Genomic DNA, 57,077 nt, shown 5'->3' on the forward strand with positions numbered 1-57,077 from the left:
GGCGTTGGCGTCAGCGGACATATCGACCATCACCGGCGAAATTTGCAGCGTCGCGGCTTGCACAAGCGGCGCCGTCAGACACCACGCGAATGCGCCTGCTGTCAGGAGCCGTAGAGGCGCGCCCATGGCGCTTGCGACGCATGGGTTCACCAGGCACGTCCTTACCGACCGTCTCAAAAGTAGACCGTCGCGGTAATGGTGGTCTGATAGGTGTCAGGTTTCGGGGTGGTCTGCGCCGGCACCTGGCCGTACACGACAATCGATTGAGCCGAGCCGGTACCGGTGCCGCTGGCTGTGTTGGTGCCCTGCGTGTTGCCCCATAGGGTCGTGTGGCCGGCGTCCTGATACAGCTGGAAGCCGACAGTGGTGGCGGTATTGCCGGTGGCCGTGCCGGCCATTAGACGGCTCGTCACGGTGGACCCGGTGACGGTGCCGGCGTCGAGCCCGACGTTGTAAGGCGTGGTGTTGGTGCAGGTCACGGCGACCGTGGTTTGCTGGTTGATCGCGGTGCCGAGCACACCGTTGCTGCCGAAGTTCAACGGGTTGGCGCTGATCGAGCAGTTGGCGTTCAAAGTGAGCGTGACGTTGAAAGTGGTGACAGCGGTGCCGTTCGAATAGGTGGCGGCGCGCGCAAGCTGTAGAGGCAAGCCGAATATCAAGGCAACGATGAGGCTGGACGACAGCAGTTTTTGTTTCATCATGAGACCTCGCAAGCCGGCGGGACGCTGATTTTCAATTGCATGGGCAGTTTGAAAGCGCACCGGCCGGATAGTGGATCAATTCAATGGACATTGCAGAGTGCTGTATTACGTTATGCAAGGACTGTGGTATTTGATGAAATTTAGTCTACACCAGACTTTATCGATAATACAAATTATTACATTGGGTGATTAATCTGGAAGGCCGATTGCGGGCCTTGCTGGATGAGCCGGGCGGGCGAGTGAATTGGGAAAATGTTTCTGCGCATGGATGCGGGGAAATACCTAATGCAGGTAGTTTTTTCTAATAAATTTGAATATTTTTATTTTTATTGATGCATGAATTATGCTTGGTTATGCGTGGCGGGTAATTGCCAATGCAAATTGACTCGTTTGAAAATCGCGCCGATTAAATCTCCGGCCGATATGAGGTGCTGCGAATGCGCAGGATTAGTGACGCCCTTCGGGCGCGAAGTGCGCTGCGTTATTCCCCAAGCGCCAGCGCGCGTCTGCGCCGCGAAAGAGCCGAGCCGATCGACACCGTCGCGCCGATGCACCCCATCGCCAGCGAGAGCGCCACGATCAGCAGGCCGGTTTGTGCTCGTGCCGAAAATATGCCGACCAGCAAACCGGCGAGCGGTTGTGTCGTGTTGTTCAACAGGATCACCACGCCGGTTGTCTTGCCGTAGTCCTCGGGTGGAATGATTTTCTGCCGCGCACTGCGGATATAGACATTGAACATCTTGTCGAAGCCGACGATCAACAGAAAGCCGACTGCATACCCCCAGGGCGCCGCACTGGCGCCCGCGATCACGCCGCCGGCACAGATGGAAACGAAGGCGAGCAGGCCGAGTGTCCGCGCCGGCCAGGCGTTACGCGCGATCGTCAACAGAATCAGCACGGTGGCCACGGCGCCGGCCGTTTGCAGGCCTGCATAGTACCGGCTCGATTGTGCGTGGATGCCGGTCACCATCGCGGCGGAGGTTGCGAGCGTCACGCCGATCACCAGGTTTTCGGCGGCGGCGAGCAGCACGACTCTCTTCAGCCCGGGGAGCAGCAGCACATGGCGCAACGCGATGCGCAGTGGCATCGTCCAATGACCCGGTTTAGCGGGAGGCGGATCGCCGGCGCGGAAACCGCTGCTGCGCGCCCACTGCAGCAGCGCTGCGTCGGCCAGCAGAAACAGCACGCCGGTTGCGCCGACCACCCACTCCCAGCGCCACCAGCCAAGCAGCAGCGCGGCCAGCATCGGGCCGAGCACAAAACCCAACTGGTCGGCCAATTGCGAGTAGGCAAGCACGCGCTGGAATTGCTGCGTGCTGAAAATTTGCGGCAACATCACTTCGCGTGCGACCAGCCCCTGGCTCGTGAGCACGCCGCACAACGCGGACAACGCGATCAGCCAGCCGATGCCGCCAAACAGCACGTAGGCGAGCACGCCGCCAAAACACACGAAGGCCCGCACGGTCTGACTGATCCGCATCAGCCGCAGAGGCGAGATGCGGTCGCATAACGCGCCGAAGAAGGGAAAGACCAGGTAGCGTGGCAGCGTTTCAATAAAGAACGCGAGACCTGACCACGATACCTGGTGCGTCGTCTGAAACACGACGAGCGGGACGAGAAACAGCAGCACCTGATCGGCGAGACGCGCGACAAACAGCGAGCAGAAGAAAGCCTGAGGATTGACGCGCACCGTTCATGTCTCGTCGTTTAGAGGTCGAGACCGATCCTATCAAAGATTGCGTCAGCTGCCCCGACACGCCTGTGCGAGCAACGTAATGCCGCTGGGGGACGGGACCCAGCTCATTGCGGGCCGCACTCCGATCCCATCGCCTGCATATTCTTCTGAATCTCTTCCGGGCTCAGATCGCGCTTGTGCGTGGCGAGCGACCAGCTGTGACCGAACGGGTCCTTCAACTGACCGTAGCGGTCGCCCCAGAACATGTCCGCCACCGGCATCACCACGGTCGCGCCGGCGTCGACCGCCTGCTTGAAGCTGGCGTCGACATCTTCGACGTAGTGATGAATCGTGACCGGCGTGCCTTTCAGCGAGTTCGGGCCGAGCGCGTTGTGATCGGGCCATTCGTCGGTCAGCATCAGCATGGAGTCGCCGATCTTCAGGCAGGCGTGCATCACCTTGCCGCCCGGCCCGGGCAAGGAGAATTGCTCGACGGCGTTGAAAGCCTTGGCGTAGAACTTGATGGCGTCTGCGGCGTTCGCGCAAATCAGATACGGGGTCAGCGAATGCATCCCGTCCGGGATCGGTTTGACAGCGGCACTGGACATGACGGCGACTCCTTGAAGTAACAGGTTCGTGAGTTGAAAGACAGGCTGCGTGAGCGAGGCCTTCAACGTTACGACGAGTGCATGGCCTTTGAATCGACACTCCGGGAAAAATATTTTTAAGCACGCCCGTGCGGAGGCGCGCGGCGCGGCGAAGCAGGGAGCGGCCCGGCGCGTGGCGGCTATGAGCGTCGCCGTGCGGCGCCTGAGCGGCACGCGGGTTCAGTTGGCCGCACCGGCTGTTTCCGGTTATTTCAACCGGCCGGGTTGTCGTCGTCCGGACTTGCTGGTGCCGATGGCGTCGGCGTTGCACCGCCGGGCGCGCCGAGAATCGTAATCTGAAACGTCGGGGTTGCCGCGAGCGACTGTAACGTCGCGTCTTCCGGGATGTGTTCGAGCAGCGGCAGGATCACCGAGCCGCCGATCACCGCGCGCCGGCTATTGTCGGCCGGCCGCAAGCCCCAGACGTCCTGGTAGACCACGGGTACCGCGATGCCGTTGCGGGTCGTGTTGCCGATATACAGCATCACATGGCCGCCGATGTAGATCAGCGTGCGCAACGGTTCGCCGTGCCGGGCGAGGTAATCGAGCCGTTGCGCCGGCGTCGACGCGGACAGATCGATCATGCGTCCCGCGCTCATTTGCGTCGACGAATGACGCGGCAGCCACACCCCGAACGTCGCGAAGATACTTTGCAGCTCCGACGAACAGTCGTTGTAGAAGCCGCTATTGCCCCAGCCGTACGGTCGCCCGATCAGCGTTTTCATCAGCATCGCCAGATGTCGCGGAGTGGCGGCGAGCGGCATGGGGGCGATCTGCGCGTCGCGCAATCGAGCGGTGCGAATGATCGCCTGACCGTCCGCATCGCGGACCGGCACCAGGAGTTTGATGGACGCTGCTGTGACGTCGGCGGCTGCATCGGCCGTTTCGCTCGCCGGGGGCGCCGGCCGTGCGCTGTTATCCGACACGAGCGGCAGCAGCGTGCCCGCGGGTGCGTCGAAGCGGAACACACCGCGGCTATCGCGCACCGCTGCCGAGGCGACCGTGACCGCCCCCAGCGACTTCGCGGTCGCGGCGCGCCATGTGTCGACGAAGCGATCGTCGGTCAGGGCGACGCCGTCGCTGCGCACCCAGCCTTGCAGGTCGGGCGTCTGCACGTAGCGCCATGCGCCATCGGCGCTGGTGCCCAGCACATACAGCGGCGTGCCGGGGCGTACCGCCGAAATCTGCAGGTTGTCGAACGGATAGCCTTCGCCGGCCAGGTGCCGGTCGTAGAACGACGGGTCCATGGTCGGCAGTTCCCGCACCAGCAGGTTGCCGGTGGCGATCGCGCGGCGCTCGGGCGTGTAAGCGGCCTGCTGGGTGAACTGGTCGACGGCCATGTTTTGCGCGATAGCGTCGATCCACGCCTTGTCATGCGGCCGGAAATTCTCGCCGTAGCCGAGCGCCGCGCCGCTCTTGCCGGTGTTGTCGAACTTGCCGATGCGGCGCTGCTGCAGCGTGACAATGTCAGCGCCTTGCTGACGGTAGACGCGCATTGCCACATAGGCGGAATTCCACGGCGACGCTGCGCTCGTGCCGGTGCCGAAATAGCGCGCGTAGAGGGCACGGAAGTGCACCTGCTGATCCGAGGGACTTAGGAACGGCCGGTCATATCCGGGGCTGTCCGGCTCCAGCCAGTGGTCGACGTTCTGGTCGTAGTTGGCGATCGGAAACAGCGTGATCGTGTCGACGTTCGCATGGGCGTCGCGGGTCGGCGACGGATTGCTGCAGGCGGCGAAGCTGGCGGCGGCTGCAAGAGCGACGCATAACGTGGCGGCGCGGCGGGGCTGCGGCAACCGGAACCGGGCCGCGAGGCGTTCGCTAAAGCGTTGGGTAAAGCGTGCGGCAAAGCGGGACAGGGCGACGACGGGCATAGGGTTCGACGAGATGGGTCCGAGGGCACGATGATACGGTGTCGCACGCGAGGCCGGGCGATGGATGCCTGCGCCGTAAAGCGTTGCGAGTGTATTTACCCAAGCTTATGTGGTTTCATTGAGGTTCGAATCGTCAGAGTCGTCCATCACGGCTGCGTAATACCGCTTATCAAGCACAAGCCGTCATTAAGGCAGAGCGTTTCGCTACATTCGATCCATTTGCCTCGGCGCGTACTTTTCCCGAGGCACCTCAACAAGGAGAACAAGATGCAAACCAGCGCGCGCAATCAATTCGCCGGCGAAGTCGCCGAAGTCAAACACGGCGCGGTAAACGACGAGGTCACGTTGCGCACCCAAGGCGGCCTCGAGATCGTCGCGATCATCACGCACGGCAGCGCGACCTCGCTCGGCCTCGCTGCCGGCAAGAAGGCGTTCGCACTCGTCAAGGCATCGTCGGTGATCGTCATGGTCGACGTGACGAAGAGCCAGGTGTCGGCGCGCAATTGCATCGCCGGTACCGTGTCGGCAGTCACCAAGGGCGCCGTGAATTCGGAAGTGACCATCAGCGCGGGTGGCGCGCAGATCGCCGCGATCATCACCAATGAAAGCGTCGATCGTCTCGGCCTTGCAAGCGGCAAAGCGGCGACGGCGATCTTCAAGGCGTCGAGCGTAATCATCGGCGTCGAATAAGGCTTCGCGTTTGACGTTGTCTACGGCGCCAGCGTCCGGATCGCGCCATCGGCGCGTACGTACCGCGGGACGGAAAGAGGGCGGCATGCCGGGCATGGCGCGCCGTGAAGGAAACGGCGGCTTGCTTTACACTGCTCGCCTTGCCGTTTCTCCTTCCGCTCTCATCACGGACGCCGTCATGTTCGAAATCTCCCCCGCCTCGCATCTGCCAAAAGCCGCGCAATACGAAGAACTAGTTGCCCAGGCGCGTGCGCTGCTCGCCGGCGAAACCGACTGGATCGCCAACGCCGCGAATTTCTCCGCGTTCGTATTCCATTCCCTCAGCGATCTGAACTGGGCCGGCTTTTATTTCCATGACGGCCGCGAACTGGTGGTCGGGCCATTCCAGGGCAAGCCCGCTTGCGTTCGAATCGCGCTCGGCAAGGGCGTATGCGGCACGGCGGCGCAAACCCGCCAGACGCAAGTGGTGCGCGACGTGCATGAATTCCCCGGCCATATCGCCTGCGATTCGGCATCGCAATCGGAAATCGTCGTGCCGCTGGTCGCACCGGACGGCACGCTGATCGGCGTATGGGATGTCGACAGCCCGGTTGTCGCGCGCTTCGACGCTGAAGACGCGAAGGGCATGGAAGCGCTGTGCGCCGTGTTTATCGAAGCCGCATTGCCGCGCGCGTCATAAGCGTTTCAGCGGGCGCGGATCCGCCGGTGCGGCGGCACCATGTGGGCGTGACGAACCCCGCAGGTTTCGGAGACACGTAGCAGTTCCGCCACCGCTGTTGCTGCTGCTACCACTACGCCGCTGACCTTCCAACGGTCCCCTGCCTGACCCCGCAATTGCACCTTCGAAAGCCGCGGTATCGACGCTCGGCGGGACGCCAGACCGAAGGCTTGAGTACCCCGGCCATAGCGAACGCTTTATGATGTGTGCGATAACGCGCATGCTGGCGGCGGGGTTGGGGATTACACCAAGGGAAACGCTTGCCGCCGGGAATGCGTGGCCGGCGTGGCAATTCCGGCCAGGAAAGCCGCTATCATAGTGACGGTTATCCGGCGGATTGGACCGAATTCGCCGGCTTTGCCGGTTGCGCCGTAAGCATCAAGAAAAACGCTAACTCGCTTTTAATATCCAGGAAATTCAAAGGCCGGCGCGATGCAAGACCCTTACTACGCCGACGCGCGCACGCCCGATGCCGCGCTTGCAGCGGCGCCATACGGCATGTTCGTCTGCACGGCCGACGGTACGTTCGACTCGGTCAACGCCGCTTTCGAAAGGTTGACCGGTTTTACCGCCGAAGAATTGATCGGCCGGCGCACTTTTGAGTCCTTGCACGACCCGGCTGAACTTGCGAGGCGGCGCTCCGAATTGCCGCCGCTGTCGGCGGTAGGTTCGCGCTATGAAGGCGAATGGACCTATGTGCGGCGCAACGGCAACCGCATTCGCGTGGTGTTCGCGCTGTCGCCGCTTGTCGCCGGGCCGGGGCATTCCGCTGGGGTAGTGACGGCACCCGCTCGCTATGTCGGCATTGCGATCGACATGACGCGTTACGCGCAGTCCGAGGCGCGCCTGTGGTACGTCGCGCACCATGACGGTGTGACCCGGCTGCCGAATCAGACGCTTTTCACCGAACGGCTCGAGCTCACGATCGCGCGCTGTCAGCGCAGCGGCAGCGGCTTTACCGTGCTGATCGCCGAGCTCGATCATTTACGCAAGCTGCGCGACGCGCTTGGTTTGCATGCGGCCGAACTGGTGCTGCAGATCGTCGGCGAGCGGCTGCGCGGTCTCTTTCCCAACGACGGTACGATCGCCTCGATCGGCGGCACGCAATTCGCGCTGCTGATCAACGAAACCGGTGCGGCGGCCGATGCTTTCGCGGCCGAAGCATTGGGCCGCATCGCCGAATCGATCGACTACGCGGGCACCGCGCTAAATATCACGGCGAGTATCGGCATCGTCGCCTATCCCGCCGACGGTGCCGATGCGCCGACGCTGATGCGCCGCGCGGGCGTGGCGTTGTCGGCGGCTTCGGCAGTCAGCGGCAACGCGGTGCGGCGGTTTTCCACCGCGCTCGAAGGTCAGGCGGCGCGCCGTTTCGAACTTGAGGGAATGCTGCGCGAAGCGCTCGAACGTCAGCAACTGCATCTCGTGTATCAGCCGCAGGTGACGCTTGCCAACGGACGCATCGCGCAAGTGGAGACGCTGCTGCGCTGGAATCATCCGCAGCGTGGTTTGATCAGTCCGGTCGAATTCGTGCCGGTCGCGGAGGAGGCGGGACTGATCGAGCAGATCGGCGAGTGGGTGATCCGTACCGCGTGCCGCGATGCCGGCAAATTGCTGCGGCTTGCCGGCACGTTGCCACGGATCGCGGTGAACGTGTCGCCCCAGCAATTCCAGCGGCATAATCTGTTCGAGACGATTCGCGGGGCGCTCGAAGACGCCGCACTCGATCCTTCATATCTCGAAGTGGAGATCACCGAAGGCGTGCTGCTCGGCGACACAGAGCAGGCTTTGCAGACGCTACATGCGTTGCGAGAATTGGGCGTTGAAGTTGCGGTAGACGACTTCGGCACCGGCTATTCGAGTCTCGCCTACCTCACGCGTTTTCCGCTGAATCGTTTGAAAATCGATCGCTCGTTTGTGATGCGCATGAGTACCGATCCGCAATGCGCGGCGCTTGTCGGCGCGATTATTGCCATGGCGCATGCATTGAAGCTGCGGGTGACGGCCGAGGGCGTGGAAACAGCCGAGCAGGCCATGCAACTGGAAGCACTAGGCTGCGACGAAGCGCAAGGCTTCTGGTTTTCGCGGCCCATCACGATTGCGGCGTTGCGTAATTTGCTGAAGCCGTTGGGGACCATGTGACGCCGTAGTCGGAAGCGGGCGCCTAACTCTGGTTTCAGCAAGCCATGTGCCTCGCTTGCCGCGGTGAAAACCGTGGGAACGTATCCTGCTTCCTTGCGTCAAGAGAACATGTACGCAACGGAGGGCAGGCAAACGATGAACGATCTCCTTACCCGTATTTGGCATTTTCAGCCGTCGCTGCTTGTCACATTGACGCACGACGTCCTTCAGATCGTACTGGCCGCGCTGATTCTGATTGTCGGCTGGTGGTTATCGAACCGCGTAGGGACGATGTTCGCGAGAGCGCTCGCCCGCACGCGCGCGGATCCGACCCTCGCGCCGATGCTGGCCGCCATGGGTACCTGGGCCGTACGCGTGCTCGTTTTCGTCGCGGCCCTCAGTGAAGTCGGCATTGCCACGGCGAGCGTGCTTGCGGTGCTCGGCGCGGCCGGTCTGGCGATCGGCCTCGCCTTGCAAGGCACGTTGCAGAATATTGCCGCCGGCATGATGCTGCTGATGTTGCGTCCGTTTCGCGTCGGCGACGTGATCGAGGGCAGCGGGGCGGCTGCGGGCATCGTGCGCGAAGTGGGCCTTTTCACGACGCGCATTGAACGCGGTGACGGCAATGCGGTGTTCGTGCCGAATAGCCAGATCTGGAGCAATCCGGTCATCAATTACAGCAGTGGCGGCACGCAACGCATTGAGGTCGAAGTCGGGCTCGCGCAGCGTACGGATGTGGATGCAGCGATCGGCGAGTTGAAAAAAGTGGTTGCCGACGAACCGCGTGTGCTGGGCGGTACGACGCTCGCACCGGTCATCACCGTCGCGGATTACCCCGAACGTGGTGGCGCAACGCTTCGCATCGCAGCGTGGGTACGCTCGCCGGACGTGTCGCTCACCACCGACGACCTGCACGATCGCGCGCAGGCCGCGCTTGAACAGGCCGGCTGTCCGGTGGCTGCCTAGCTGCGCGAACAATAGCAAAGGGGCCGTTTGGCCTCTTTTCGCTGGATAGCGTTGCTACGGACGTACGCGCAATTCAGTGTGCAGAGTTTCATCATGAGCGTTGACGAGTCGTGAGCGACTCAGTGTGTCTCACGCACGCGGATGAGCGAGAAAGAAACGCAGCATCTCGGCTGACGCGTCGGGACCGGCCGGGTCCGTATATGAGCCGCGCTGGCTGCCGCCTGCCCACGCGTGGCCCGCGCCATGAATCGACCAGTATTCCGCTTCCATACCGTTTGCTGCGACACGTCGCTGGACCGTGCAGGTGCGCTGTCCGCCCGCTGTGCCCGCAGCGGACGAGGCAGCGTTGGCTGTCGTGACGGTGGCATCGAAGCCCGCCACGAGCGCTATGGCATTCAAGGGATGCACGGTTGAATCCGCATCGCCATGAAACACGATGAGCGGCCGCTGCGGTTCGATGCGCGGACGGTTGCGAAGCGCTTTGCCGCCTTTCATCGCGGCGAGCGCCGAGGGCAGGTCCTTCGCGCACCCGTAGGCGAGCCCGGAATGGACACAGGCCGCCGCATAAAGTTCGGGCGAGGTCTTCAGCATGACGTCCGCCATTGCGCCGCCAGCAGACAGTCCCGCCACGTATACGCGCGCCGGATCGACGCGATAACGTGCGATCACCTCGCGTGTGATGCCGGCGATCAGCGAAGGCTCGCCCTGATCGCGCTGCTGGTCGCCCGGTTTGAACCAGTTCCAGCACGACGAATGATTGGCCGCCTGCGACTGATTCGGATACACGACGATGAAGCCATGACGCTCGGCCATTTCGTTCATGCGCGTGCCGGCCGCGAAGTCGTCGGCGTTTTGCGTGCAGCCGTGCAGCATCACGATGAGCGGCAACGGTTCGTTGGCGTAGACGGCCGGTACGTGTAGCTTGTATTGACGTTGGCCCGCGCCATTGCTGAACGTGTGAGTGCTGAAGGTGCCCGGCGTGTCGGCGTCGAAAGTGCGTTCGGCGGGGGCGTGGGGCGCGGTGGGTGTTTGCGCCTGCTGCCACGCCTGCTTCCATTGGTCGACACTCTGCGGCATGTGCGGGGCTTGCGCATGACCGCCTCCGGCCGGTCCTTTCGCGAGCGCGCGCTGAACCGCGGCGGTGGCTTCCTTCGGCCCCTTCGTGCGCAGCAGGTCGAAAGCTTCTTTCATCGACTTCAGGAAATCTTCATTCATTTTCATGATCGTAGGCGACTGCGTTGACCTGCTTTGAGCGTGACCGTGTCGGGCGATGCGCTGCACGGTTTCAACAGGGTTTGACTATGAGGACTGCCGCGCGAGACGCGGCTATCTGATGCGGCCGGCGAGCACCGCCTTGACCGCCGGTGAGGCGTGAAATGCGCCGAGCACTGTCACCGATGCGATCGTGGCCGCCGCCAGTTCCGGCGACACATCGGCGGCGATGCTCGCGAGGCCGAGCACCTGAATGTCCAGTCGTTCGTTTGCGGCTTGTGCGGTTTCCAGGTCCTGCTTCGAGAAGTGTTGCAAACCGAGCACCAGCGCGCGCCGGGTCACCGTTTCGGTGACGACCTGCGCATGCACCGCGAGCTGGTTGCGGATTGCGGTGCGAATCAGGTCGGTGCGGTTCGAATAAAAACCCTCTTCGACGAGCAAGTCGATCTGGCCCAGGTCCACCGGGCCGAGGTTGATGGTGATTTTTTCGGTCTCACCGCCTTTCGGGCGGGAGGTGTCGACGAGTTTGAGGTCGGGCATTTCTCTTCCGTTTGGTAGTCGCGCAGCATCCACGCGCCATCCAAATAACATCCAATGGGATGGTTATACGCGACGCCTCCGAATGGCGTCAACGAGGAAATTGAGGGCCGGTAGAGAATGAGAAGCGCAAATCCGGACTGTTTGAGCGGCAGGCGCGATGGGCTGGACGGTATGGGCGCCTGCGCCAACACCTGACGACTAGCGCTGGCTGCCGGCTCAAATTGGCATGCGCACGATTTCGCTTACTCAGGCGAGGTCGGCGAGCGGTTGCTTCTGCGGATCGGGCGGACCTCTGAATGGCAGATCGCGTGGGAGGGGTTCTTTCGGCGGATCGAGCGGCGGCTCTGGGGGCGTACTCGACATGCGCATAACGGATGAAGTGTTCCTGACCGGCTTGAATCTGATTTGCACGGCAACCTCCACATGTGATGGAACGTTCAGGGCGCGCACAGGCGCCTATTTGCCGTGCCCCTTGCTGGTTCGGGACCCATGCGGATTTTCGGTGGGCGCAAACCAGAAGAAACATGGCGCCTGCTGGATAGAAGGCATGCTGCGTACATCGATCGGTGCAGTTATTTTTATCTGCTGGGTCTTCTCAAGATCGGCCTTGTTCATACCGCCCAGGTAGAAGACCGAGAAAGCGGCGGCGGTGAGCAGGGCTTCAACGACGATCAGGAGATTGATGTTGGAAATATTCTTTGCGCGCTTGTCGTTGATTTCGGCGTTGGTTGCCTGGCGCTCGAGGTAATTCTTTATTAACAGCTTTCTAACTTCGCTGTCCGATGTAATCCCGAGCGCGCGCGCCGCATTTGGCGATTTTGCTATCGTGGCATCCCACTCGAGCTTGTATTTTTCCAGGTCCGTCGATACAGGCAGGGTTTTGTAGGTGTTTCGATGGAAGATCGAACCCACCGAGGATCTGAAAAAGTAGAATCCCGACGCAAGCAGCGAGGCGAAGGTCAGCGCCAGAAGCGCAAAAAACAGATAGTCCGCGAAGCCGTGTCTGTGTTGGATATCGACGTTGGCGAGCAGAAAACTAAGCGCTCCAATAATCGCGGTGACTAGCGTGAGCGATGACTGCAGTCGCGAGTCGATTTTGTCGCGCAGGTCGAGTTCACGCCAGTGCTGGCTTTCGTAGAGGTCTTCCGAAGTCAACATGCTGCTCTCCTTTGACCCGGCGATTGATGACGGTCCTTGCAGACATCCAGGCGGCACAGCAGTGTTTATTGTAGTAAGGCGTCTCGCATTTTCGAGAATGAAATCTCGCTCATGTAGATTGAAGCGTCACTCTTTCCGAGCGAGCGCAATGCCGAGGCGTTTGCGCTTCTTCGGCACGCCGACGTTTCTCCCGGGGCAGACCCTGGTTGCGGCGATCTGGGTCATCGTGAACGTCGCCGGGCTGACAAAATTCGACGTCTATTCTTTCATTCTTTTGAATTTGGCCGTCAGTTCGCAGTCCGCGTACGCGGCGCCGCTGCTCCTGCTGGCGCGGACGCGCCAAAAGTCCGCGCATGCAGGAGCGCAAGGCGAGCCCTACATCAGAACGATATCGTACTGCTCCTGGCTCAAATTCGACTCCACCTGCAACGACACCGGCTTGCCGATGAAATCGATCAGCATGGCCAGATGCTGCGACTCTTCCTCGAGAAACAGATCGATTACCTGCTGCGAGGCCACCACGCGGAACTCGCGCGGATTGAACTGCCGCGACTCGCGCAGAATCTCGCGCAGCACGTCGTAGCAGACCGTACGCGAGGTCTTGACCTGTCCCTTGCCCTGGCACACCGGGCAGGGCTCACACAGCACGTGCGCCAACGATTCGCGCGTACGTTTGCGGGTCATCTCCACGAGCCCAAGCTGCGAGAAGCCATTCACGGTCACGCGTGTGCGATCGCGCGAGAGCGCCTTCTTCAACTCACCGAGCACCTGATCGCGATGCTCGACGTTCTCCATGTCGATGAAGTCGATGATGATCACGCCACCCAGATTGCGCAGCCGCAATTGCCGCGCGATCGTGTGCGCGGCCTCGAGGTTGGTCTTGAAGATCGTATCGTCGAAGTTGCGTGCGCCGACGTAGCCGCCGGTGTTCACGTCGATGGTGGTCATCGCTTCGGTCTGGTCGATCACGAGATAGCCGCCCGACTTGAGATCGACCCGGCGTGACAACGCGCGCTGGATCTCCGCCTCGATGTTGTACAGATCGAAGAGCGGCCGCTCGCCGGTGTAGTGATGCAGTTTGGAAGACACCGCCGGCGTGAACTCCGCCGCGAAGTCGGCAAGCATCTGATAGGTCTCGCGCGAGTCGACCTGAATACGCGAGGTCTCGTCATTCACGAAATCGCGCAGCACACGCTGCGAGAGATTCAGGTCCTGGTAGAGCAGGCTGGTCGGCGGCATGCGCTGACCTTGCGAGATGATCGTAGCCCACGTCTTACGCAGATAGGCAACGTCCGCGGCCAGCTCTTCGCTGGTCGCATCTTCGGCGATGGTGCGCACGATGTAGCCGCCTTTTTCATCGGCGGGCAGCACGGCGGTCAAACGCGCGCGCACGGCTTCGCGTTCGGCTTCGCTCTCGATCTTCTGCGAGATGCCGATGTGCGGCTCCTGCGGCAGATACACGAGCGTGCGCCCGGCGATGCTCACTTGCGTGGACAGCCGTGCGCCTTTGGTGCCGATCGGATCCTTCACGACCTGCACCATCAGCGTCTGACCTTCGAAAACGATCTTCTCGATCGGCTGGTGCGGCGTTTGATGTTGCGGTTCGCCCGCAATGCGCGGATGCCAGATATCCGCTACGTGCAGGAACGCGGCGCGTTCCAGACCGATGTCGATGAAGGCGGATTGCATGCCCGGCAACACGCGGACGACTTTGCCGAGATAGACATTGCCGACGCGTCCTCGCGACAGCGTTCGTTCGACGTGAAGTTCCTGGACGGCGCCTTGCTGGACGAGCGCGACGCGCGTTTCCTGCGGCGTGACATTGATCAGGATTTCTTCATTCATGGTGTTATTTTAGAAGTCGATGCGCGCTGCCCGCAGGAGGGCAGCGGTTTCAAAAAGCGGCAAACCCATGATACCTGAATAGGACCCGTCGATATGTTCGATAAACTCCGCGGCGCGTCCCTGCACACCGTACGCGCCTGCCTTGCCGAGCGGTTCGCCGCTCGCGGCATAGCGGCGCACGGCGTCCGCTTGCAGTGCAGCAAAACGTACCTTCGAGACCGATAGCGCCGCGGGCAGCAACGTGCCTTGCGCATCGACCACCGCGACGGCCGTCAACACTTCGTGATCGCGACCCGCGAGACGCGTGAGCATCGAGACGGCGTCGTCGGCATCGACGGGCTTGCCGAGGATCGCATCGTCGATTGTGACCGTTGTGTCGGCAACCAGAATCGGCCGCACGGTGTGGCCGCCCGCCAGGAGACGCGCGCGCGCGGCGTGCGCCTTGGCGATACAGACGCGTTGCACGTAGTCGCGGGCACGCTCGCCGGGCAGCTCGACTTCGAGTGCTTCGGCGTCTTCATCGGGGCGCGGCAGGAGCAATTCAAAACGCACGCCGAGCTGTTGCAACAACTCCTGACGGCGTGGACTCTGGGAAGCAAGGTAGACGAACGGATGCAGCGAAGCGGCGAGCGTGGGCATGAACAGGTCTCGATGAGGCGGGTTGCGTCAATGAGCGAAGAGCGCGCGAAGAGTGGGGCGGCGTATCAGTCAGGCGCCAATCGGCGCGCATGACGACACCTGAAACGAGACCTGAGATGGGATCCAGGCGCGCGATCTGCTCGCGGCCTCGTTCGCTCAAACGCGATGATAGGGGTGATTTTGCGTGATGGTCCACGCGCGGTAAAGCTGCTCGGCGAGCAGCACGCGGACCATGGCATGCGGCAGCGTCAGGCTGGAGACACGCAGCAGCATGTCGGCGCGCGCTTTCAGATCGGGATCGAGTCCGTCGGCGCCGCCGATCAGAAACGCCACGTCGCGAGCGTCCTGCTGCCAGCCGGGCAGGGCGGCGGCGAGCTGCATCGTGGTCCAATCCTTGCCGCGTTCATCGAGCGCGACGATACGCGCGTTCTTCGGCAACGCGGCTTCGATTTTCTGCCGCTCGGCCGCCATCACGCTTTCGGCCGGCCGCCCCGACGAACGCTGCTCGGGCTTGATCTCGCGCAGCTCGATGCGCAGCTCGGGCGGCATGCGTTTCGCGTATTCGTCGAAGCCGGTGGCGATCCAGTCCGGCATCTTGTGGCCGACGGCGAGGATGTGCAGTTTCATGACGGAAGCAATCGCTGATGACAGCCAACGCGCTTACTTGCGTGCGGTCGTCTTGCGCGCGGGCTTTTTCTTCGCAACCGGCGTTTCTTCCTCTTCGTCCTCGTCGTCGGGTTCGCTCGAACGCGCGCCGCCGAACGGGTCCGGCGTGGACAGCTTGATACGCACCGGCTTGTCACCCCAGATTTCTTCGAGGTTGTAGTACTGGCGCAGCGCCGGTTGCAGGATGTGCACGATCGCGTCGCCGCAATCGACCAGCACCCATTCGCCGATGTCCTCGCCTTCGGTGCTGATGATGTCGCCGCCGTTTTCCTTGACGCTCTCGCGCACGCTCGAAGCGAGTGCCTTGGTCTGGCGATTCGAGGTGCCGGAGGCGACGATCACGCGATCGAACAGCGCGGTCAGGTGGCTGGTGTTGAACACCTTGATGTCTTGCGCTTTGACGTCTTCGAGGGCGTCGACGATCACGCGTTGCAGTTTGCGAATATCCATGGGGTTACCGGTGGTACAGATGATGTTGAAGAATATAGTCCCACACCGCGGTGGGGACATGGCTCGCGGCGGCCTGGTCTTGCGGTTCGTCGCCCACGTGGGCGAGTCGCTGGCTCACCTGTTCGCGCAGATGCGCGCGAATGTCGGTGGCCGAGACGTTGAACGCAAGCGTCGTATCGATCAGCAAGTGGCCGCATGGCGTGGCTTGCAGAACGTCGGCGCGGGCACGGCGCGCGTCGATTTCTTTTGCGACCACGGGCGGAATCGACGCAAGGTCGAAACCGGGACGCGTGGCCGCGCAAATATGAGCGAAGTCGAACAGATGACGCCAGTCGCGCCAGGTGTCGAGATGCACCAGTTGATCCGCGCCGATCAGCAGCGCGATCGACGCATCCTGACCTTCGCGCTCACGCCACAACTGCAGCGTGTTGATCGTGTAGGTCGGGCCGTCGTGCTCGATCTCGTCGGTCGCCACCCGCACGGTGACGCCCGGCAGCACTAACGCGCCGGCCGCGGCGCGGGTCATGGCCAACCGGTGAACGGCTGCCGAGACGTCCGTTTTTTGCCACGGCTGGCCGGCGGGCAGCAGCACCAGCTCGGTCAGCTTCAGCACGTCGGCAAAACGCCGGGCGAGCGCGAGGTGGCCGTCGTGGATTGGGTCGAAAGTGCCGCCGAGCAATCCAATCCGGCGAGGCAGGGCGACAGGATGAGCGTTCGGCTTCAGGTGAAGATCCTTTGTCGTGGTCACGTGCAGTGCGGTGCGGGGCCTACCGCCTCACACCCACTCGCGCGGCACAAGAAAATCGCTGTAAAGACGCGCTTCCGGCGTGCCCGGTTCGGGCTGCCAGTTGTAGCGCCAGTTCACCACAGGCGGCATCGACATCAGAATCGATTCGGTGCGTCCGCCGCTCTGCAGCCCAAACAGTGTGCCACGGTCGAAGACCAGATTGAACTCGACGTAGCGGCCGCGCCGGTATGCCTGGAAGTCCCGCTCCGCTTCGCCGTACGGAATGTTGCGGCGCTTTTCGATGATCGGCATGTACGCTTTGAGGAATCCCTCGCCGACGCTTTTCAGCATCGCGAACGACTGATCGAAGCCCGGCGCCGAGAAATCGTCGAAGAAAATCCCGCCGATGCCGCGTGGTTCGTTGCGGTGCTTGAGGAAAAAATACTCGTCGCACCAGCGCTTGAAACTCGGGTAGAGGTCCGCGCCGTAAGGCTGCAGCGCGTCGCGGCAGACCCGATGGAAATGCTGCGCGTCTTCCTCATAGCCGTAGTACGGCGTCAGATCCATGCCGCCGCCGAACCAGAACACCGGCTCTTCGCCGGCTTTGGTCGCGATCAGCAGACGCACGTTCATATGCACAGTCGGGCAGTGCGGATTGTGCGGGTGCAGCACGAGCGAGACGCCCATGGCTTCGAAACCGCGACCGGCCAGTTGCGGGCGCGCAGCGCTCGCCGAGCCCGGCAGCGCGTCGCCCGCGACGTCCGAAAAACCGATGCCGGCCCGCTCGAAGAAGTTGCCGCCTTCCAGAATCCGCGTGCAGCCGCCGCCGCGCAGTTTCTCGCCGGGGGCGCGCTGCCATGCGTCGGTCGCGAACGGCTGGCCGTCGAACGCGCCGAGCGTGTCCGCGATATGCGTTTGCAGGCCTTGCAGCCAGCTGCGCACGGCCTGTGCGTCGTAGCTCGAATCGGTCATGAATGCAGGTGCTGAGGGCGGCACGCTGGTCGCGCCGCGGGTTCTTCGTGAAGGGCGAGGGCCGGGCCTGCGTCAGGATTTTCCTGCGAAGGCGCGGCGCTACGGTCATTCCGGTCAATCGCGCCGGGTGACACGCCGGTCAAACGGCGCGCGCCCACCGGGAACGATGGGCGCCGCAACGATCGCGAAAACCCGCAGTGTAGCGCCGTTGGCGCGGCACGCGGGCAAGTGGGGCTGTGGCTTAGTGCTTGCCGTCGGTCTTGACGTCGTGCTTGCGGTTCAACGCGCGGTAGCCGATGTCGCGGCGATACTGCATGCCGTCGAACGAGATCTGGTTGATCGTCTCGTATGCGACCGATTGCGCGCTGCGCACCGAATCCGCCAGACCGACCACGCACAACACGCGGCCGCCCGAGGTGGTCAGCTTGCCGTCCTTCAGGGTGGTGCCGGCGTGGAACGTGACCGAGTCCGCGGTTTCGGCCGGGATATCGCTGATCCGGTCACCCTTGCGCGGCGTGTCCGGATAGTTGTGCGCGGCGAGCACCACGCCCAGCGCGGTACGGCGGTCCCATTCGAGTTCGATCGTATCGAGCGTGCCGGCGATAGCCTGTTCGACCACCTTCGAGAAGTCGCCTTTCAGCCGCGCCATGATCGGCTGCGTTTCCGGGTCGCCCATCCGGCAGTTGAACTCGAGCGTTTTCGGATTGCCCTGCGCGTCGATCATCAGGCCGGCGTACAGAAAACCGGTGAAGCGGATGCCTTCTTTCTCCATGCCACGCACGGTCGGCTGGATGATTTCGCGCATCACGCGCGCATGCAGTTGCGGCGTGACGATCGGTGCGGGCGAATACGCGCCCATGCCGCCGGTGTTCGGACCCTGGTCCCCGTCGAGCAGACGCTTGTGGTCCTGGCTCGAGGCGAGTGCCAGCACATGCTTGCCGTCCACCATCACGATGAAGCTGGCTTCCTCGCCGGTGAGGAATTCCTCGATCACGACACGCGCGCCGGCATCGCCCAGCTTGTTGTCCGACAGCATCATGTCGACCGCGGCGTGCGCTTCTTCCAGCGTTTGCGCAACCACCACGCCCTTGCCGGCGGCGAGGCCGTCGGCCTTGATCACGATCGGCGCGCCCTTGGCGTCCAGATACGCGTGCGCGGCGGCCACGTCGGCGAAGGTTTCGTATTCGGCGGTCGGGATCGCATGGCGCTTCATGAACGCCTTGGCGAAATCCTTCGAGCTTTCGAGTTGCGCGGCTTCCTTGCTCGGTCCGAAAATCTTCAGGCCGCGCGAGCGGAACAGGTTGACGATTCCCGCGGCGAGCGGCCCTTCCGGCCCGACCAGCGTGAAGGCGATCTGTTCTTTCTCGACGAAATCAGCGAGTTCGGCCGGATCCGTGATGTCGATGTTGCGCAGACGCTCGTCCTGAGCGGTGCCGCCGTTGCCGGGAGCAACATAGACGAGCTGAACCCGTGGCGATTGCGCGAGCTTCCATGCGAGCGCATGTTCGCGACCGCCGGAACCGACGACGAGTAACTTCATGTGAATCCCCGAGACTTAAAAACCATAAACGGCTGAAGCATGACGCCTGGCCGTGGAATAACAGCAAGGTTTGCGATGGGCCCGCAGCCGGACAATGGCGCGGGGCACATGGCGAACCCGGGTGGAGGCGGTGCCGAAGGGTCCAAACCCAACGCCCGGCCAATACGCCCGTTCAGCAGCAACGCGAGGGCCCGCGAGGGCCAACCGGCGGCGCGGGCGTGGGCTGGCTCGATGCCGAACCACGCGCCGGGCGCCGCCCGGCACGCTCACTCGTCGGCGATCGCGGCGTTTGTATAGACTTCCTGCACGTCGTCCAGATTTTCCAGTGCGTCGAGCAGCTTCTGCATTTTCACCGCGTCTTCGCCCGTGAATTCGACTTCCGTCTGAGGTTTCATCGTGACCTCGGCCACTTCGGCCTTGAAGCCCGCCGCCTCGAGCGCGGACTTCACCTTCGGGAAATCGTTCGGCGGGCACAGCACCTCGATACTGCCGTCTTCGTTCGTGAGCACGTCGTCGGCGCCGGCTTCGAGGGCGGCTTCCATCAGCTTGTCTTCCGGCGTGTCGGGTCCGAACAGGAACTGGCCGACGTGATCGAACATGAACGACACCGAGCCGTCCGTGCCCATGTTGCCGCCGTTCTTCGAGAACGCGTGACGCACGTCCGCCACCGTACGGGTGCGGTTGTCGGTCATGGTGTCCACGATTACCGCCGCGCCGCCGATGCCGTAGCCCTCGTAGCGGATTTCTTCGTAGTTTGCGCCGTCGACACCGCCCACACCGCGCTGGATCGCACGGTTGACGTTATCTTTCGGCATGTTGGCGTCGTACGCCTTTTCGACGGCGAGCCGCAGACGCGGGTTCGAGTCGATATCGCCGCCGCCCATGCGGGCCGCCACCTGAATTTCCTTGATGAGCCGCGTCCAGACCTTACCGCGCTTGGCGTCGGCCGCTGCTTTCTTATGCTTGATGTTGGCCCATTTCGAATGACCCGCCATACCTTTCTCCGTCGCGCGCGCCACTGGGCGCACGCATAGTGCAATTGTCGTTGCGATGTCGGGCGCTTGCGCGTGTGAATGCGACCTTGCGCCTCGATGTCAAACCGCTCGGCGCCGGACCGCCCGGTGTCAGGCCTTCATCAGCTTGATCGCGCCCCGCGAGGCCCGGCAAGCGGAGCCGAAAGCCGGCAGCGCGGTTGGAGACGGGGCAGTGCGGTCAGCGGGGGCTCAGCGGCGCCTCAAGCGCGCCGGTTCCGGCAGGTCCCGCGTAAAGGCGCGATGCACCGGGTGGCAGTGCAAGTCGAGCCGCTCTTTGAGCGGATTCGAATTTTATCACGCCGTGAGGGCGCGGCAGAGGGGCGCGTAGCGTGAAACAGCGTGGAAACGGTTCATCAACCGGCTGCGGCCGCGTTTTGTACGCGCCGCCGCTCGATTTTCTCAACCCGCTGTCAGTTTTTCGTGCCGAACAGGCGATCGCCGGCGTCGCCGAGACCCGGCACGATGTAGGCGTGCTCGTTCAGATGCGAATCGAGCGACGCGACGTACAGCTTGACGTCGGGATGGGCGTCCTGGAACACCTGCACGCCTTCGGGCGCCGCCACCAACGCGAGGAACAGGATGTTTTCGCCGGCCACGTTGCGGCGCTTGAGCACGTCCACGGCGTGCACGGCCGAATAACCGGTCGCGACCATCGGATCGCACAGAATGAACACGCGGTCCTCCAGATCCGGCAGGCGCACCAGATACTCCACCGGGCGGTGGTCCTCGGCGCGATACACGCCGATATGGCCCACCCGCGCCGACGGCACAAGCTCCAGCAGGCCGTCCGACATGCCGATGCCGGCACGCAGCACCGGCACGATCGCCAGCTTCTTGCCGGCGATCACGGGTGCGTCGATGTCGACTAGCGGTGTGGTGATGCGGCGCGTGGTCATCGGCAGGTTACGGGTGATTTCGTAACCCATCAGCAGCGTGATTTCGCGCAGCAGTTCGCGGAACGTGCGGGTTGAGGTGTCCCGGTCGCGCATATGCGACAGCTTGTGCTGGATCAGCGGGTGATCGAGGATGAAAAGATTGGGAAAACGGCTGTCCTGAGTCATGGCGGGGGCGCAAGCGGCGGCTAGAGGGATCGGTTCGGCGCGCCGCCCGGCCGGAAACCGGCCGACGGACGCGCCACGGCGCAAGTTTACCGAAAGAGTGGCGCCGGAAGATACCGGAGATTGCAGGGGCCCGGCACAGTCCGGCACCGATTCTTCTAGAATCGGGGGAAACTTTGCCGCCATTGGGCAACCGCGGGAGTGTTCCGCGCCACGATTACGTCACAAGGATACGCACATGGACATGGGAATCGCAGGACGCACCGCGCTGGTTTGCGCGGCCAGCAAGGGACTGGGGCGCGGCTGCGCGGAAGCGCTGGCAGCCGAAGGCGTCAATCTGACGATCGTCGCGCGCACGCAGGAGACGCTGGAGGCAACCGCCGCGGAGATTCGCAAGCAGAGCGGTGTTGAAGTGAAGACTGTCGCGTGCGACATCACCACGCCCGAAGGACGTGCCGCGGCGCTCGCCGCCTGTCCGCAGCCGGACATTCTGGTCAACAACGCCGGTGGCCCGCCGCCGGGCGATTTTCGCAACTTCACGCACGAGGGCTGGATTCGCGCGCTGGAGAGCAACATGCTCACGCCGATCGAGTTGATCCGCGCGACTATCGACGGGATGAGCGAGCGCGGCTACGGGCGCATCGTCAATATCACGAGTTCGGCGGTCAAGGCGCCGATCGACGTGCTAGGCCTGTCCAACGGCGCGCGCTCGGGGCTGACCGGCTTCGTGGCGGGACTGGCGCGCAGCAAGGTGGCCGCCACGGGCGTGACGATCAACAACCTGCTGCCGGGGCTGTTCGACACCGACCGCATCGCTACCACCTTCGCGGCGCAGGCCAAGGCGCAAAACATTTCCGTCGACGAAGCGCGCAAGCAGCGCATGAAGACGATTCCCGCCGGCCGCTTCGGCAATCGCGATGAATTCGGCCGTGCCTGCGCGTTTCTGTGCAGCGTGCATGCCGGCTATATCACCGGCCAGAACTGGCTGGTCGATGGCGGTGCCTACCCGGGCACGTTCTGAACGGTCCCTTTCGAAGCACCGCCATCGCTCTTTACTACAACAACGACAATCACAACGGTTTCAGGAGTCTTACGTCATGACCACCCGCATTGCGCTGATCGCGCACGATCACAAGAAAGACGACATCGTCAAACTGGCCGGCGAATACGTCGATACGCTGAGGCGCTGCGACATCATCGCGACCGGTACGACCGGCACGCGCATTAGCGACGCGCATGGCCTCACGGTCGAGCGCATGTTGTCCGGCCCGCACGGTGGCGACCTGCAGATCGGCGCGCAACTCGCGGAAGGGCGAGTGGACATGGTGATCTTTCTGCGCGACCCAATGACGCCGCAGCCGCACGAACCGGATATCAACGCGCTGGTGCGTGCCTGCGACGTTCACAATATTCCGTGCGCCACCAACATTTCCACCGCGCGCATGATTCTCGACGTGCTGACCTTGCGCCTCACGCAGCAGGTCTGAATCAATCCCGCGGCGCTTCACGCTCACACTGGATCACACATCAAGGAGACATGATGGTCAAAGCAATCCGATTCGACAAAACCGGCGGCCCCGAAGTCATGAAATGGGTCGACGTCGAAGTAGGCGAGCCGGGCGCGGGCGAGATCCGCGTCAAGCAGAACGCGGTCGGTTTGAACTATATCGACGTGTATTTCCGCACGGGTCTTTATCCGTTGCCGCTGCCGGGCGGTCTGGGCATGGAGGCGGCCGGCGAGGTGACGGCGGTCGGTACCGGAGTGACGGGGCTGAAGGCCGGCGACCGGGTGGCCTACGTTGCGCGTCCGCCGGGCGCCTATGCGCAGGAGCGCGTGCTGTCCGCGGCGCAGGTGGTCAAGGTGCCCGACGCGGTGAGCGATGAGCAGGCGGCCTCCGTGATGCTGCAAGGTCTGACCGCGCAATATCTGCTGCGCCGTACCTATCCGGTGAAAGCCGGCGACACGATCCTGATTCAGGCGGCGGCCGGCGGCGTCGGCTTGCTGGCCTGCCAGTGGGCGAAGGCGTTGGGCGCGACAGTGATCGGCACGGTCGGCTCCGACGAAAAGGCCGAAATCGCCAAGGCGCACGGCTGCGACCATGCGATTGTCTATACGCGGGAAAACTTCACGAAGCGGGTGCGCGAGATCACCAACGGCGCGGGCGTGCCGGTGGTGTACGACTCGATCGGTAAAGATACGTTTACGGCTTCGCTCGATTGCCTCGCACCGCTTGGCATGTTCGTGAGCTTCGGCAATGCATCGGGCCCGTTGCCGCCGATCGACTCGTCCGAATTCGCCGGCCGCGGCTCGCTGTTCTTTACGCGCCCCACGCTGTTTACGTACATCGCGAAGCGTGCCGATTACGAGGCGATGTCGGCCGAATTATTCGGCATGCTGGTGTCGGGCAAGGTGAAGACCAGCATCAATCAGCGTTATCCGTTGGCGGAAGTGGGGCGCGCGCATGCCGATCTGGAAGGCCGCCGCACGACCGGCTCGACGATTCTGCTGCCGTAACGCCTGTCTGACTGACTGACCGGCCCGCGCCGCGCCGCGGGCTTGTGCCGGCCGGTCAATTCGACGCTTCGCCGGCCGCTCCGGCCCACAGAAGACGCGTGGGTCTGCGCGTCGAGCCGCACCAGCGCGGTCTTTACAGCCCTTTCCATCCGATCCCGACCGACCGGCGCGCTGAGTCAATCGACTCGAGCGCGGCGCATCGCTGCCGCCGCGATCGTTTACACGATTTTTACACATGGTCTCCCACCTTTGACCAGGCCTTTACGCGCATCGGCATAACGTTCCCCCTATCCAAAGTCCGTGTATGGAGAACAAAAATGGATGTGCTGTATGTCGGGGGGCTGGTGCTGTTTTTCGCGCTGACCTTTGCGTTGATTGCCGGCTGCGAGAAGTTGATGCAGTTCCGGCGCGGCCAGGGAGCCCGCTCATGAACTGGATTCTCTGGTTGTCGGGCGCGGCCACCGCGTTGTTGTTTGCGTACCTGGTCTATGCGCTGTTGCGCGCGGAGGACATTGAATGAACTCGAACAATGTCCTGCAAGCGGGCCTTTTCATCGTCGTGCTGCTGGCAGCCGCGGTGCCGATGTCCCGCTACCTGAGCAATGTGATGGACGGCAGCTCGCGCGTGGTTCGCTTGGGCGGCCCGCTCGAGCGCCTGCTGTATCGCATCGCGGGCGTCGATCCGTCGGCGGAGATGGGCTGGAAGCATTACGCGATCGCCACTATCGCGTTCAATGCGCTCGGCGCGCTGTTCCTTTACGTGTTGCTGCGCGTGCAAGGCTGGCTGCCGGGCAATCCGCAGCAGTTTGGTCCGATGACGGTGGACGGCGCCTTCAATACGGCAGTCAGTTTCGTGACCAACACGAACTGGCAGGATTACACGCCTGAGCAGACCGTTGGCTATTTGACGCAGATGCTCGGCTTCACCGTCCAGAACTTCTTCTCGGCCGCCACCGGCATTGTGGTGGTGATCGCGCTGATTCGCGGTTTTGCCCGTCATACCGCGCAAACCATCGGCAACTTCTGGGTCGATCTGACGCGTGTGACGCTTTATGTGTTGCTGCCGATGTCGGCGATCATCGCCGCTGTCCTGATGAGTCAGGGTGTGATCCAGAACTTCAAGGCCTATCAGGACGTGCCGACGCTGCAAACCACCACCTACGCCGCACCGAAGCTCGATGCACAAGGCAATCCGGTGAAGGACGCGAAGGGCAACCCGGTCACGGTCGACACGCCGGTGAAGACGCAAACCATCGCGATGGGCCCGGTGGCTTCTCAGGAAGCGATCAAGATGCTCGGCACCAACGGTGGCGGCTTCTTTAACGGCAACTCGGCGCATCCGTACGAAAACCCGACGCCGTTCTCGAACTTCCTGCAGATCTTCTCGATTCTGATTATTCCGGCGGCATTGGCGCTGGTGTTCGGGCGCATGATCGCGGACCGCAAACAGGGCGTCGCCGTTCTCGCCGCGATGACGATTGCGTTTGCCGTCTGCGTGGTCGGCGAAATCAGCGCCGAGCAAAGCGGTAATCCGGCGTTCGCCGCGTTGAATGTGGACCAATCGGCGAATGCGTTGCAGTCGGGCGGTAATGCGGAGGGCAAGGAAACGCGCTTCGGTATCGCGCAGTCGGGCATCTTCACGGTGGCGACCACGGCGGCTTCGTGCGGCGCGGTGGCGAATACGCACGACTCGCTCACGCCGATCGGCGGACTCTATCCGATGCTGCTGATGCAACTCGGCGAAGTGATCTTCGGCGGCGTGGGTTCCGGCATGTACGGCATGCTCGTGTTCGCCCTGCTGGCCGTGTTCGTGGCGGGCCTGATGATCGGCCGCACGCCTGAATACGTCGGCAAGAAGATCGAAGCGTACGAGATGAAGATGGTGTCGATCGTGGTGCTGCTCACGCCGCTGCTGGTGCTCGTGGGCACGTCGATCGCGGTGCTGACCGAGGCGGGCAAGGCTGGTATTGCCAACCCTGGTGCGCACGGCTTCTCCGAAATTCTCTACGCATTCAGCTCGGCCGCGAATAACAACGGCAGCGCGTTTGCGGGCCTGACGGTGAGCACGCCGTTCTATAACTGGCTCACGGCTATCGCGATGTGGTTCGGCCGCTTCGGCACGATCATCCCGGTGCTGGCGATTGCCGGTTCGCTGGCTGCGAAGAAGCGTATCGGTGTGACCGGCGGCACGTTGCCCACTCATGGCCCGCTGTTCGTCGTGCTGCTGCTCGGCACGGTGCTGCTGGTGGGCGCGCTGACTTATGTGCCCGCGCTGGCACTCGGACCTGGTGTCGAACATCTGATGATGATGGGCGCCCATTAAGGCGGCCCGTTGAGATGACACCAGTGAGCAACGAGTGAACACGCGCAAACGGGAAATTCGAGGATTCAATGACTGAACATAATGCAACCAGGTCCATGTTCGACCCGGCGCTGGTGCGCCCGGCGATCGTGGACTCCTTCAAGAAGCTCACGCCGCGCACGCAGTTCCGCAATCCGGTGATGTTCTGCGTGTACGTCGGCAGTATTCTGACGACCATTCTGTGGATCGCCGCGCTCGGCGGTCAGGCCGAGGCGCCCGCGGGCTTCATTCTCGCGGTCACCTTGTGGCTGTGGTTCACGGTGCTGTTCGCGAACTTCGCGGAGGCGCTCGCCGAAGGCCGTTCCAAGGCCCAGGCCGCGTCGCTGCGCAGCGCGAAGAAAGACGTGATGGCCAAGAAGCTCAACGAGCCGCATCCGAAGTCGCCGATCCGTATTCTGACGGCGTCCGATCTGCGTAAAGGCGACGTTGTGCTGGTCGAAACCGGCGACGTGATTCCGGCTGACGGTGAGGTGATCGACGGCGTTGCGTCGGTCGACGAATCGGCGATCACGGGCGAATCCGCACCGGTGATCCGCGAGTCGGGCGGCGATTTTTCGTCGGTGACGGGCGGCACGCGCGTGCTGTCGGACTGGATCGTCGTGCGGGTCACGGCCAATCCGGGCGAAGCCTTCCTCGACCGCATGATCGCGATGGTGGAGGGCGCCAAGCGTCAAAAGACGCCGAACGAAATCGCGCTGACGATCCTGCTGGTCGCGCTGACGATTGTGATGTTGCTGGCTACCGCCACGCTGCTGCCGTTCTCGATGTTTTCGGTCGAAGCGGCCAAGGCGGGTCACGTGGTCACGATCACGGCGCTGGTCGCGCTGCTGGTGTGCCTGATTCCGACCACCATCGGCGGGCTGTTGTCAGCGATCGGCGTGGCCGGTATGAGCCGCATGATGCAGGCGAACGTGATTGCCACCTCGGGCCGTGCTGTGGAAGCAGCCGGTGACGTCGACGTGCTGTTGCTCGACAAGACCGGCACGATCACGCTCGGTAACCGTCAGGCATCGCAATTCGTGCCGGCGCCGGGTTTGACCGAAGAAGCGCTGGCGGATGCCGCCCAGCTTTCGTCGCTCGCCGACGAAACGCCGGAAGGCCGCAGCATCGTCGTGCTGGCGAAGCAGCGCTTCAATATCCGTCAACGCGATATGGCCTCGCTGAAAGCGGAATTCCTCGCCTTCACGGCACAAACACGGATGAGCGGTGTGGACCTGCCGGGCCGTGAGATCCGCAAGGGCGCGGCCGACGCAGTGAAGAACTACGTCGAAGCGAATGGCGGCCGTTTCCCGAACGAAGTCAGCACGGCCGTGGCCGAAGTCGCACGCCGCGGCAGCACGCCGTTGGTGGTCGCCGAGAAAGGCGAGCAGGGCGCACGCGTGCTCGGCGTGATCGAACTGAAGGACGTGGTGAAGGGCGGTATCAAGGAGCGCTTCGCCGAACTGCGCAAGATGGGTATCAAGACCATCATGGTGACGGGCGACAACCGTCTGACGGCCGCGGCGATTGCAGCCGAAGCAGGCGTGGACGATTTCCTCGCCGAAGCCACCCCGGAAGCAAAGCTCGCCACGATCCGTTCGCACCAGGCCGAGGGTCGTCTGGTGGCGATGACCGGCGACGGCACCAACGACGCCCCGGCGCTCGCGCAGGCAGACGTGGCAGTGGCGATGAACACGGGTACGCAGGCCGCGAAAGAAGCCGGCAACATGGTCGACCTCGATTCGAATCCGACCAAGCTGATCGAGATCGTCGAGATCGGCAAGCAGATGCTGATGACGCGCGGCTCGCTCACCACGTTCTCGATCGCCAACGACGTCGCCAAGTACTTCGCGATCATCCCGGCGGCGTTCGCCACCACGTATCCGGCACTGAACGCGCTGAACGTGATGCATCTGGCCACGCCGGCCTCGGCGATCATGTCGGCGGTGATTTTCAATGCGCTGATCATCGTGCTGCTGATTCCGCTCGCGCTCAAGGGCGTGAAATACCGGGCGCTGGGTGCGGCGATTCTGTTGCGCCGCAATCTGCTGGTCTACGGTCTGGGCGGGATCATCGTGCCGTTCATCGGCATCAAGCTGATCGATATGGTGCTGGCCGCGTTCGGCTGGGTTTGAGAAGCGGCAGCTTAAAAGGAGTTACCCAACATGAAAAATCTGTTCCGTCCGCTGATCGTGATTTTCGCGGTGCTGACCGCCGTCACCGGACTCGCTTATCCCGCGGTAATGACCGCCGTCGGTCAGGCAGCTTTCAACAACCAGGCCAACGGCAGCCTGCTCGAGAAGGACGGCAAGGTGGTCGGCTCGAAGCTGATCGGCCAGCAGTTCGATGCGCCGCAGTACTTCTGGGGCCGTCTGTCGGCCACCAGCCCGATGCCGTACAACCCTCAGGGCTCGAGCGGTTCGAATCTCGGACCGACCAACCCGGCGCTGCTCGACGAGGTCAAAGGCCGCATCGACGCGTTGAAGGCGGCCGGCACGGATATGTCGAAGCCCGTGCCGGTCGATCTGGTGACGTCCTCGGGCAGCGGTCTCGATCCTGAGATCAGCCCGGCGGCCGCCGCGTATCAGATCGAACGCGTCGCCAAAGCGCGTAAGCTCGCCGTGAACGATGTGCAGGCGCTGGTCGATCGTTATACGACTGGCCGCCAGTTCGGCGTTCTTGGTGAGCCGCGCGTGAACGTGCTGCAACTGAATCTGGCGCTGGACGAGATGAAGCAGGGTTGAGCGCGGATCAGCGTCATTCATTGATGGCTGTGATTCGAGGAGGCGGCGACCATGCGGTGCCGCCTTCGCCATTTGCGATTGCCATTTGCGGTGGCGCTGCTGCCGTGCCACCATGCATGCACTATCGCTCGCATTATCATGAAAACCATTGAGCATGAACCGCCCCGATCCTGATGAACTGCTCGACAAGCTGCAACGCGACGAAGAAAAGCGTCAACGGGGCAGGCTGAAGATTTTCTTCGGCGCGTCGGCGGGCGTCGGCAAAACCTATGCGATGTTGCAGGCCGCGCGCCGCCGTGCCGATGAAGGCACGGACGTGGTAGTCGGCATTGCCGAAACGCATGGCCGCGGCGAAACCGCTGCGTTGCTCGAAGGTCTCGACGTGCTGCCGCTCGCGATGATCGAATATCGCGGCCGCAAGCTCGGCGAGTTCGATCTCGACGCCGCACTCGCGCGCAAGCCGCAACTCATTCTCGTCGACGAGCTCGCGCATTCGAACGTGCAGGGCGCGCGGCATCTGAAGCGCTGGCAGGATGTCTACGAACTGCTCGACGCGGGCATCGACGTCTACACCACGGTCAACGTCCAGCACCTCGAAAGCCTGAACGACGTGGTCGGCCAGATTACAGGCATCCGGGTCTGGGAGACGGTGCCCGACCGCGTGTTCGATCGGGCCGACGAAGTCACGCTGGTCGACCTGCCCGCTGAAGAATTGCTCGACCGGATGCGCGACGGCAAGGTGTATTTGCCGCAGCAGGCCGAGCGCGCGGTGCGCAACTTCTTTCGCAAGGGCAATCTGATCGCGCTGCGCGAACTGGCGTTGCGCCGCACGGCGGACCGTGTCGATGCGCAGATGCGTGAGTATCGCGCCGACCGTTCGATCGAGCGAATCTGGCAGGCGCGCGAGCGCTTGCTGGTGTGTGTCGGTCCGGGGCCGGAAGCGCCGATGCTGGTGCGCGCGGCGGCACGCCTTGCCGCGAGCCTGAAGGCCGACTGGATCGCGGTCTATGTCGAGACACCCGCGCTGCAGCGCCTGCCCGATGCGCGCCGCGAACGCACACTGAACGCCTTGAAGCTCGCCGCCGAACTCGGCGCCGAAACCGCGACGCTGGCGGGCACCGATGCGGTCGCCGCGCTGATCGGCTACGCGCAGGCTCGCAACGTCTCCAAGCTGGTGGCGGGCGCATCGGCGCGCAGCGGTTTTCAGCGCTGGGTGCGCCGTCCGCTCGGCGAACGCATCGCGGAACGCGCGGGCGACCTCGATCTCACGCTGATTCGCGCGTCGTCGGAGCGCGACGGCGGCGAGCAGCGCCGCTTGCTCAATACCACGGCGAATGCGTGGCGCGAGGCGCTGAGCGCGGCGCGCGAACGCCGTTCGCCGCCGCGCGCCTATGGCATTGCGCTGGCGATTTGCGCGGCCATCACGCTATTGTCGAGCCAGTTGATCGACCATATCGATCTGACCAACCTCGTCATGCTGTACCTGCTTGGCGTGATTTTCACGGCCGTGAAGCTGGGGCGTGGGCCAGGCGTCGTACTGTCGTTCATGAGCGTGGCGGCGTTCGATTTCTTCTTCGTGCCGCCGCGCATGTCGCTGTCGGTGTCCGACACGCAGTACCTGCTGACCTTCCTCGGCATGTTGCTGACTTCGCTCGTCATCAGCCATCTCACGTCGAGCTTGCGCCGCGAGGCGAGCGTCGCGCGGCGCCGCGAACAACGCACCGGCGCGATGTATGCGATGGCGCGCGAGCTGGCTGCCGCGCTTACCATCGAGCAGATCGTCGGCATCGGCAGCCGGCATGTCAGCGAAGTGTTCGGCGCGCGTGTCGCGATCCTGTTGCCGGACAGCGCCGATCAGGTGAAGCAGAAAATCGAGGACCCCGATGCGGCAATCACGCTCGAAGGCGAGATGCTCGATAGCGACGTCGGTCAATGGGTCTACGATCAGCAGAAGCCCGCTGGACACGGTACCGATACGCTGCCGGCCGCCGCCGCGCTGTACCTGCCGCTGAAGGCGCCGATGCGCACGCGCGGTGTGCTCGCGGTCGTGATGCGCGACGAGCGCGAGCTGGACGTGCCTGAGCAGCAACGCATGCTCGACGCATTTGCCGCGCAGATCGCGCTGGCGCTGGAGCGGGTGCACTACGTCGACATCGCGCGCGACGCACTCGTCAATATGGAATCGGAGCGCTTGCGCAATTCGCTGCTGTCGGCGATCTCGCACGACCTGCGCACCCCGCTGACGACGATCGTCGGCTTCTCGTCGATGCTGGCGCAATCGCGCGAGGCGCATCCCGGTGCGCAACCCGGCGACGACCTCGTCGAAGCGATTCACGAAGAGGCGCTGCGCATGACCGGCATCGTCACCAATCTGCTCGACATGGCGCGTTTGCAGGCAGGCAGCCTGCAACTTAACCAGCAGTGGACCCTTCTCGAGGAAACGGTGGGTGCCGCGCTGCGGGCGTGCAAACGCGTGCTGGCCAATCACCCGGTGCAAGTCAAGCTGCCTGCCGATTTGCCGCTGCTGCACCTCGATGCGGTGCTGATGGAGCGGCTCTTCTCGAACCTGTTCGAGAACGCGGCCAAGTACACCCCGCCGGATACGCCGTTGACGATCGGCGCGCAACGTCTCGACGCGGACGGCAAATCGTTCGTACGCGTCGCGGTCGACGATAACGGGCCGGGTCTGCCGGCCGGCATGGAAGCGCGTGTGTTCGAAAAATTCACGCGCGGCGAGAAGGAGTCGGCCAAGCCGGGCATCGGCCTTGGCCTCGCGATCTGCCGCGCGATCGTCGAAGCGCACGGCGGTACAATCGGCGCGCTCAATCGGATGTCACCGGACGGCCGTGTCGAAGGCGCGCGCTTCTGGTTCACCTTGCCGGTGGAAACACCGCCCGAAGCCCCCGATGCGCTGGAAGACGAAGGCGCCGATGCCTTGCCCGACCGCGATCCAACTCCTAACCTGCTTTCCAAGCCCAGCCATGAGTGACCCGAGCATCACCGTCGTTCTGATCGAAGACGAAAAGCAGATTCGCCGCTTCGTGCGAACCGCGCTGGAAGGCGAGGGCATTGTCGTGCACGACGCCGAAACCGGCAAACAAGGTCTCGTCGAAGCCGCGACGCGCAAACCCGATCTCGTCATCGTCGATCTCGGCCTGCCCGACACCGACGGTCTCGATGTGATTCGCGAGCTGCGGGGCTGGAGCGAGCTGCCGGTCATCGTGCTGTCGGCGCGCACTCAGGAAACCGAGAAAGTCGCCGCGCTCGACGCCGGCGCGGACGATTACCTCACCAAGCCTTTCGGCGTGTCCGAACTGCTGGCGCGCATCCGTGCGCATATGCGGCGGCGCAATCAGGGTGGCGCGAATGAATCGCCGCTGGTGCGCTTCGGCGCTGTGACGGTCGATCTGGCCTTGCGCCAGGTGACGCGCGAGGGCGCCGCCATCCATCTCACGCCGATCGAATATCGGCTGCTCGCGACCCTGGTGCGCCATGCGGGCCGGGTGCTGACGCACCGGCAATTGCTGCGCGACGTGTGGGGGCCGTCCCATGTGGAGAGCCATCACTATCTGCGCATCTACATGGCGCATCTGCGCGGGAAACTGGAGCGCGATCCGGCGCAACCGGAGCATATCGTCACCGAGACGGGGGTGGGATATCGGCTGGTCGGCGCCGTATAACGCGATTTTGGTATAATTACAGTTCGTAAGGACGACCTTGCGCATCTGCTTCAAACGGGGACGGCCCCATCTGATCACGGAGCTGTCTCATGTCCTGGATTCTTCTGCTGATTGCCGGTTTGCTCGAGGTTGCCTGGGCGGCCGGTCTTAAAACCTCCGAAGGCTTTACCCGGCTGTGGCCGTCCGTATTTACGGTCGTGACCGCGCTCGGCAGTTTCGTTCTGCTTGCCATGGCGATGCGTCAACTGCCGCTCGGCACGGCCTACGCCGTGTGGACAGGCATCGGCGCGGTCGGCGCGTTCATCTTCGGCATCGTCATGATGGGCGAGGCTTTGACGGTCGCGCGGGTGGCGAGCGCGGCGCTGATCGTGATCGGCTTGATCGGGTTGAAGCTGTCGTCGGGGCATTGATCTCTCGGTGAATCTCTCATTGAGACCCTGAGATTCAAGTGGATTGGCGTGTCCGCGCGTGCGTGGATCGAGCGCCAATCCTCCGCCGTTACAGGCCAGCATTTGTTCGCCACTCTGCGTTCTGCGAATTAACGTGGCTATAATGAGACTGAATCCAACCTGAAATTGTCCGCGGCCTATTTGGCGCGGCCGGCTTGGCGCGGGTCTGACGACTTCGATGCGGCGGTTTCCTTTGCTTTGCCCGTCGAAGCGCCCGGCACGCACAGCGCGCCTGGAGGCGGCCATGCTTGAATCACTTTCGCTCGCTGCGGGCCTCTCATGGGGCAGCGGTCTGCGCCTCTATCTGACAGTCCTGCTGGCCGGCGTGTTCGCGCGTCTTGGCTTCATCCATCTTCCCGATACGTTGTCCGCGCTGTCGTCGCCGTGGGTCATCGGCGTCGCGGGTGTGCTGACGGTCACCGAATTTCTCGCCGACAAGATTCCCGCGTTCGATTCCTTATGGGACGCAGTCCATACCTTTATCCGGATTCCCGCCGGCGCGGTATTGGCCGCCGGCGCGCTCGGCCATGCCGATCCGGCGCTGCTGACGGTCGCGGCATTGGCGGGCGGCACGCTGGCAGGCACCGCGCATCTGGCTAAGGCGGGCACGCGCGCGCTGATCAATCTGTCGCCGGAACCGGTGTCGAATGTCGTGACCTCGACTGCCGAAGACGGACTCGTGTTCGGCGGCATGCTGCTCGCGCTGTTCGTGCCGCTTCTGTTCCTGATCCTGATGGTGGGCTTCCTGATGCTGGCGGGCTGGGCGTTGCCGCGATTGTGGCGTGGGGTGCAGGGCGGTTTTCGCGGAATGGCGACGCACATGGTGTCGCGGTTTGCCAGGAGTCGGCACGATTGAGCGATACGGTAAGGAGTGTGACGGCGCGGACCGCCTCACGGCCGACGCGCCGGCTGGGCGGCACGGATGTGCTGCGCCAGGCTATCCGCATGACGGCGCGCGACTGGCGCGCGGGCGAACTGACGATGCTGCTGCTGGCGCTGGTGCTGGCCGTCGCGGCGTTGTCGAGTGTCGGCTTTCTGGCCGACCGTTTGCATCAGGGGCTTGAGCGCGATGCGCGGCGCATGATCGGCGCCGATTTCATCGTCCGTGCCGATCATCCCGTCGATCCGCAGTTCGCGAGGCAAGCCGGCGCGCTCGGCTTGAGCACCGCCAGCACGGCGATCTTCCCCAGTATGGTCAATTCGACCGGCGCACAGCCGGTCTCGCGGCTGGCCGCCGTCAAGGCGGTGTCGCCGGGTTATCCGTTGCGCGGCGAATTGCGGATCGCGTCGGCGCCGGGCGCGGCGGGCCATCCTACCCGCTCGATTCCGGCTCCCGGTACGGTATGGGTCGATCAGGCGTTGCTCGACGCGTTGAAGCTGCATGTCGGCGACGCCGTGAAGGTCGGGTCGCGCGACTTCACGATCGGTGCGGTGATTACCCGCGAACTCGACCGTGGGTTCTCGTTCGTCAATTTTTCACCGCGTCTGATGCTGCGTGCCGACGATGTCCCATCGACCGGCCTCATCACCTACGGCAGCCGTGTGACTTACCGGCTGCTGGTGGCGGGTTCGGATGCATCGGTGGCGCGCTTCGCGCAATTCGCGCATGACAAGGTAGACGGCGGCAAGATGCGCGGCGTCGCGCTCGAGTCGTTGCAGGACGGCCAGCCTCAGGTGCGTCAGACGCTCGACCGCGCGAGTCACTTCCTCACGCTCGTCTCGCTGCTCACCGCGCTGCTCGCGGCGGTGGCGATCGCGATGGCCGCGCATCGGTATATGCGCCGGCATCTGGATGGCTGCGCGGCGATGCGCTGTCTCGGTGTCAGTCAAGCCACGCTGCGCACGCTGTTCACGCTTGAATTCATCGGGTTGGGTCTGATCGGCGGCGCGCTCGGCGTGGCGCTCGGTTATCTGGGGCATATGGCGTTGCTGACATGGCTCGGCAGTCTGATCGATGTCACCTTGCCGTACCCCACGGTCTGGCCGGCGCTCGAAGGTATCGCGGCCGGTCTGGTGTTGCTGCTCGGTTTTGCGTTGCCGCCGCTGTTGCCGCTGACGCGCGTGCCGCCGGTGCGCGTGCTGCGCCGCGAATGGGGCGAAGCGGGGCGTACCGCGTGGGCCGCGTATGCACTCGGCATCGTGTTGTTTGCCGCGCTCCTGATCGTTGCCGCGGGCGAGTTGAAGCTCGGCGGCATTGTCGCGGGTGGTTTTGCCGGCGGACTGCTGGTGTTCGCGTGTATCGCGCGGCTGGCGTTGTGGGGTGCGTCGCGCGTCGTGCGCAGCGAGCGCGTGAATGCGGGAATCGGCTGGCGTTACGCGCTGGCCTCGCTGGAGCGGCGCAGCGGCGCGAGCGCATTGCAGATCACCGCACTCGGCATCGGTCTGATGTGCCTGTTGCTGATCGCGATGACGCGTAACGATCTGGTGGCCGGCTGGCGCAAATCCACGCCGCCGGATGCGCCCAACGAATTCATCATCGACATCCAGCCCGACCAGCGCGACGCTGTCACGCAATATCTGAACACGCACGGCGTGCCCGGCACGGTGCTCGCGCCGATGGTGCGCGGCCGGCTGATCGCGATCAACGGCAAACCCGTCAATCCGGATTCATTCAAGGGCGAGGATGCCAAACGTCTCGTCGACCGCGAATTCAATCTGTCGTATACGACCGAGCTGCCTGACGACAACCGTGTTTCCGCCGGCACCTGGTATGGCGACACGAAGACGCCGCAGATTTCGATCGAACAGGGCTTGGCGAAGCTGATCAACGTGAAGCCTGGCGATACGCTGCGTTTCGACGTGACGGGTTTGCAGATCGACGCGCCGGTGACGAGTGTGCGCAAGCTCGACTGGGGTTCGTTCAAGGTCAATTTTTTCGTGTTGATGCCGCCGGCCGCGTTGCAGGATTTCCCGGCGACGTTCATTACCAGCTTCCATTTGCCACCGCAAAATCAGTCGACCATCGACGGGCTGATCGCCGCTTATCCGAACCTCACGGCAATCGACATGGGTCCGATTCTGGCCCAGGTGCAGCGCGTCTTGCAGCAGGTGATCGGCGCGGTGCAGTTCCTGTTCGCGTTCACGCTCGCGGCCGGCGTGCTGGTGCTCTACGCGGCGCTGGCCGGCACGCGCGATGAGCGTATGCGAGAATCCGCGCTGCTGCGCGCGCTGGGGGCTTCGCATCGCCAGGTGCGGGCGGTGCAGATCGCCGAGTTTGTGGCGGTAGGGGCGCTGGCCGGCTTGATGGCGGCGATCGGCGCGCAAGTGATCGGCTGGTTGCTGGCGACGCGCGTGTTCGAGTTTTATCTGAGCTTCGATCCATGGCTGTTGCCCGCGGGTATCGCCGCCGGGATCGCCTGCGCGGGTGTGGGCGGCTGGATCAGCTTGCGGCATGTGCTGACGCGTCCTGCGTTGCAATCGCTGCGGGATGCGTGATTTTTCTTTGATGTTCTTTGTGATTGGGTATGAGCGATCTTAACGACGAAGTGTCCGCCGCACAGCCGACGGCCTTCGAACTGGTGGGTGGTGAAGCGCGCGTGCGCGAACTGGTCGACCGGTTTTATGACCTGATGGATCTCGAAACGGAATTCGCCGGGATTCGGGCCTTGCATCCGGAATCGCTCGATGGTTCGCGCGACAAGTTTTTCTGGTTCCTGTGCGGCTGGATGGGTGGACCTGATCATTACATCAGCCGCTTCGGCCATCCCAGGTTGAGGGCGCGGCACATGCCGTTTCCGATCGCGTCCAGCGAGCGGGATCAATGGCTTCGCTGCATGGCGTGGGCAATGGAAGACGTCGGGCTCTCCGAATCGCTGCGAGAGCGCCTGTTGGCGTCGTTCTTTGAGACAGCGGACTGGATGCGCAATCGCAATGGTTGAGCGGGTCGCGGGGCTGGAAGCGGCAGAGGCGCGCGCGGTTCTCGACTGCTGGTTTGGCGCGCCGGATACGCCCACCTTCGGCCAGGCGCGCAAGCTCTGGTTTGCACGCGATCGGGCTTTCGACGCGATGCTGCTGGAACGCTTCGGGACGCTGATCGATGCGGCGCGCGAAGGGGCACTCGATAGCTGGACGGCGACACCGTCTGGCGCGTTAGCGCTGATCATCGTGCTGGATCAGTTTTCCCGCAATTGCTATCGCAATACGCCGCGCGCTTTCGCGGCAGATCATCAGGCGCTGCGCGTTGCGCAGCAGATGGTCGCAAGCGGCGCCGATCTCCGGTTGCCCACCGCGCATCATCGCGCGTTCGCGTATTTGCCGTTCGAACACGACGAAACGCTTGCCAGTCAGCATGAATCGTTGCGCCTGTTCAAACAACTGAAGGCCGAGCCGGAAGGTGCGTCCTACTACTCATCGGCAGTCGGGCACGCCAGAATCATCGAGCGTTTCGGACGCTTTCCTCATCGCAACGCGGCGCTCGGGCGGCAGTCTACGGATGAAGAAAGGGCTTTCCTGAAAGGACCCGGCTCGTCTTTCTAGGCGTTGGAAAAGCGGCGGCACATGGCATGGCGGCGCTCTTTGCCGCCATGCGCTACTCGCCGTCCGCGGGCTTCGCCGGAGTCCGCACAAATACCCGCAGCAACTCGCCGGTATCGCCCGGTCGCGCGCCCGACCAGAACAGCCGCCAATCGCCCGCTGGCGCGCGCGCATTGTCGCGACGGCCCTGGTCGATCAGCCACGTGCATTCGGTTGCCGCGGTGTTCGCGACCGGTTGATGCTCGATACCGGTGTAGTAGTAGAGCATCGGCGCTTCGGATTCGCCGAGTCCGGTACTGGCCATGCAGTCGCCGTCGTTCCATTCGATGTTCATGGCGGCGCCGAGGTTTTCGAACACGGAGCGGTAACTCTTCGCATAATCGAGCCATGGCAGCAGCAGGGTGCTCACCAGCCCCCACGCGAGAATCGCACCCGCGCACCAGCTCAGCGCGCCGCGCCATTTGCCGGTGTGTCTGAAGACCGGCAGCAACCACAGCCAGCCGAGCGTCATCAGCAATGCGGCCGCGATCAATATGGGTTTGACGGGCAGCACCCAGTCGAGTGGCAGCCAGCGGCCGAGCCAGTGCAGCGACGCATGTGTATCGGCCGGACTGCTCATGATCGACCAGATGATCCAGGCGAGCGCGGCCATAGCGCCGAACAGCACGCGGCTCGCTATGTCCCAGCTTGCGTGCAGGCGCTGCGGCAGCCTGTCGATGCCTCGCGTCGCCACCAAGGCGAGCGGGGCAATGAACGGCAGAATGTACAGTTCGCGAACCGTTGCCGACGTTTGCAGCACGGCGAAACCGATGCCCGAGAACATCACCGGCAATGCCACGCGCGGATCACGCCAGCGGCGCCATCCGCCGCCGGCGAGCGCGGCTACCGCAAGCGGCACGACCGGGAAACCGACGCTCAGCACGGTGCGCAACACGAACCAGCGGCTTTCGTTTTCAGAGCCGAGTTCCGCCACCGAAAAGCCGAAGAAGCGGCCGACGTTGTTGTCCCACAGCCAGACCTTGAAGAGCGCTTCGGAGCGCAGATAGAAGCAGATTGGCCAGATCAGCGCGAAGGGCGCGCAGACCAGTGCGGCGACGCCGAGCGACGCCGCGAAGCTGCGCGTGCGGCAGGCGGGATACAGCACCAGCACGGCGACGGTGGTCGCGCCGAAGACGAGCGGCACGAACAGGCCCTTGGCCAGCAGCGACACGCCGACGCCCGCGCCGAACATCGCCGCGCCGCTCAGAATCGCGTGGCGCCGGTGGTGCACGTCGACCGGCAGCAGGCGCGCTTCGTCGCGCAGGTGCACCAGCACCAGCTCGAACAATCCGCAGAAACCGAGCGCGGCGCCGGCCATCAGCGCGACGTCGGTCATCATGTCATGCACGTGCTTGATGACGACGAGCGTGCTCGCGAATAACGCCAGCGTACCGATCACGCGGATATCGAACCAGCTGGACGCGCTCACCGCGCGGCGGGCGACGCGTGCCGTGTAGTAGACGGTCAGGCCCGCGAAGAGCGCGCTCGCAAGGCGGGCAGCATCATGCAGCGGCAGATAGCGGCCGAGCATCCAGGCGAAGCCCGTGGCGACCCAATCGTAGATCGGCGGTTTTTCGACAAAAGGCTGGCCTGCGTTGGTCGGCACGACCAGGTCGCCGGTATCGAGCATGTGCTGGATGATGCCGAACGTATAGGTCTCGTCCTGTTTCCACGGCTCGTGGCCGAGGGTGCCGGGCAGAAGCCACGCGCACAGGACGGCCAGCGCCGCCAGCCACATGAGCGGACGGGCAGCGGCCAGCGCGCGCAAGCGCCGCGCGCCGCGCGAAGCGGGAGCCGGCCCCGGCGCGGCGGGTGTCGAAGAGCCGGTAGGCGTGGCGGGCCTTGCGGGCGTTGCGGCTTCGGCCGCCGCCGCGAGGCCGTCTGACAAGACCGCGCCGGACTCGTCAACGCGTGCCGAGCCGGCGTGCGTGCCCGGCGCACCGTCGGCAGAGCCGGCCGGTCTAGGTGTCGCAACCGCGACGGTCCCCGTGCGCCAGGGCGCGGATGAGTTTTCGTACATGAGAATCTCTGATTGCCCTACGCGGCGGCGTTGGCCGCGGGCTTGTGGTCTAGCTGCGCACAGCCTGCGGCTGCATGCGAATGCTGCGATTGTAGACCCGCTTTATTACGAACGATTACAGAAAAAGCGAAGAATATGGCGGTCAGTCAAACGGATCGCGCCGATTCTTCGCCAGATCGAGGGGAATAGGGGGTGGGGAGGAGAAAGCGGCCGCGGGAAGCCGCTGGCCGCGCAAGCAGAAGAGGGGGCGCTTAGGGGCTTAGGGGCCCCTAGGGGCTTTAGGGTCTGCTCAGCGCCCGCCGGTGACGTCGAGCAGCGCGCCCGTCACGTACGAGGCGGCGTCGCTCAACAACCAGACGATCGACTCGGCAACCTCGTCGGCGCTGCCGGGGCGGCCGAGCGGCGTGGTCGCGCCGAGCTGGGCGGCGCGCTCGGGCTTGCCGCCGCTCGCGTGGATGTCGGTGTCGATCAGGCCGGGGCGCACCGCGTTCACGCGCACACCCTGCGGGCCGAGTTCTTTGGCGAGGCCAATTGTCAGGGTGTCGACTGCGCCTTTCGAGCCCGCGTAGTCGATGTATTCGTTCGGCGAGCCTAAACGTGCAGCCGCCGACGAGATGTTCACGATCACGCCCCCCGCGCCGCCACGGGCGGTCGACATGCGGCGCGCGGCTTCGCGTGCGCATAGGTAGGCGCCGAGCACGTTGACGTCGAACATACGCGTCAGGCGCGCCAGGTCCATGTCCGCAAGCTGACTCGACGGCGCGACAATGCCGGCATTATTGACGAGTGCATCGAGCCGGCCGAACTTTTGCTGGAGCGCGTCGAACATCGCGATCACATCGGCTTCACTGGCGACGTCGCCGGCAATCGCCAGCGCCTGGCCCCCCGCGCGTTCCACGTCGGCAACGGTTTCCCGCGCTGCCGCCAGGTTTTGCGCATAGTTCACGCCCACCGACCAGCCCCGTGCGCCCAGCAAACGCGCGGTCGCGCGGCCAATGCCGCGGCTGCCACCGGTGATCAGAACGGCTTTCGTCATCGCAACCTCATCGCTCGGGTGGGGGCCGCGGGAGTGCGCGGCCGGTTTCGTTCAGCGGGGTGAAAGAGGGCGTCGAACAGGCGCGCTGCGCGGCGCTCAGACAGCGTCGCGTTTAATCGCCCATTTGTCGCTGGCAGGCGGTTGATAGCGTTGCAGCTTGCCGATCAGCGCGACCGGGTCGGCGTCCCGTTGCAGGATGTCGAAGTAGGTCTGCCGCATGAAGCCTTCGTCTACCGTGTGTTTGAGCAGCGCGATCAGCGGATCGTAGAAGCCGTCGATATTCAGCAGTGCCACCGGCTTCTGGTGATAGCCGAGTTGCGCCCACGTATAGACCTCGAACAGTTCTTCGAGCGTGCCGGCACCGCCCGGCATTGCAACGAACGCGTCGGACAGGTCGGCCATCATCTTCTTGCGATGATGCATATCGGGTACGACATGCAATTCCGTCAAACCGTTATGGCCAACTTCCTTGTTGACCAGCAACTCGGGAATCACGCCGATTGCGCGGCCGCCCTCGGCCATCACCGTATCGGCGATCACACCCATCAGGCCGACCTTGCCGCCGCCGTAGACCAGCGCGAGATCGGCCTGTACCAGCGCGCGGCCAAAGGCGCGCGCGGCTTCGGCGTACAACGGTCTGGCTCCGTCGGAGGAGCCGCAATACACACACACCGACTTCATACTCAAACGTCCTTCGGTTCGTTGCGGGGCGCGGCGCCCTCCTTCGGCGGCAGGTAGTCGTAGAACTCGCGCTTGGGCAGCTTGCCCGATACGAGGTCGTCGAAAATCTGCCGTGAGCGCCCGCGCAGATAAGGCGCCATCAGCGACACGATCTGCACGCTCACCTGATGCAGTTCGGCGCGAATGGTTTCCTGCTCGTTGTACTTGCGCGGGTTCATCACGAACTGATACGACAGCCAGTACGTGGCGATCACGCCGATGTTGGTGGCGATCACCTGCAGTTCTTCGGGCGTGGCGACCATTTCGCCGTCCGCCACGAGCTGCTCGCAGAACTGGCTCGCAAAGCGCACCTTGTGGCTGATGATCTGCTTGAAATGTGTTTCGAGCGTACGGTTGCGCGCCAGCAGATCATTCAGATCACGATACAGGAAACGATAGCGCCAGGTGAAATCGACCATGTACTGCAGGTACGACCACATCTCGTCGATCGTGGCGCGGTGATCGTCGGGAAAGCGCAGACGCTTTTCGATCTCCTGCTCGAACTGGCTGAAGATGCTGTTGATGATGTCGTCTTTGTTGCGGAAGTGGTAGTACAGGTTGCCTGGACTGATTTCCATTTCCTCGGCGATCGTCGTGGTCGTGACGTTCGGCTCGCCGATTTCGTTGAACAGTTTCAACGACAGTTCGAGGATCCGTTCGCGGGTGCGGCGGGGAGGTTTGGCTTCCATGTCGTCCGGCCCTGGTTACGCCGGGCTGGGCGCGTGGCGGCTTGCCGCTCTAGCGTGATCCACCCGGACGCGGTTGGTATATTGAGCGCCCCAGCGATTTTCCGTAGGGCTGTCGGACGATTATAAACCGACCGTTCTAATACCAAGCGGATACTCAGGGTTTTCATTGCCCGCTGCGGCGGCCGGGGCGCGCGAGGCGCCGCGGGATGGGGCTACCGTCGCGCTCACAGCCACGCTTTGATCCAGTGCACGATCAGCGGCCCGACAATCAGCCCCCATGTCATCACGCACATGCCGAGCGCGACCATCACCGCCGCGCTGCCGAGATCCTTGGCGCGGCGCGACAACTCGTGGCGCTCGAGTGAAATCCGGTCGATGGCCGCCTCGACGCTCGAATTCAGCAACTCGACGATCAGCACCAGCAGCACCGAGCCGAGAAGCAACACGCGCGACACCGGATCGACCGGCACCAGCACGCCGCATGGAATCAGGATCGCCGCGAGCGTGAGTTCCTGGCGAAACGCGCTCTCCTCGCGGATTGCCACCCGAAACCCGGCCAGCGAATTTTTCATCGCGTGCCATGCGCGGGTCAGGCCGCGATTGCCCTTGTACGGATTGAAGGGGAGCGGGGCGAACGGATCGTCGGGACTGAGCGGTTCGTGATGGGGCTCGTTATCGAACTGCTCGGAGCCCTCGGGACCCACGCCTTTCATGCTGTGAAAACCGTTCGCGTGCTGGACATGATCCGGCGTGGCTTGCTCGCTCACGTCTTCGAACGGCTCGACGCTGGCAGCGCCGGTATCGGGTTTGACAGCGCGCAACGCGCCGTTCGGTGCGCGCGCTGCGTTGGAGTGTCGGGTTGGCATAGGCGGCTCGGCGCGCCGCTTCATGCGGCGGCGCTTTCCTCGCTGTATGACGCGCGCGGCAGCGGCTTCAGATGGGCCGCGAACTGCTCGGACGCCGCGGCCCAGGAGAAACGTTCGGCCCACGCGCGTGCATGGCCGCGGTCGATTTTCAGCGCTTCGAGGCAGGCTTCACGCAAGTCCTCGTGCATGGCGCCCGCGCCGCCGTCGCCGAGCACGTCGATCGGGCCGGTCACCGGATACGCCGCGACCGGCGTGCCGCAAGCCAGCGCTTCAAGCAGGACGAGCCCGAAGGTATCGGTGCGGCTCGGGAACACGAAGACGTCGGCAGCGGCGTAGACCTTGGCCAGCTCGGCTTGCGTGAGGACGCCCAGGTAATTCGCCTGCGGATAGCGCGACTTCAGTTCGGCGAGTGCCGGGCCTTCGCCCGCGACCCACTTGGAGCCGGGCAGATCGAGCTTAAGGAACGCCTCGACGTTCTTTTCGACCGCCACCCGTCCCACATACAGAAAGATCGGTCGCGCGGTGTTGAGCACCTTCGAATCCATCTGGTGAAAAATGTCGAGGTCGACGCCGCGGGTCCACAGCACCACATTGGTGAAGCCAAATTTTTCGAGGTCGGCCTTGACCACCGGTGTGGGGGCCATCACGGCCAGCGACGCCTTGTGGAACCAGTGCAGAAACTTGTAGGTCACCGCGAGCGGAATGCCGAAACGCGCCTGCACATATTCGGGAAAGCGCGTGTGATAGGCCGTCGTGAACGGCAGCTTGTGTTTGATTGCGTAGGCGCGTGCGGCCATGCCGAGCGGGCCTTCGGTGGCGATGTGCAGCGCGTCCGGCGCGAATTCGTCAATGCGCTGATGGAGCTTGCGGCGCGGCAGCAGCGACAGGCGAATCTCAGGATAGGTCGGGCACGGAATCGTCTTGAATTCGAGCGGTGTCAGCAAGTCGACGCGGTGGCCGAGTGCGGTGAGCTCGCGCGTGGTGTTTTTCAGCGTACGCACGACGCCATTGACCTGCGGTTCCCATGCATCGGTGACGATCATGATCTTCATCGGTTTCGGCCCAATAGAAGTGGAGAGGTGCTACGCGGTCGCCCGGGCTTTCTGCACGCCGACTTCCGGGGCGCGCATCACAGTCCAGTAGATCACCTTGAGTTCGCCTTCGTACGTCTCGACGAGCGCCGACAGGCTTTCGACCCAATCGCCGTCGTTGCAATACAGCACACCGTCGATTTCGCGGATTTCGGCTTTGTGAATGTGTCCGCAGACCACGCCGTCGCAACCGCGGCGGCGTGCTTCGTCGGTCATCACGCGCTCGAACGACGAGATGAAATTCACTGCGTTCTTCACCTGATGTTTCAGGTATTGCGACAGCGACCAGTACGGGAAGCCGAGCCGGCTGCGGATCCGGTTGAACCAGCGGTTCAGGATCAGGATCATCGTGTAGAGCGTGTCGCCGAGATAGGCGAGCCACTTGGCGTGCTGGATCACGCCGTCGAACAGATCGCCGTGCACGATCCAGAGGCGTTTGCCGGCGAGCGTCGTGTGGAATGCTTCGCCGCGTACGTGGATGTCGCCGAACGCGAGGTCGCAGAATTGACGCGCGGCTTCGTCGTGATTGCCTGGGACGTAGATGACCTGGGTGCCTTTGCGCGCTTTGCGCAGGATCTTCTGTACGACGTCGTTGTGCGCCTGCGGCCAGTACCAGCCTTTTTTCAACTGCCAGCCGTCGATGATGTCGCCCACCAGGTACAGGTATTCCGACTCGTTGTGCCGCAGGAAGTCCAGCAGATACGGCGCCTGGCACCCGCTCGAGCCGAGATGGATGTCGGACAGCCAGATGGTGCGATAGCGATGCGGTTCGCCGTGTTCGTCGTCTTGATGGCCGGCTTGCGCGTCGAGGGGCAGCGATGGCACAGGCAGCGGTCGTCCGTGACTGGGGTTGGGCTCCGGGCGGAACGCGACGGGGTCGACGCTCGGGCCGGTCTGGCGGAACAGGGAAGTCGCGGACGTTTTGGGGTCCATGGCTCACGCGTCGAGTTGCGGTGCCCGTATTGCGCCAGTCGCGCGTGACCGCGCCGTGACAGTCACGAGAAGTTCTTATTACTGTGTCGGAAGAAGGAGACGGCGGCGGAGCGGCGATGCTCGGAGAAGGACGATGCCGGGCGGTAAGTCCGGTAGTACAGCAAACGCGAACCGCGGGCGCGGCAGCGTGGTCAGTTTGCGACGCTAATGACGCGGGTGCCGGCGAGGCGGTCGTGCAGGAATTGACGCTGTGGGTCGAAGCGGCCGGTGGCGGCCCACAGGACGAACCAGAGTGCGGCGATCAGCAGAGTCTGCGGCACGGTGAGGCCTAGCAGCGGGTGCAATGCGAGGGGCGGCAAAAACCACAGCCACGCCAGCACGTAACGAACGATCGCGCGGCCGGTGGATACGGGCGCGCCGTTAGCGGCGACGACGCGCAGGCGCCACGTTTTCATCGGCAGCGTCTGGCCGCTGTGGGTCCAGAACCAGACGAAATACAGGCCGACCACGAGCCCGATCCACGCGGCGAGCAGGTTGTGATGGGTGAGACCGTTGCGCTGCTGCGTCAAGGTGCTGAACAGATAACCCGCAATGAACACGACGCCGAACAGGATCACGGCTTCGTAGAGCAGCGTGGCGAGGCGCCGGCGAACCGTGGGCGTGCCGGACGAGGCGGTGGGCAGTGCCGAGGTGGCGAGCGGCTGGGACACAGTTGGGCTCCGCTCAGGAGCCGTTGAAGATCGACGGCGCCTCGGACGGCGAAACCGGCACCGGGATGGCGGGCACGAAGCTGCCCGCAGCCGGAATCGCCGGCGTGATGGCCGGGCTCGGCAGCGCCGCGGCAGCCGCGGCGCTCGCCGCTGCGGCGCCGCTCGCCTCGTGCTCGCGGGCCTTGACGAGGCGATCCAGGCCCTTGATCTCGGTCTTGCCCGACGGCGGTGCGCTCACCACGCTCGGCCGCCGTTTACGCTCGCTCGCGGCGAGCCGCTCCTTCTGCTCTTCCGGCAATTGCTGATAGGCCTTCCAGGCGTTCTGGCGGGTTTCGCGCGGTAATTCTTTCGACACCTGGTAGTTTTCGCGTGCAACGCGCCGCTGATCGGGGGTCATACGCACCCATTCGGTCATGCGGTCATGCAGGCGTTTTTGTGCTTCAGGCGACAACTTCGGGTAACGCGACGCGATTTTGATCCATTTTCGCTTGCGTTCTTCGCTGAAGGTGTCCCATTCGCCGGCGAACGGCGCGAGCGCGACGTGATCGGCCGCACTCAGGCGGGACCATGCCATTGGGCTCTTGCTGCCGGGCAGGCCCGGCAGGTCGACGGCGAGGGTAGGCGCGGGCGCCTTGGCGGTCGCGTTGCCGCTTGCGGCAGGCGCGCTGGCGGGCGAGGCCGGGCTCGGATAGAAGCGCGGATACGTCGCGGCGAACGACACCAGGGCCGCGATCGTGCATCCGAAAACAACGGCCAAGCCGCGCTTGTAACTCACCCGAAGAATCTCCCGCTCAGTGGGCGCGTGATAGATACGCGTTGAAACCGTGGTCGAGATAGGCATTGAGCGGCAGGTCGTCGCTTAGCATGGCTGCATCGATATCGGCGAGTTCGGCCGTGCGTTGCTGGTCTTCCCAGTAGGCAATACCCACGAGGCTGATGACCAGCGCGGCGAGCGGCCACGCGAGCGCAAAACGGCGCAGCGGCGAACGGCGGCGCTGCGGCATCTCGACTTGCGGCATGCCGGCAGCGGCGAGGGCGGGCACGAAGACCGGCGCGCTCACGGTTTCGGGCTTCTTGCGTGCAAGTGCGGCGCGGCGCGCGACGGCGAGCCGGTCGACGGTGGCGGCCGGAATGCTGGCGGCGTTTTCGTCGAGCGCGCGGCGCACCTGGCGGGCGAATTCGAGTTCTTTGGTTTCCAGGGAGCTCATAGCGTGATTCCTTTAGCCTTGAGCGCTTGCGCCAGCGTGTGCGTGGCCCGCGAGCAGTGCGTTTTCACGCTACCCTCGGAGCAGCCCATCGCGGCGGCAGTCTCGGCGACATCCATATCTTCCCAATAACGCATGAGAAACGCCTCCCGTTGACGTGCCGGTAATTTTTGGATCTCGTCGTCGATTAACTGTAAGACCTGTTCGCGTTCGAGTTTCTGTTCGTTGCTCTCGGCGCCCGCCGAGCCTTGCTGCGCCTCGAATGTTTCGAGCGGGTCGAATTCGTCGTCGTCGGCGTTGCCGAGCGAAGAAAAGAGACTAACCCAGGTATTGCGCACTTTGGCACGACGGAAATAGTCGTGCATCGCATTCTGGAGAATACGCTGAAACAGCAGCGGAAGTTCGGCGGCTGGACGATCACCGTATTTTTCGGCGAGCTTGATCATCGCGTCCTGCACGATATCGAGCGACGCGTCGTCGTCCCGCACGGCGTAGACCGTCTGCTTGAATGCGCGCCTTTCGACGCCCGCCAGAAAATCGGCGAGTTCCTTGTCTGATGCCATCCGTTTGGGGGTCGGCGCAGCGTGCGTGCGCGTAATCGGTCGAAAAATGTCGTAAAACTCGCGGATGCTAACAAACTTTCGCTCCGCTGGGGCGAAACCCGCCCTAGCTTGCATCTCTATAACAGGATTTCGGTCGTTTTTATTCGTTAGCGAGATTGACGGCGGGGCGCCAGGGCAATATTTGCTTGACCGCGCGGACTTCTGCAGATATCGTCGCTGGTTCGCAACATAAGTGACTTGTCTCAATTGAGGTGTGGCCCAAGAAGCTCACCTGTCAACTGGACGCGCCGCTTGAACCCGAGCCACAAGCCCGGCAGAGAGCACCCGATCAATTTTTTGCCGAAAATTCGAAAGGTGAATAAATGAATATGCCCAGCGCGGAATTCTCCACGTCGGATACGACCCCCCATCCCGAAGCTGACTCTATCGGCGCCACCGTGCTCATGAAGGCACTGGCCGACGAAGACGTCGAGTTTATCTGGGGCTATCCCGGCGGCTCGGTACTCTACATTTACGACGAGCTGTACAAGCAGGACAAATTCCAGCACGTCCTCGTGCGCCACGAACAAGCCGCAGTCCACGCCGCTGACGCCTATGCGCGTTCCACCGGCAAAGTGGGTGTGTGCCTCGTGACCTCCGGCCCCGGCGTCACCAATGCGGTGACCGGCATCGCGACGGCCTACATGGATTCGATCCCGATGGTGATCATCAGCGGCCAGGTGCCGACTGCCGCGATCGGTCAGGATGCGTTCCAGGAGTGCGATACGGTCGGCATCACGCGTCCTTGCGTGAAGCACAACTTCCTCGTGAAGGACGTGCGCGACCTCGCCGCTACCGTCAAGAAAGCTTTCTATATCGCCCGCACTGGCCGTCCTGGCCCGGTGCTGATCGACATTCCGAAAGACGTCTCGAAGATGCCGTGCCAGTACGAACCGCTCAAGAGCGTTTCGCTGCGCTCGTACAACCCGGTCACGAAAGGTCACTCCGGCCAGATTCGCAAGGCGGTTGCCTTGCTGCTGTCGGCCAAACGTCCTTATATCTACACCGGCGGCGGCATCATCCTCGCGGATGCATCGCGCGAGCTGAACCAGTTCGCCGATCTGCTCGGCTATCCGATCACGAATACGTTGATGGGTCTGGGCGGCTACCGCGCGAGCGACAAGAAATTCCTCGGCATGCTCGGCATGCACGGCACGTACGAAGCCAACATGGCGATGCAGCACTGCGACGTGCTGATCGCGATCGGTGCGCGTTTCGACGACCGTGTGATCGGCGACCCGGCGCACTTCGCGTCGCGCCCGCGCAAGATCATCCATATCGACATCGATCCGTCCTCCATCTCCAAGCGCGTCAAGGTCGACATTCCGATCGTCGGCGACGTGAAGGAAGTGCTGAAGGAACTGATCGAGCAGTTGCAGACGGCCGAGCATGGCCCGGACACCGCGGCGCTCGCCGACTGGTGGAAGGACATCGAAGCCTGGCGCGCCAAAGACTGCCTCAAGTTCGACCGTAAGAGCGACATCATCAAGCCGCAGTACGTGGTGGAAAAGGCGTGGGAACTGACCGACGGCAATGCCTTCGTGTGTTCCGACGTCGGCCAGCACCAGATGTGGGCGGCGCAGTTCTATCGCTTCAACAAGCCGCGCCGCTGGATCAACTCCGGTGGTCTCGGCACGATGGGCTTCGGCCTGCCGGCGGCGATGGGCGTGAAGATGGCGCATCCGGACGACGATGTGCTCTGTATCACGGGCGAAGGCTCGATCCAGATGTGTATCCAGGAGCTCTCGACCTGCAAGCAGTACGAGACTCCGGTGAAGATCATTTCGCTGAACAACCGCTATCTCGGCATGGTGCGTCAGTGGCAGCAGATCGAATACAGCAAGCGCTATTCCCATTCGTACATGGATGCGCTGCCGGATTTCGTGAAGCTGGCTGAAGCGTACGGCCATGTCGGCATGCGTATCGAACGCACGGCCGACGTGGAACCGGCGTTGAAGGAAGCGCTGCGCCTGAAAGATCGCACGGTGTTTCTCGATTTCCAGACCGATCCGACCGAAAACGTCTGGCCGATGGTTCAGGCCGGCAAGGGCATCACCGAGATGCTCATGGGATCGGAAGATCTATAACGACGGCGCGTTGAATTAAACGCAGCGTTGGCTTCGTCAAGCGCGCCTCCACAAAGGGCGAAAGCGGACGAAGCGGCGCGAACCGGCTCGCATACATCGACAAAACATCTGGAAGAAGCGAAACATGAGACACATCATTTCAGTCCTGCTGGAAAACGAACCGGGCGCGTTGTCACGCGTGGTCGGTCTCTTCTCGGCACGCGGCTACAACATTGAAACCTTGACGGTGGCTCCGACCGAAGACCGTTCGCTGTCGCGCATGACCATCGTTTCCATTGGCTCGGACGACGTGATCGAACAGATCACGAAGCATCTGAACCGCCTGATCGAGGTGGTGAAAGTGGTCGACCTTACCGAGGGCGCCCACATCGAGCGTGAGCTGATGTTGATCAAGGTGAGGGCGGTCGGCAAGGAACGTGAGGAGATGAAACGGATGTCGGATATTTTCCGCGGCCGGATCATCGACGTCACAGAAAAGACCTACACGATCGAATTGACGGGCGCGAGCGACAAGCTCGATGCCTTCATCGAAGGGATCGACGCGACCGCGATTCTCGAAACCGTCCGTACGGGCAGTTCGGGCATCGGCCGCGGCGAGCGCATTCTGAAGGTTTGACGCGCGCGCTGAGTTGCGGTTATTAGCCGTCTTAACCGTCTCGATCGAAACCGGGCAGTGCCGGCAACGGGCGCCGCCCGGTCAGCAACACAACATTCGCAGTATTTGTATTTCACTGATTTCACCGAATTTAGCCAAGGAACCGACATGAAAGTTTTCTACGACAAGGACGCCGACCTCTCCCTCATCAAGGGCAAGCAAGTCACCATCATCGGCTATGGCTCGCAAGGCCATGCTCACGCGCTGAACCTGAAGGAAAGCGGCGTGAACATCACGGTCGGTCTGCGTAAGGGCGGCGCATCGTGGAGCAAGGCTGAAAACGCCGGCCTGCAAGTCAAGGAAGTGGCGGAAGCCGTCAAGGGCGCGGACGTCGTCATGATGCTGCTGCCGGACGAGCAGATCGCCGACGTCTACGCAAAGGAAGTGCACGCCAACATCAAGCAAGGCGCGGCACTGGCTTTCGCGCACGGCTTCAACGTGCACTACGGTCAAGTGATCCCGCGTGCGGATCTGGACGTGATCATGATCGCACCGAAGGCGCCGGGCCACACGGTTCGCGGTACGTACTCGCAAGGTGGCGGCGTGCCCCACCTGATCGCCGTTGCGCAAGACAAGTCGGGCGCAGCACGTGACATCGCTTTGTCGTACGCGGCAGCGAACGGCGGCGGCCGTGCCGGCATCATCGAAACGAACTTCCGCGAAGAAACGGAAACCGACCTGTTCGGCGAACAAGCCGTGCTGTGCGGCGGTACGGTCGACCTGATCAAGGCCGGCTTCGAAACGCTGGTGGAAGCAGGCTACGCGCCGGAAATGGCGTACTTCGAATGCCTGCACGAACTGAAGCTGATCGTCGACCTGATCTACGAAGGCGGCATCGCGAACATGAACTACTCGATCTCGAACAACGCCGAATACGGCGAGTACGTGACGGGTCCGCGTATCGTCACGGCTGAAACGAAGAAGGCGATGAAGGCCGTGCTGACGGACATTCAGACCGGCGAGTACGCAAAGAGCTTCATCATCGAAAACAAGGCCGGCGCACCGACGCTGCAATCGCGCCGCCGTCTGACGGCCGAGCACCAGATCGAAACGGTGGGCGCGAAGCTGCGCTCGATGATGCCGTGGATCGCCGCGAACAAGCTGGTCGACCAGTCGAAGAACTAAGCAGCCAGTTCTGCCGCATCTGACCGGCGCGGCGCATCGTCGCGGCAGCCGGTAATGCAAAAAGCCGTCCAAGGGTGCTGAACCCTGGGCGGCTTTTGCTATCCTACGGTTTTACAAAAATACTGAAGCCATCCATGAATTACCCTCATCCGATCATCGCGCGAGAAGGCTGGCCGTTCATCGCCATCGCAGCCGTCGTAGCATTACTGGTTCAATTCTTCGCGGGGTTCGGCTTGGCATGGCTGTTCTGGCTGCTTCTGGCCTTCGTGGTGCAGTTCTTCCGCGATCCGGCGCGCCCGATTCCGACTCAGGCCAATGCCGTGCTGTGCCCGGCAGACGGCCGTATCGTCGCGGTCGAAACAGCGCATGACCCGTATGCCAACCGTGAAGCGCTGAAGATCAGCGTGTTCATGAACGTCTTCAACGTGCATTCGCAACGCTCGCCGGTAGACGGCGCGATCTCCAAGGTCGAATATTTCCCGGGTGCGTACCTGAACGCCGCCGTGGACAAGGCTTCGACCGAAAACGAGCGCAACGCGGTGGTGATCCAGATGGCCGGCGGACAGACGGTGACCTCGGTGCAGATCGCCGGCCTGATTGCACGGCGGATTCTTTGCTACGTGCGAGCCGGAGAGCCGCTCACGCGTGGTCAACGCTATGGATTTATCCGGTTTGGCTCGCGCGTCGACGTGTATCTGCCGGTGGGCAGCCGTCCGCGTGTGTCGATCGGCGAGAAGGTTTCCGCGTCGTCCACGATCCTCGCTGAACTATAAAGCGGCACCAAGGAGGTTTTCCGAATGGCCGCATTCAAACCGCGTCGACCCCGTAACAGTGGACCGCTGCCGCGTCCGTTCCGCCGTAACAAGCCGATCGTGACGGAGTCGCCGGCAGTCGATAGCCGGCGCGCGCAGCGTCAGCAGTTCTTGAGAAAGCGCGGCATTTATCTGCTGCCGAACGCGTTCACCACCGCCGCGCTTTTCTGCGGCTTCTTCGCCGTGGTGCAGGCGATGAACGTGCGCTTCGAAATCGCGGCGATCGCGATCTTCGTGGCAATGGTGCTGGACGGCATGGACGGCCGCGTCGCCCGTATGACCCATACGCAGAGTGCGTTCGGCGAGCAGTTCGACAGCCTCTCGGACATGGTGTCGTTCGGCGTGGCGCCGGCGCTCGTGATGTACGAGTGGATTCTGAAGGATCTCGGCCGCTGGGGCTGGCTTGCCGCGTTCGTTTACTGCTCGGGGGCGGCGCTGCGTCTGGCGCGCTTCAATACGAACATCGGCGTGGTCGACAAGCGTTTCTTCCAGGGTATGCCGAGCCCCGCAGCCGCGGCGCTGATCGCCGGCTTCGTGTGGCTCGCCACCGACAACCGCGTGCCGCTCAAGCTGGTGTGGCTGCCGTGGGTCGCCTTCGTACTGACCATTTATGCCGGTGTGACGATGGTGTCGAACGCGCCTTTTTATAGCGGCAAGGCGCTCGACGTGCGGCACCGCGTGCCGTTCGGCGTCATTTTGCTGGTGGTCGTGGCGTTCGTGCTGGTGTCGTCCGATCCGCCGCTGATGCTGTTTGGCCTGTTCGTGCTGTACGGTCTGTCGGGCTATGTGTTCTGGGGCTATCAGGCGCTGCGGGGCAGAGCGAACCCGGCTCGGTCCGTGGCACGGGATAGGTAAAGCGCTCAACCGGTGCATGAAAGCGACACAAGAAAACGGCAGCCTTTCGAGGCTGCCGTTTTTCGTTTTGGAGCCCGTCCCACGGCGCGCGGCAGGCAGGTCTGACGCCAATTGCACGATGAGGGGAATGCCGCTATAGTCGTTTGAGAGATGCGTTCGCGTTCCCGTTTGAGCCGCGACGCGAGCCTCAACAAGCCGGTGCGCAGCCAGGCGCGCCAGTGCGGCGCGTCTACTGCGCTGATCGCCGAGCTTTTTGCCCTCCGTCTGCCTCGTCTGTGGTTTATAGCGTCGCCAACGGTGGCGCGAACCCCAAAATTCCAGAATCCGATCCCCGCAATTGAACGACTCCCCAGGAGACCCGACATGTCCGACAAACTGATCATATTCGACACCACCTTGCGCGACGGCGAGCAATCGCCCGGCGCGTCGATGACGAAAGAAGAAAAAATCCGTATCGCCAAGCAACTCGAACGGATGAAAGTGGACGTGATCGAAGCGGGCTTCGCGGCCAGCTCGAACGGCGACTTCGATTCGATCCAGACGATCGCGGGCCTCATCAAGGACAGCACGATCTGCTCGCTCGCCCGCGCCAACGACAAAGACATTCAACGCGCTGCCGACGCACTCAAGCCGGCCGATCATTTCCGTATCCACACGTTCATCGCAACGTCGCCGCTGCATATGGAAAAAAAGCTGCGCATGACGCCGGATCAGGTGTTCGAGCAGGCGAAGCTGGCGGTGCGTTTCGCCCGCAAATTCACGGACGACGTCGAGTTTTCGCCGGAAGACGGCAGCCGCTCGGATATGGATTTCCTGTGCCGCGTGCTGGAAGCGGTGATCGCCGAGGGCGCCACCACCATCAACATCGCGGACACGGTGGGTTATGGCGTGCCGGAGTTGTACGGCCAGCTCGTGAAGACGCTGCGTGAGCGGATTCCGAACTCGCATAAGGCCGTGTTCTCGGTGCATTGTCATAACGACCTTGGCATGGCCGTGGCGAACTCGCTGGCCGGCGTGCAGATTGGCGGTGCGCGTCAGGTCGAGTGCACGATCAACGGGCTCGGCGAGCGCGCGGGTAATACGTCGCTCGAAGAAATCGTGATGGCGGTGAAGACCCGCAAGGATTACTTCGGCCTCGATATCGGACTCGATACGACGCAGATCGTGCCGGCTTCGAAGCTGGTGTCGCAGATCACCGGTTTCGTCGTGCAGCCGAACAAGGCAGTCGTTGGCGCGAACGCATTTGCGCACGCATCCGGTATTCACCAGGATGGCGTGCTGAAGGCGCGCGACACGTACGAAATCATGCGTGCCGAAGATGTGGGCTGGAGCGCGAACAAGATCGTGCTGGGCAAGTTGTCGGGCCGTAATGCGTTCAAGCAACGTCTGCAGGAACTGGGTATCGCGCTCGATAGCGAAGGCGAGTTGAATACCGCGTTCGCACGCTTCAAGGAACTGGCGGACCGCAAGTCGGAAATCTTCGACGAAGACATCATCGCGATCGTCACCGAGGAGTCGGCTGAGGCGCAGGAGAAAGAACACTACAAGTTCCTGTCGCTGGCGCAGCATTCGGAAACCGGCGAGCAGCCGCACGCGAAGATCGTGTTCTCGGTCGAAGGCAAGGAGGTGACCGGCGAAGCGCGCGGCAACGGTCCGGTGGATGCCACGCTCAATGCGATTGAAACGGAAGTGGGCAGCGGCTCGGAACTGCTGCTGTATTCAGTGAATGCGATCACGACCGGTACGCAGGCGCAGGGCGAAGTGACCGTGCGCTTGTCGAAGAGCGGGCGGATCGTCAACGGCGTGGGCACCGATCCGGATATCGTCGCGGCTTCCGCGAAGGCTTATATTTCGGCGCTCAACAAGCTGTATTCGAACGTCGATAAATTGAATCCGCAACGCTCGGAGTGATGGCCGCAGGCGTGCTCCTGGTTGCGCGCTTTGCTGAACCAGATTGACAAGAAGGTGACAAGAAACCCTGTGCCCTGAATGGCACGGGGTTTCTTTTTTTGCGGCGCTTGCAATCGCATTACCTTGACTCAGGCTACTCCGTCGCCGCACGCCGCATCGACCAACCACGCGCCGCGCGTGCCTGTGCCTGCACCTGATGCCGCACTTCAACCGCGATCTCGCGGCGCGGTGCGCCGGCGACAAACGTGTCCAGCAGTTCACGCACATCGTGATCGACGAAGTCGGCGCGCGTTGCGTCGACGATCAGGGTCGCGCCGTCGGGAATCTGTTGCAGATAGTGCTTGAGCGGCACCTTGCCGAGAAACGACACGTCCTTGCGAAACGACAGCAGATAGTGATCGCCATGCTGTGCGAGCACGATCGGGCTGCGCAGATTCTCATACAACGCGAGCAACACGCTGCACAGAACGCCGAGCACGATGCCGATCAGCAGATCGGTGGCGAGCACGCCGACCAGCGTGACGATGAACGGTGCAAACGGCGCAAAACCTTGCCTCGCGATGCCGACGAACAACGATGGCTTGGCGAGCTTGACACCGGTAAAGATGAGAATGGCCGCGAGGCAGGCAAGCGGAATCAGGTTGATGATGCTGGTGAGCAGGAAGATGCTGACCAGCAGCAACACGCCATGAATGATTGCGGAGAGCCGGCTCTGGGCGCCCGCGTGCACGTTCGCGGAACTGCGCACAATAACCGAGGTGATCGGCAAGCCACCGATCGCGCCGGCGATCAGATTACCCACGCCCTGCGCCTTCAATTCGCGATCCGGCGGCGCGGCGCGTCGGGCAGGGTCGATCTGCTCGACGGCTTCGAGGCTCAACAGCGTTTCGAGACTGGCGACGATCGCCAGCGTGATGGCGACGCGCCAGACATCGGGGTTGACGAGTTGTGCGAAGTGCGGCCCGAAGTCGGCCCATTCGAGAGCGAGCCGCAACGCGCCGAAGGATTCGATCGAAGGCAGCGCGACGCGATGCTCGGCAGGCGGCGCAAACGACGGGGCGAGCAGGCCGAGTAGCAGCGTGCCGCCGATCCCCAGCAGAACCACGGCGAGCGGCGCGGGGACGAGGCGCACGAGTCTGAAGCGGCGCAGCGCGCGGGTTTCCCAGCCCACCAGAATCGCTAGCGACAGCAACGTGATGACGCAGGCCGCAGGCGATATCGAGCCGAACGGGGTCGTTACGCTGCCGGCCGGCGCATTCGCGCTGAACAGCCCGAGCGCGAGCGGGAATTGTTTGACGATGAGCAGAACGCCGATCGCCGCAAGCATGCCTTTGATGACCGGTGACGGCACATAGGCCGCGAATCTGCCGGCCTTCAACATCCCGAAGCCGAACTGAATCGCGCCGGACAGCAGCACTGCGAGCAGGAATGCCGGGAAACTGCCAAGTTGCGCGATTCCGTCGACGACGATCACGACGAGGCCCGCCGCCGGTCCACTGACGCTCAGGCGCGAACCGCTCAGCACGGCCACCACCAGACCGCCGACGATACCCGACACAAGCCCGGCGAATGGCTCGACGCCCGATGCGTTCGCGATACCCAGACACAGCGGCAACGCCACCAGAAAAACAACGGTGCCGGCCAGTAGATCGCGCTGAAACGTGGAAAAGAAAGCTCGAAGGTTCATGGAGTCGGTGCAGTAGTGTTTGGAGTTGCGTAGGCGGCGCGGCTCAAACCGAGGGCCGTCCGCGATAAAAGTCGCGCATCAGGCGGCGGCGCTATGGGCGGCTGTCGCGCAGTTCATCGCGTCGTCGGCTTCATAGCCGGACGTGAGTACCTTGATGCGGCCGTCTTCCAGCGCGAAGATCCAGCCGTGAACGAGCGGTGCGGGGTCGGCGTCCCGTACGATCGGACTTGCGCGTAACTGGCGCACCTGTTCGAGCACGTTGAGCTCCGCGAGGCGATTAACACGCGCCTGCTCGCTCGCACGACTCCTGAGCTCGTCGCCATGTGCTTTTGCTAACGCGCATAACGGCGCGATCCGGCGATTGACGTGTGGCAGCGTGGGTTCCGGCGGCAGCAGGGCGGCGCGCACGCCGCCACAGCCATAGTGACCGCAGACGATTACGTGCCCCACCTTAAGTACCCGCACGGCATATTCGAGGACGCTGGCGGAGTTGTCGTCGTCGGGATGGAAGAGGTTGGCGATGTTGCGGTGAACGAACAGATCGCCCGGCTCGCAATGCGTGATGGTTTCCGCGGGCACACGGCTGTCCGAGCAGCCGAC

55 protein-coding genes and 1 pseudogene (2 of these 56 cut by a window edge) are annotated in these 57,077 nt (G+C 63.2%); 26 read left to right on the top strand and 30 right to left on the bottom strand.

Features of this window, described 5'->3' with window-relative positions; translation table 11 throughout:
• The 5 genes from AC57B6_RS05100 to AC57B6_RS05120 all read right to left on the bottom strand — a co-directional run.
• Positions 1-105, bottom strand: the beginning of a protein-coding gene (locus AC57B6_RS05100) for a fimbrial biogenesis chaperone (RefSeq protein ID WP_028196895.1). 600 nt of this gene lie to the left of the window's left edge; only the first 105 of its 705 coding nucleotides appear in the window; its start codon is at positions 103-105; the stop codon falls past the left edge of the window.
• A 68-nt stretch (positions 106-173) separates the two neighbouring features.
• On the bottom strand, positions 174-698 hold the full coding sequence (locus AC57B6_RS05105; RefSeq protein ID WP_102857473.1) for a Csu type fimbrial protein: 525 nt from the start codon (positions 696-698) through the stop codon (positions 174-176).
• 484 nt (positions 699-1,182) lie between these two features.
• Entirely contained in the window at positions 1,183-2,391 is a 1,209-nt protein-coding gene (locus tag AC57B6_RS05110; RefSeq protein ID WP_496420788.1) for an MFS transporter, read from the bottom strand.
• A 110-nt stretch (positions 2,392-2,501) separates the two neighbouring features.
• Positions 2,502-2,984, bottom strand: a complete 483-nt coding sequence (locus tag AC57B6_RS05115) for a VOC family protein (protein ID WP_028196898.1) — start codon at positions 2,982-2,984, stop codon at positions 2,502-2,504.
• Between the two features lie 251 nt (positions 2,985-3,235).
• Positions 3,236-4,897 carry an SH3 domain-containing protein gene (locus AC57B6_RS05120; protein WP_496420789.1) on the bottom strand — a complete coding sequence of 554 codons (1,662 nt, stop codon included), beginning with the start codon at positions 4,895-4,897 and terminating at the stop codon, positions 3,236-3,238.
• A 267-nt stretch (positions 4,898-5,164) separates the two neighbouring features.
• Between AC57B6_RS05120 and AC57B6_RS05125 the strand changes: the two genes are divergently transcribed.
• From AC57B6_RS05125 to AC57B6_RS05140, 4 genes are all read left to right on the top strand, one after another.
• On the top strand, positions 5,165-5,587 hold the full coding sequence (locus AC57B6_RS05125; RefSeq protein ID WP_496420790.1) for a TOBE domain-containing protein: 423 nt from the start codon (positions 5,165-5,167) through the stop codon (positions 5,585-5,587).
• A gap of 178 nt (positions 5,588-5,765) precedes the next feature.
• Entirely contained in the window at positions 5,766-6,266 is a 501-nt protein-coding gene (locus AC57B6_RS05130) for a GAF domain-containing protein (protein ID WP_028196900.1), read from the top strand.
• 471 nt (positions 6,267-6,737) lie between these two features.
• On the top strand, positions 6,738-8,447 hold the full coding sequence (locus tag AC57B6_RS05135; protein WP_028196901.1) for a putative bifunctional diguanylate cyclase/phosphodiesterase: 1,710 nt from the start codon (positions 6,738-6,740) through the stop codon (positions 8,445-8,447).
• Positions 8,448-8,582: 135 nt separating this feature from the next.
• A complete protein-coding gene (locus tag AC57B6_RS05140) occupies positions 8,583-9,392 on the top strand; it encodes a mechanosensitive ion channel family protein (RefSeq protein ID WP_183799836.1) in 810 nt (269 codons plus the stop codon).
• A gap of 129 nt (positions 9,393-9,521) precedes the next feature.
• Here AC57B6_RS05140 and AC57B6_RS05145 read toward each other — a convergent pair whose 3' ends face one another.
• From AC57B6_RS05145 to AC57B6_RS05155, 3 genes are all read right to left on the bottom strand, one after another.
• Entirely contained in the window at positions 9,522-10,613 is a 1,092-nt protein-coding gene (locus AC57B6_RS05145) for an extracellular catalytic domain type 1 short-chain-length polyhydroxyalkanoate depolymerase (protein ID WP_496420791.1), read from the bottom strand.
• Between the two features lie 105 nt (positions 10,614-10,718).
• Positions 10,719-11,144 (bottom strand): CopG family transcriptional regulator, encoded by a 426-nt coding sequence (locus tag AC57B6_RS05150; RefSeq protein WP_028196904.1) that lies wholly within the window; start codon positions 11,142-11,144, stop codon positions 10,719-10,721.
• Between the two features lie 456 nt (positions 11,145-11,600).
• Positions 11,601-12,302 carry a hypothetical protein gene (locus tag AC57B6_RS05155; RefSeq protein ID WP_030102916.1) on the bottom strand — a complete coding sequence of 234 codons (702 nt, stop codon included), beginning with the start codon at positions 12,300-12,302 and terminating at the stop codon, positions 11,601-11,603.
• Positions 12,303-12,450: 148 nt separating this feature from the next.
• On the opposite strand from AC57B6_RS05155, the pseudogene AC57B6_RS05160 reads away from it, so the two are divergent.
• Positions 12,451-12,594, top strand: a pseudogene (locus AC57B6_RS05160) (DUF1003 domain-containing protein); the annotation flags it as partial.
• Between the two features lie 83 nt (positions 12,595-12,677).
• Here AC57B6_RS05160 and rng read toward each other — a convergent pair.
• The 9 genes from rng to upp form a co-directional block, all read right to left on the bottom strand.
• Positions 12,678-14,147 carry a ribonuclease G gene (gene rng, locus AC57B6_RS05165; RefSeq protein WP_028196906.1) on the bottom strand — a complete coding sequence of 490 codons (1,470 nt, stop codon included), beginning with the start codon at positions 14,145-14,147 and terminating at the stop codon, positions 12,678-12,680.
• Positions 14,148-14,156: 9 nt separating this feature from the next.
• Positions 14,157-14,786, bottom strand: a complete 630-nt coding sequence (locus AC57B6_RS05170) for a Maf family protein (RefSeq protein WP_028196907.1) — start codon at positions 14,784-14,786, stop codon at positions 14,157-14,159.
• 156 nt (positions 14,787-14,942) lie between these two features.
• Positions 14,943-15,413: a 23S rRNA (pseudouridine(1915)-N(3))-methyltransferase RlmH gene (gene rlmH, locus AC57B6_RS05175; RefSeq protein ID WP_028196908.1), complete on the bottom strand. Its 471-nt coding sequence runs from the start codon at positions 15,411-15,413 to the stop codon at positions 14,943-14,945.
• A gap of 33 nt (positions 15,414-15,446) precedes the next feature.
• Complete coding sequence (rsfS, locus tag AC57B6_RS05180) at positions 15,447-15,902, bottom strand: ribosome silencing factor (RefSeq protein WP_028196909.1); 456 nt, start codon at positions 15,900-15,902, stop codon at positions 15,447-15,449.
• A gap of 4 nt (positions 15,903-15,906) precedes the next feature.
• Entirely contained in the window at positions 15,907-16,650 is a 744-nt protein-coding gene (locus AC57B6_RS05185; protein ID WP_370577213.1) for a nicotinate-nucleotide adenylyltransferase, read from the bottom strand.
• A 27-nt stretch (positions 16,651-16,677) separates the two neighbouring features.
• Positions 16,678-17,601, bottom strand: a complete 924-nt coding sequence (hemF, locus tag AC57B6_RS05190; RefSeq protein WP_028196911.1) for an oxygen-dependent coproporphyrinogen oxidase — start codon at positions 17,599-17,601, stop codon at positions 16,678-16,680.
• Between the two features lie 241 nt (positions 17,602-17,842).
• The gene (purD, locus tag AC57B6_RS05195) at positions 17,843-19,141 is read right to left on the bottom strand and encodes a phosphoribosylamine--glycine ligase (protein WP_028196912.1); all 1,299 of its coding nucleotides are present in this window, start codon (positions 19,139-19,141) and stop codon (positions 17,843-17,845) included.
• Between the two features lie 266 nt (positions 19,142-19,407).
• Positions 19,408-20,136, bottom strand: coding sequence for a YebC/PmpR family DNA-binding transcriptional regulator (locus AC57B6_RS05200; RefSeq protein WP_028196913.1), 729 nt, complete (start codon positions 20,134-20,136; stop codon positions 19,408-19,410).
• A gap of 449 nt (positions 20,137-20,585) precedes the next feature.
• On the bottom strand, positions 20,586-21,236 hold the full coding sequence (gene upp, locus AC57B6_RS05205; RefSeq protein ID WP_028196914.1) for a uracil phosphoribosyltransferase: 651 nt from the start codon (positions 21,234-21,236) through the stop codon (positions 20,586-20,588).
• 235 nt (positions 21,237-21,471) lie between these two features.
• Between upp and AC57B6_RS05210 the strand changes: the two genes are divergently transcribed.
• The 15 genes from AC57B6_RS05210 to AC57B6_RS05280 all read left to right on the top strand — a co-directional run bounded on the left by AC57B6_RS05210 (position 21,472) and on the right by AC57B6_RS05280 (position 37,437).
• Entirely contained in the window at positions 21,472-22,254 is a 783-nt protein-coding gene (locus tag AC57B6_RS05210) for an SDR family oxidoreductase (protein ID WP_496420792.1), read from the top strand.
• 76 nt (positions 22,255-22,330) lie between these two features.
• Entirely contained in the window at positions 22,331-22,720 is a 390-nt protein-coding gene (locus tag AC57B6_RS05215) for a methylglyoxal synthase (protein WP_028196916.1), read from the top strand.
• Positions 22,721-22,773: 53 nt separating this feature from the next.
• A complete protein-coding gene (locus AC57B6_RS05220; RefSeq protein WP_046569878.1) occupies positions 22,774-23,748 on the top strand; it encodes a quinone oxidoreductase family protein in 975 nt (324 codons plus the stop codon).
• A gap of 317 nt (positions 23,749-24,065) precedes the next feature.
• Positions 24,066-24,179, top strand: a complete 114-nt coding sequence (locus AC57B6_RS05225) for a hypothetical protein (RefSeq protein ID WP_028196918.1) — start codon at positions 24,066-24,068, stop codon at positions 24,177-24,179.
• Positions 24,176-24,268 (top strand): K(+)-transporting ATPase subunit F, encoded by a 93-nt coding sequence (gene kdpF, locus AC57B6_RS05230; RefSeq protein WP_007583461.1) that lies wholly within the window; start codon positions 24,176-24,178, stop codon positions 24,266-24,268. The genes AC57B6_RS05225 and kdpF overlap by 4 nt, the downstream gene beginning before the upstream one ends.
• Positions 24,265-26,070 (top strand): potassium-transporting ATPase subunit KdpA, encoded by a 1,806-nt coding sequence (gene kdpA, locus AC57B6_RS05235; protein ID WP_496420793.1) that lies wholly within the window; start codon positions 24,265-24,267, stop codon positions 26,068-26,070. The genes kdpF and kdpA overlap by 4 nt, the downstream gene beginning before the upstream one ends.
• A 68-nt stretch (positions 26,071-26,138) precedes the next feature.
• Positions 26,139-28,223 carry a potassium-transporting ATPase subunit KdpB gene (gene kdpB, locus AC57B6_RS05240; RefSeq protein ID WP_028196920.1) on the top strand — a complete coding sequence of 695 codons (2,085 nt, stop codon included), beginning with the start codon at positions 26,139-26,141 and terminating at the stop codon, positions 28,221-28,223.
• Between the two features lie 30 nt (positions 28,224-28,253).
• A complete protein-coding gene (kdpC, locus tag AC57B6_RS05245; protein ID WP_028196921.1) occupies positions 28,254-28,832 on the top strand; it encodes a potassium-transporting ATPase subunit KdpC in 579 nt (192 codons plus the stop codon).
• A gap of 154 nt (positions 28,833-28,986) precedes the next feature.
• Positions 28,987-31,821, top strand: a complete 2,835-nt coding sequence (locus AC57B6_RS05250; RefSeq protein WP_496420794.1) for a DUF4118 domain-containing protein — start codon at positions 28,987-28,989, stop codon at positions 31,819-31,821.
• Positions 31,814-32,512 (top strand): two-component system response regulator KdpE, encoded by a 699-nt coding sequence (kdpE, locus tag AC57B6_RS05255; RefSeq protein WP_028196923.1) that lies wholly within the window; start codon positions 31,814-31,816, stop codon positions 32,510-32,512. Before AC57B6_RS05250 ends, kdpE begins: the two co-directional genes overlap by 8 nt.
• 89 nt (positions 32,513-32,601) lie before the next feature.
• Entirely contained in the window at positions 32,602-32,922 is a 321-nt protein-coding gene (gene sugE, locus AC57B6_RS05260) for a quaternary ammonium compound efflux SMR transporter SugE (RefSeq protein ID WP_028196924.1), read from the top strand.
• 283 nt (positions 32,923-33,205) lie between these two features.
• Positions 33,206-33,817, top strand: a complete 612-nt coding sequence (locus AC57B6_RS05265; RefSeq protein WP_028196925.1) for a DUF4126 domain-containing protein — start codon at positions 33,206-33,208, stop codon at positions 33,815-33,817.
• Positions 33,814-36,396: an ABC transporter permease gene (locus AC57B6_RS05270; RefSeq protein WP_496420795.1), complete on the top strand. Its 2,583-nt coding sequence runs from the start codon at positions 33,814-33,816 to the stop codon at positions 36,394-36,396. The genes AC57B6_RS05265 and AC57B6_RS05270 overlap by 4 nt, the downstream gene beginning before the upstream one ends.
• 29 nt (positions 36,397-36,425) lie before the next feature.
• Positions 36,426-36,839, top strand: a complete 414-nt coding sequence (locus AC57B6_RS05275) for a group II truncated hemoglobin (protein ID WP_028196927.1) — start codon at positions 36,426-36,428, stop codon at positions 36,837-36,839.
• Positions 36,832-37,437, top strand: a complete 606-nt coding sequence (locus AC57B6_RS05280; protein WP_496420796.1) for a DUF924 family protein — start codon at positions 36,832-36,834, stop codon at positions 37,435-37,437. The genes AC57B6_RS05275 and AC57B6_RS05280 overlap by 8 nt, the downstream gene beginning before the upstream one ends.
• Before the next feature lie 52 nt (positions 37,438-37,489).
• Here the strand turns inward: AC57B6_RS05280 and AC57B6_RS05285 are convergent, their stop codons facing one another.
• The 11 genes from AC57B6_RS05285 to AC57B6_RS05335 form a co-directional block, all read right to left on the bottom strand.
• Positions 37,490-39,493, bottom strand: coding sequence for an ArnT family glycosyltransferase (locus tag AC57B6_RS05285; protein WP_496420797.1), 2,004 nt, complete (start codon positions 39,491-39,493; stop codon positions 37,490-37,492).
• Positions 39,494-39,782: 289 nt separating this feature from the next.
• The gene (locus AC57B6_RS05290) at positions 39,783-40,529 is read right to left on the bottom strand and encodes an SDR family oxidoreductase (protein ID WP_491563614.1); all 747 of its coding nucleotides are present in this window, start codon (positions 40,527-40,529) and stop codon (positions 39,783-39,785) included.
• 96 nt (positions 40,530-40,625) lie between these two features.
• Positions 40,626-41,210, bottom strand: coding sequence for an LOG family protein (locus AC57B6_RS05295; RefSeq protein WP_028196930.1), 585 nt, complete (start codon positions 41,208-41,210; stop codon positions 40,626-40,628).
• 2 nt (positions 41,211-41,212) lie between these two features.
• Positions 41,213-41,938: a TetR/AcrR family transcriptional regulator gene (locus AC57B6_RS05300; protein ID WP_028196931.1), complete on the bottom strand. Its 726-nt coding sequence runs from the start codon at positions 41,936-41,938 to the stop codon at positions 41,213-41,215.
• 224 nt (positions 41,939-42,162) lie between these two features.
• Positions 42,163-42,804, bottom strand: coding sequence for a diacylglycerol kinase (locus tag AC57B6_RS05305; protein ID WP_081923111.1), 642 nt, complete (start codon positions 42,802-42,804; stop codon positions 42,163-42,165).
• Positions 42,805-42,824: 20 nt separating this feature from the next.
• Positions 42,825-43,856, bottom strand: a complete 1,032-nt coding sequence (locus tag AC57B6_RS05310) for a glycosyltransferase family 4 protein (protein ID WP_028196932.1) — start codon at positions 43,854-43,856, stop codon at positions 42,825-42,827.
• 30 nt (positions 43,857-43,886) lie between these two features.
• On the bottom strand, positions 43,887-44,828 hold the full coding sequence (locus AC57B6_RS05315; RefSeq protein ID WP_153136532.1) for a UDP-2,3-diacylglucosamine diphosphatase: 942 nt from the start codon (positions 44,826-44,828) through the stop codon (positions 43,887-43,889).
• 191 nt (positions 44,829-45,019) lie between these two features.
• Entirely contained in the window at positions 45,020-45,538 is a 519-nt protein-coding gene (locus AC57B6_RS05320) for an RDD family protein (protein WP_178368814.1), read from the bottom strand.
• 13 nt (positions 45,539-45,551) lie between these two features.
• Positions 45,552-46,313, bottom strand: a complete 762-nt coding sequence (locus AC57B6_RS05325) for a DUF3106 domain-containing protein (RefSeq protein ID WP_406868176.1) — start codon at positions 46,311-46,313, stop codon at positions 45,552-45,554.
• A 16-nt stretch (positions 46,314-46,329) separates the two neighbouring features.
• Positions 46,330-46,746, bottom strand: coding sequence for a DUF3619 family protein (locus tag AC57B6_RS05330; protein ID WP_183799812.1), 417 nt, complete (start codon positions 46,744-46,746; stop codon positions 46,330-46,332).
• Positions 46,743-47,306: an RNA polymerase sigma factor gene (locus AC57B6_RS05335; protein WP_011487480.1), complete on the bottom strand. Its 564-nt coding sequence runs from the start codon at positions 47,304-47,306 to the stop codon at positions 46,743-46,745. The genes AC57B6_RS05330 and AC57B6_RS05335 overlap by 4 nt, the downstream gene beginning before the upstream one ends.
• Positions 47,307-47,668: 362 nt before the next feature.
• Between AC57B6_RS05335 and AC57B6_RS05340 the strand changes: the two genes are divergently transcribed.
• The 6 genes from AC57B6_RS05340 (at position 47,669) to AC57B6_RS05365 (ending at position 54,790) form a co-directional block, all read left to right on the top strand.
• Entirely contained in the window at positions 47,669-49,432 is a 1,764-nt protein-coding gene (locus AC57B6_RS05340; protein WP_028196937.1) for an acetolactate synthase 3 catalytic subunit, read from the top strand.
• Positions 49,433-49,556: 124 nt separating this feature from the next.
• Entirely contained in the window at positions 49,557-50,048 is a 492-nt protein-coding gene (gene ilvN / locus AC57B6_RS05345; protein WP_011487482.1) for an acetolactate synthase small subunit, read from the top strand.
• A 147-nt stretch (positions 50,049-50,195) separates the two neighbouring features.
• Positions 50,196-51,212: a ketol-acid reductoisomerase gene (gene ilvC, locus AC57B6_RS05350; protein ID WP_025496089.1), complete on the top strand. Its 1,017-nt coding sequence runs from the start codon at positions 50,196-50,198 to the stop codon at positions 51,210-51,212.
• 134 nt (positions 51,213-51,346) lie between these two features.
• Complete coding sequence (locus AC57B6_RS05355; RefSeq protein WP_025496088.1) at positions 51,347-51,985, top strand: phosphatidylserine decarboxylase; 639 nt, start codon at positions 51,347-51,349, stop codon at positions 51,983-51,985.
• A gap of 24 nt (positions 51,986-52,009) precedes the next feature.
• Positions 52,010-52,879 carry a CDP-diacylglycerol--serine O-phosphatidyltransferase gene (pssA, locus tag AC57B6_RS05360; RefSeq protein ID WP_025496087.1) on the top strand — a complete coding sequence of 290 codons (870 nt, stop codon included), beginning with the start codon at positions 52,010-52,012 and terminating at the stop codon, positions 52,877-52,879.
• A 363-nt stretch (positions 52,880-53,242) separates the two neighbouring features.
• Complete coding sequence (locus AC57B6_RS05365; RefSeq protein WP_028196939.1) at positions 53,243-54,790, top strand: 2-isopropylmalate synthase; 1,548 nt, start codon at positions 53,243-53,245, stop codon at positions 54,788-54,790.
• Between the two features lie 133 nt (positions 54,791-54,923).
• On the opposite strand, the gene AC57B6_RS05370 is transcribed toward AC57B6_RS05365, so the two are convergent.
• A complete protein-coding gene (locus tag AC57B6_RS05370) occupies positions 54,924-56,477 on the bottom strand; it encodes a SulP family inorganic anion transporter (protein ID WP_496420798.1) in 1,554 nt (517 codons plus the stop codon).
• 78 nt (positions 56,478-56,555) lie between these two features.
• Positions 56,556-57,077 carry the 3' portion of a carbonic anhydrase gene (locus AC57B6_RS05375; protein WP_030102898.1) on the bottom strand. It continues 117 nt past the right edge of the window, so 522 of the gene's 639 nt are visible here — the last part of the coding sequence; the start codon falls outside the window, past its right edge; its stop codon occupies positions 56,556-56,558.

The organism is Paraburkholderia sp. BGA-UO-ETr-F12, assembly GCF_059567945.1.

Coding starts and splice junctions, on each gene's coding strand:
- AC57B6_RS05130 (WP_028196900.1), top strand. CDS start 5,766: ATGTTCGAAATCTCCCCCGCCTCGCATCTGCCAAAAGCCGCGCAATAC.
- AC57B6_RS05315 (WP_153136532.1), bottom strand. CDS start 44,828: ATGGACCCCAAAACGTCCGCGACTTCCCTGTTCCGCCAGACCGGCCCG.
- AC57B6_RS05115 (WP_028196898.1), bottom strand. CDS start 2,984: ATGTCCAGTGCCGCTGTCAAACCGATCCCGGACGGGATGCATTCGCTG.
- AC57B6_RS05105 (WP_102857473.1), bottom strand. CDS start 698: ATGAAACAAAAACTGCTGTCGTCCAGCCTCATCGTTGCCTTGATATTC.
- AC57B6_RS05250 (WP_496420794.1), top strand. CDS start 28,987: ATGAACCGCCCCGATCCTGATGAACTGCTCGACAAGCTGCAACGCGAC.
- AC57B6_RS05140 (WP_183799836.1), top strand. CDS start 8,583: ATGAACGATCTCCTTACCCGTATTTGGCATTTTCAGCCGTCGCTGCTT.
- AC57B6_RS05155 (WP_030102916.1), bottom strand. CDS start 12,302: ATGTTGACTTCGGAAGACCTCTACGAAAGCCAGCACTGGCGTGAACTC.
- purD (WP_028196912.1), bottom strand. CDS start 19,141: ATGAAGTTACTCGTCGTCGGTTCCGGCGGTCGCGAACATGCGCTCGCA.
- AC57B6_RS05370 (WP_496420798.1), bottom strand. CDS start 56,477: ATGAACCTTCGAGCTTTCTTTTCCACGTTTCAGCGCGATCTACTGGCC.
- AC57B6_RS05340 (WP_028196937.1), top strand. CDS start 47,669: ATGAATATGCCCAGCGCGGAATTCTCCACGTCGGATACGACCCCCCAT.
- AC57B6_RS05310 (WP_028196932.1), bottom strand. CDS start 43,856: ATGAAGATCATGATCGTCACCGATGCATGGGAACCGCAGGTCAATGGC.
- AC57B6_RS05355 (WP_025496088.1), top strand. CDS start 51,347: ATGAATTACCCTCATCCGATCATCGCGCGAGAAGGCTGGCCGTTCATC.
- AC57B6_RS05305 (WP_081923111.1), bottom strand. CDS start 42,804: ATGCCAACCCGACACTCCAACGCAGCGCGCGCACCGAACGGCGCGTTG.
- rlmH (WP_028196908.1), bottom strand. CDS start 15,413: ATGAAACTGCACATCCTCGCCGTCGGCCACAAGATGCCGGACTGGATC.
- AC57B6_RS05135 (WP_028196901.1), top strand. CDS start 6,738: ATGCAAGACCCTTACTACGCCGACGCGCGCACGCCCGATGCCGCGCTT.
- AC57B6_RS05265 (WP_028196925.1), top strand. CDS start 33,206: ATGCTTGAATCACTTTCGCTCGCTGCGGGCCTCTCATGGGGCAGCGGT.
- AC57B6_RS05295 (WP_028196930.1), bottom strand. CDS start 41,210: ATGAAGTCGGTGTGTGTGTATTGCGGCTCCTCCGACGGAGCCAGACCG.
- AC57B6_RS05200 (WP_028196913.1), bottom strand. CDS start 20,136: ATGGCGGGTCATTCGAAATGGGCCAACATCAAGCATAAGAAAGCAGCG.
- AC57B6_RS05335 (WP_011487480.1), bottom strand. CDS start 47,306: ATGGCATCAGACAAGGAACTCGCCGATTTTCTGGCGGGCGTCGAAAGG.
- AC57B6_RS05170 (WP_028196907.1), bottom strand. CDS start 14,786: ATGCCCACGCTCGCCGCTTCGCTGCATCCGTTCGTCTACCTTGCTTCC.
- AC57B6_RS05275 (WP_028196927.1), top strand. CDS start 36,426: ATGAGCGATCTTAACGACGAAGTGTCCGCCGCACAGCCGACGGCCTTC.
- AC57B6_RS05365 (WP_028196939.1), top strand. CDS start 53,243: ATGTCCGACAAACTGATCATATTCGACACCACCTTGCGCGACGGCGAG.
- AC57B6_RS05120 (WP_496420789.1), bottom strand. CDS start 4,897: ATGCCCGTCGTCGCCCTGTCCCGCTTTGCCGCACGCTTTACCCAACGC.
- kdpB (WP_028196920.1), top strand. CDS start 26,139: ATGACTGAACATAATGCAACCAGGTCCATGTTCGACCCGGCGCTGGTG.
- ilvN (WP_011487482.1), top strand. CDS start 49,557: ATGAGACACATCATTTCAGTCCTGCTGGAAAACGAACCGGGCGCGTTG.
- kdpE (WP_028196923.1), top strand. CDS start 31,814: ATGAGTGACCCGAGCATCACCGTCGTTCTGATCGAAGACGAAAAGCAG.
- pssA (WP_025496087.1), top strand. CDS start 52,010: ATGGCCGCATTCAAACCGCGTCGACCCCGTAACAGTGGACCGCTGCCG.
- AC57B6_RS05210 (WP_496420792.1), top strand. CDS start 21,472: ATGGACATGGGAATCGCAGGACGCACCGCGCTGGTTTGCGCGGCCAGC.
- AC57B6_RS05290 (WP_491563614.1), bottom strand. CDS start 40,529: ATGACGAAAGCCGTTCTGATCACCGGTGGCAGCCGCGGCATTGGCCGC.
- AC57B6_RS05330 (WP_183799812.1), bottom strand. CDS start 46,746: ATGAGCTCCCTGGAAACCAAAGAACTCGAATTCGCCCGCCAGGTGCGC.
- AC57B6_RS05280 (WP_496420796.1), top strand. CDS start 36,832: ATGGTTGAGCGGGTCGCGGGGCTGGAAGCGGCAGAGGCGCGCGCGGTT.
- kdpF (WP_007583461.1), top strand. CDS start 24,176: ATGAACTGGATTCTCTGGTTGTCGGGCGCGGCCACCGCGTTGTTGTTT.
- sugE (WP_028196924.1), top strand. CDS start 32,602: ATGTCCTGGATTCTTCTGCTGATTGCCGGTTTGCTCGAGGTTGCCTGG.
- rng (WP_028196906.1), bottom strand. CDS start 14,147: ATGAATGAAGAAATCCTGATCAATGTCACGCCGCAGGAAACGCGCGTC.
- hemF (WP_028196911.1), bottom strand. CDS start 17,601: ATGACCGATTCGAGCTACGACGCACAGGCCGTGCGCAGCTGGCTGCAA.
- AC57B6_RS05215 (WP_028196916.1), top strand. CDS start 22,331: ATGACCACCCGCATTGCGCTGATCGCGCACGATCACAAGAAAGACGAC.
- kdpC (WP_028196921.1), top strand. CDS start 28,254: ATGAAAAATCTGTTCCGTCCGCTGATCGTGATTTTCGCGGTGCTGACC.
- upp (WP_028196914.1), bottom strand. CDS start 21,236: ATGACTCAGGACAGCCGTTTTCCCAATCTTTTCATCCTCGATCACCCG.
- AC57B6_RS05145 (WP_496420791.1), bottom strand. CDS start 10,613: ATGAAAATGAATGAAGATTTCCTGAAGTCGATGAAAGAAGCTTTCGAC.
- AC57B6_RS05225 (WP_028196918.1), top strand. CDS start 24,066: ATGGATGTGCTGTATGTCGGGGGGCTGGTGCTGTTTTTCGCGCTGACC.
- AC57B6_RS05285 (WP_496420797.1), bottom strand. CDS start 39,493: ATGTACGAAAACTCATCCGCGCCCTGGCGCACGGGGACCGTCGCGGTT.
- AC57B6_RS05150 (WP_028196904.1), bottom strand. CDS start 11,144: ATGCCCGACCTCAAACTCGTCGACACCTCCCGCCCGAAAGGCGGTGAG.
- ilvC (WP_025496089.1), top strand. CDS start 50,196: ATGAAAGTTTTCTACGACAAGGACGCCGACCTCTCCCTCATCAAGGGC.
- AC57B6_RS05300 (WP_028196931.1), bottom strand. CDS start 41,938: ATGGAAGCCAAACCTCCCCGCCGCACCCGCGAACGGATCCTCGAACTG.
- rsfS (WP_028196909.1), bottom strand. CDS start 15,902: ATGGATATTCGCAAACTGCAACGCGTGATCGTCGACGCCCTCGAAGAC.
- kdpA (WP_496420793.1), top strand. CDS start 24,265: ATGAACTCGAACAATGTCCTGCAAGCGGGCCTTTTCATCGTCGTGCTG.
- AC57B6_RS05125 (WP_496420790.1), top strand. CDS start 5,165: ATGCAAACCAGCGCGCGCAATCAATTCGCCGGCGAAGTCGCCGAAGTC.
- AC57B6_RS05220 (WP_046569878.1), top strand. CDS start 22,774: ATGGTCAAAGCAATCCGATTCGACAAAACCGGCGGCCCCGAAGTCATG.